The 56,007-nt window shown below is 72.7% G+C and carries 45 protein-coding genes; 31 read left to right on the plus strand and 14 right to left on the minus strand.

What is annotated here, in order from left to right; all coding sequences use genetic code 11:
* The first annotated feature begins 216 nt into the window (after positions 1 to 216).
* The 3 genes from MNZ27_RS03835 (at position 217) to MNZ27_RS03845 (ending at position 4,087) form a co-directional block, all read left to right on the plus strand.
* Positions 217 to 1,356, plus strand: a complete 1,140-nt coding sequence (locus tag MNZ27_RS03835) for a lipocalin-like domain-containing protein (RefSeq protein ID WP_277957555.1) — start codon at positions 217 to 219, stop codon at positions 1,354 to 1,356.
* Between the two features lie 77 nt (positions 1,357 to 1,433).
* Positions 1,434 to 3,173: a bifunctional isocitrate dehydrogenase kinase/phosphatase gene (aceK, locus tag MNZ27_RS03840; RefSeq protein ID WP_242392713.1), complete on the plus strand. Its 1,740-nt coding sequence runs from the start codon at positions 1,434 to 1,436 to the stop codon at positions 3,171 to 3,173.
* Positions 3,174 to 3,421: 248 nt separating this feature from the next.
* Positions 3,422 to 4,087: a transglycosylase SLT domain-containing protein gene (locus MNZ27_RS03845; RefSeq protein WP_242392714.1), complete on the plus strand. Its 666-nt coding sequence runs from the start codon at positions 3,422 to 3,424 to the stop codon at positions 4,085 to 4,087.
* Between the two features lie 239 nt (positions 4,088 to 4,326).
* Here MNZ27_RS03845 and MNZ27_RS03850 read toward each other — a convergent pair whose 3' ends face one another.
* Positions 4,327 to 5,187: a phosphodiester glycosidase family protein gene (locus MNZ27_RS03850; RefSeq protein WP_242392715.1), complete on the minus strand. Its 861-nt coding sequence runs from the start codon at positions 5,185 to 5,187 to the stop codon at positions 4,327 to 4,329.
* Positions 5,188 to 5,251: 64 nt separating this feature from the next.
* Here MNZ27_RS03850 and pgm point away from each other — a divergent pair, with 64 nt between their 5' ends.
* The gene (pgm, locus tag MNZ27_RS03855; protein WP_242392716.1) at positions 5,252 to 6,898 is read left to right on the plus strand and encodes a phosphoglucomutase (alpha-D-glucose-1,6-bisphosphate-dependent); all 1,647 of its coding nucleotides are present in this window, start codon (positions 5,252 to 5,254) and stop codon (positions 6,896 to 6,898) included.
* An 11-nt stretch (positions 6,899 to 6,909) separates the two neighbouring features.
* On the opposite strand, the gene MNZ27_RS03860 is transcribed toward pgm, so the two are convergent.
* Complete coding sequence (locus MNZ27_RS03860; RefSeq protein WP_242392717.1) at positions 6,910 to 7,383, minus strand: ATP-binding protein; 474 nt, start codon at positions 7,381 to 7,383, stop codon at positions 6,910 to 6,912.
* 78 nt (positions 7,384 to 7,461) lie between these two features.
* On the opposite strand from MNZ27_RS03860, the gene MNZ27_RS03865 reads away from it, so the two are divergent.
* Both MNZ27_RS03865 and MNZ27_RS03870 read left to right on the plus strand, forming a co-directional pair.
* Positions 7,462 to 8,244, plus strand: coding sequence for an aldo/keto reductase (locus MNZ27_RS03865; RefSeq protein ID WP_242392718.1), 783 nt, complete (start codon positions 7,462 to 7,464; stop codon positions 8,242 to 8,244).
* A gap of 21 nt (positions 8,245 to 8,265) precedes the next feature.
* Positions 8,266 to 9,096 carry an NAD-dependent epimerase/dehydratase family protein gene (locus tag MNZ27_RS03870; RefSeq protein WP_242392719.1) on the plus strand — a complete coding sequence of 277 codons (831 nt, stop codon included), beginning with the start codon at positions 8,266 to 8,268 and terminating at the stop codon, positions 9,094 to 9,096.
* A 32-nt stretch (positions 9,097 to 9,128) separates the two neighbouring features.
* Here the strand turns inward: MNZ27_RS03870 and MNZ27_RS03875 are convergent, their stop codons facing one another.
* A complete protein-coding gene (locus MNZ27_RS03875; protein WP_242392720.1) occupies positions 9,129 to 9,584 on the minus strand; it encodes an HIT family protein in 456 nt (151 codons plus the stop codon).
* A 286-nt stretch (positions 9,585 to 9,870) separates the two neighbouring features.
* Between MNZ27_RS03875 and MNZ27_RS03880 the strand changes: the two genes are divergently transcribed.
* Positions 9,871 to 10,107 (plus strand): hypothetical protein, encoded by a 237-nt coding sequence (locus MNZ27_RS03880; protein WP_242392721.1) that lies wholly within the window; start codon positions 9,871 to 9,873, stop codon positions 10,105 to 10,107.
* 195 nt (positions 10,108 to 10,302) lie between these two features.
* Here MNZ27_RS03880 and MNZ27_RS03885 read toward each other — a convergent pair whose 3' ends face one another.
* The 3 genes from MNZ27_RS03885 to nhaR all read right to left on the minus strand — a co-directional run bounded on the left by MNZ27_RS03885 (position 10,303) and on the right by nhaR (position 11,990).
* The gene (locus MNZ27_RS03885) at positions 10,303 to 10,500 is read right to left on the minus strand and encodes a CsbD family protein (RefSeq protein ID WP_242392722.1); all 198 of its coding nucleotides are present in this window, start codon (positions 10,498 to 10,500) and stop codon (positions 10,303 to 10,305) included.
* Between the two features lie 243 nt (positions 10,501 to 10,743).
* The gene (gene grxC, locus MNZ27_RS03890) at positions 10,744 to 11,010 is read right to left on the minus strand and encodes a glutaredoxin 3 (protein WP_242392723.1); all 267 of its coding nucleotides are present in this window, start codon (positions 11,008 to 11,010) and stop codon (positions 10,744 to 10,746) included.
* A 77-nt stretch (positions 11,011 to 11,087) separates the two neighbouring features.
* Positions 11,088 to 11,990, minus strand: coding sequence for a transcriptional activator NhaR (gene nhaR, locus MNZ27_RS03895; RefSeq protein WP_242392724.1), 903 nt, complete (start codon positions 11,988 to 11,990; stop codon positions 11,088 to 11,090).
* Between the two features lie 65 nt (positions 11,991 to 12,055).
* Between nhaR and MNZ27_RS03900 the strand changes: the two genes are divergently transcribed.
* Complete coding sequence (locus MNZ27_RS03900) at positions 12,056 to 13,030, plus strand: TerC family protein (RefSeq protein ID WP_408629677.1); 975 nt, start codon at positions 12,056 to 12,058, stop codon at positions 13,028 to 13,030.
* Between the two features lie 42 nt (positions 13,031 to 13,072).
* Here MNZ27_RS03900 and purU read toward each other — a convergent pair whose 3' ends face one another.
* Positions 13,073 to 13,933 carry a formyltetrahydrofolate deformylase gene (purU, locus tag MNZ27_RS03905; protein ID WP_242392726.1) on the minus strand — a complete coding sequence of 287 codons (861 nt, stop codon included), beginning with the start codon at positions 13,931 to 13,933 and terminating at the stop codon, positions 13,073 to 13,075.
* 331 nt (positions 13,934 to 14,264) lie between these two features.
* Between purU and MNZ27_RS03910 the strand changes: the two genes are divergently transcribed.
* The 15 genes from MNZ27_RS03910 to MNZ27_RS03980 all read left to right on the plus strand — a co-directional run bounded on the left by MNZ27_RS03910 (position 14,265) and on the right by MNZ27_RS03980 (position 29,147).
* On the plus strand, positions 14,265 to 15,950 hold the full coding sequence (locus MNZ27_RS03910) for a sensor histidine kinase (protein WP_242392727.1): 1,686 nt from the start codon (positions 14,265 to 14,267) through the stop codon (positions 15,948 to 15,950).
* On the plus strand, positions 15,951 to 16,490 hold the full coding sequence (locus MNZ27_RS03915) for an archaemetzincin family Zn-dependent metalloprotease (protein WP_242392728.1): 540 nt from the start codon (positions 15,951 to 15,953) through the stop codon (positions 16,488 to 16,490).
* A 1-nt stretch (position 16,491) separates the two neighbouring features.
* Complete coding sequence (locus MNZ27_RS03920) at positions 16,492 to 17,892, plus strand: sigma-54-dependent transcriptional regulator (RefSeq protein ID WP_242392729.1); 1,401 nt, start codon at positions 16,492 to 16,494, stop codon at positions 17,890 to 17,892.
* Between the two features lie 494 nt (positions 17,893 to 18,386).
* Positions 18,387 to 18,605: a hypothetical protein gene (locus MNZ27_RS03925; RefSeq protein ID WP_242392730.1), complete on the plus strand. Its 219-nt coding sequence runs from the start codon at positions 18,387 to 18,389 to the stop codon at positions 18,603 to 18,605.
* A 92-nt stretch (positions 18,606 to 18,697) separates the two neighbouring features.
* Complete coding sequence (locus tag MNZ27_RS03930; RefSeq protein WP_242392731.1) at positions 18,698 to 19,618, plus strand: 4Fe-4S dicluster domain-containing protein; 921 nt, start codon at positions 18,698 to 18,700, stop codon at positions 19,616 to 19,618.
* A complete protein-coding gene (nrfD, locus tag MNZ27_RS03935; RefSeq protein ID WP_242392732.1) occupies positions 19,605 to 20,822 on the plus strand; it encodes an NrfD/PsrC family molybdoenzyme membrane anchor subunit in 1,218 nt (405 codons plus the stop codon). The genes MNZ27_RS03930 and nrfD overlap by 14 nt, the downstream gene beginning before the upstream one ends.
* An 8-nt stretch (positions 20,823 to 20,830) precedes the next feature.
* Entirely contained in the window at positions 20,831 to 21,529 is a 699-nt protein-coding gene (locus tag MNZ27_RS03940; RefSeq protein WP_242392733.1) for a glycine cleavage system protein H, read from the plus strand.
* A gap of 31 nt (positions 21,530 to 21,560) precedes the next feature.
* Complete coding sequence (locus tag MNZ27_RS03945) at positions 21,561 to 21,893, plus strand: c(7)-type cytochrome triheme domain-containing protein (RefSeq protein WP_242392734.1); 333 nt, start codon at positions 21,561 to 21,563, stop codon at positions 21,891 to 21,893.
* Between the two features lie 37 nt (positions 21,894 to 21,930).
* Complete coding sequence (locus MNZ27_RS03950; RefSeq protein ID WP_242392735.1) at positions 21,931 to 22,629, plus strand: glycine cleavage system protein H; 699 nt, start codon at positions 21,931 to 21,933, stop codon at positions 22,627 to 22,629.
* 522 nt (positions 22,630 to 23,151) lie between these two features.
* Positions 23,152 to 24,174, plus strand: a complete 1,023-nt coding sequence (locus MNZ27_RS03955; protein WP_242392736.1) for a cytochrome c3 family protein — start codon at positions 23,152 to 23,154, stop codon at positions 24,172 to 24,174.
* Positions 24,171 to 24,908, plus strand: coding sequence for a formate dehydrogenase subunit gamma (locus MNZ27_RS03960; RefSeq protein WP_242392737.1), 738 nt, complete (start codon positions 24,171 to 24,173; stop codon positions 24,906 to 24,908). The genes MNZ27_RS03955 and MNZ27_RS03960 overlap by 4 nt, the downstream gene beginning before the upstream one ends.
* Complete coding sequence (locus tag MNZ27_RS03965) at positions 24,886 to 25,878, plus strand: M56 family metallopeptidase (RefSeq protein ID WP_242392738.1); 993 nt, start codon at positions 24,886 to 24,888, stop codon at positions 25,876 to 25,878. Before MNZ27_RS03960 ends, MNZ27_RS03965 begins: the two co-directional genes overlap by 23 nt.
* A gap of 5 nt (positions 25,879 to 25,883) precedes the next feature.
* Positions 25,884 to 26,456 (plus strand): hypothetical protein, encoded by a 573-nt coding sequence (locus MNZ27_RS03970; RefSeq protein ID WP_242392739.1) that lies wholly within the window; start codon positions 25,884 to 25,886, stop codon positions 26,454 to 26,456.
* Positions 26,457 to 26,508: 52 nt separating this feature from the next.
* The gene (locus MNZ27_RS03975) at positions 26,509 to 28,494 is read left to right on the plus strand and encodes an ATP-binding protein (RefSeq protein WP_242392740.1); all 1,986 of its coding nucleotides are present in this window, start codon (positions 26,509 to 26,511) and stop codon (positions 28,492 to 28,494) included.
* A complete protein-coding gene (locus MNZ27_RS03980) occupies positions 28,491 to 29,147 on the plus strand; it encodes a response regulator (protein ID WP_242392741.1) in 657 nt (218 codons plus the stop codon). Before MNZ27_RS03975 ends, MNZ27_RS03980 begins: the two co-directional genes overlap by 4 nt.
* 129 nt (positions 29,148 to 29,276) lie before the next feature.
* Here MNZ27_RS03980 and MNZ27_RS03985 read toward each other — a convergent pair whose 3' ends face one another.
* The 3 genes from MNZ27_RS03985 to MNZ27_RS03995 form a co-directional block, all read right to left on the minus strand.
* The gene (locus MNZ27_RS03985; protein WP_242392742.1) at positions 29,277 to 29,693 is read right to left on the minus strand and encodes a hypothetical protein; all 417 of its coding nucleotides are present in this window, start codon (positions 29,691 to 29,693) and stop codon (positions 29,277 to 29,279) included.
* A 47-nt stretch (positions 29,694 to 29,740) separates the two neighbouring features.
* On the minus strand, positions 29,741 to 30,166 hold the full coding sequence (locus MNZ27_RS03990) for a hypothetical protein (RefSeq protein WP_242392743.1): 426 nt from the start codon (positions 30,164 to 30,166) through the stop codon (positions 29,741 to 29,743).
* A gap of 512 nt (positions 30,167 to 30,678) precedes the next feature.
* Entirely contained in the window at positions 30,679 to 31,182 is a 504-nt protein-coding gene (locus MNZ27_RS03995; RefSeq protein ID WP_242392744.1) for a hypothetical protein, read from the minus strand.
* Between MNZ27_RS03995 and MNZ27_RS23890 the strand changes: the two genes are divergently transcribed.
* The 6 genes from MNZ27_RS23890 to MNZ27_RS04025 all read left to right on the plus strand — a co-directional run bounded on the left by MNZ27_RS23890 (position 31,136) and on the right by MNZ27_RS04025 (position 45,767).
* Positions 31,136 to 33,805 carry a PKD domain-containing protein gene (locus MNZ27_RS23890; protein WP_242392745.1) on the plus strand — a complete coding sequence of 890 codons (2,670 nt, stop codon included), beginning with the start codon at positions 31,136 to 31,138 and terminating at the stop codon, positions 33,803 to 33,805. The genes MNZ27_RS03995 and MNZ27_RS23890 overlap by 47 nt on opposite strands.
* Entirely contained in the window at positions 33,805 to 34,920 is a 1,116-nt protein-coding gene (locus MNZ27_RS04005) for a cytochrome c3 family protein (RefSeq protein ID WP_242392746.1), read from the plus strand. The genes MNZ27_RS23890 and MNZ27_RS04005 overlap by 1 nt, the downstream gene beginning before the upstream one ends.
* A 304-nt stretch (positions 34,921 to 35,224) precedes the next feature.
* A complete protein-coding gene (locus MNZ27_RS04010) occupies positions 35,225 to 42,259 on the plus strand; it encodes a CxxxxCH/CxxCH domain c-type cytochrome (RefSeq protein WP_242392747.1) in 7,035 nt (2,344 codons plus the stop codon).
* A gap of 162 nt (positions 42,260 to 42,421) precedes the next feature.
* Positions 42,422 to 43,471, plus strand: coding sequence for a cytochrome c biogenesis protein ResB (locus MNZ27_RS04015; protein WP_242392748.1), 1,050 nt, complete (start codon positions 42,422 to 42,424; stop codon positions 43,469 to 43,471).
* A gap of 52 nt (positions 43,472 to 43,523) precedes the next feature.
* Complete coding sequence (gene ccsA / locus MNZ27_RS04020; RefSeq protein WP_242392749.1) at positions 43,524 to 44,345, plus strand: cytochrome c biogenesis protein CcsA; 822 nt, start codon at positions 43,524 to 43,526, stop codon at positions 44,343 to 44,345.
* Between the two features lie 45 nt (positions 44,346 to 44,390).
* Positions 44,391 to 45,767, plus strand: coding sequence for a B12-binding domain-containing radical SAM protein (locus MNZ27_RS04025; RefSeq protein WP_242392750.1), 1,377 nt, complete (start codon positions 44,391 to 44,393; stop codon positions 45,765 to 45,767).
* On the opposite strand, the gene MNZ27_RS04030 is transcribed toward MNZ27_RS04025, so the two are convergent.
* The 4 genes from MNZ27_RS04030 to MNZ27_RS04045 are packed head-to-tail and all read right to left on the minus strand — an operon-like array spanning position 45,764 to position 53,110.
* Positions 45,764 to 47,416, minus strand: a complete 1,653-nt coding sequence (locus MNZ27_RS04030) for a hypothetical protein (RefSeq protein WP_242392751.1) — start codon at positions 47,414 to 47,416, stop codon at positions 45,764 to 45,766. The genes MNZ27_RS04025 and MNZ27_RS04030 overlap by 4 nt on opposite strands.
* Before the next feature lie 17 nt (positions 47,417 to 47,433).
* Positions 47,434 to 49,737, minus strand: a complete 2,304-nt coding sequence (locus MNZ27_RS04035) for a YfhO family protein (protein WP_242392752.1) — start codon at positions 49,735 to 49,737, stop codon at positions 47,434 to 47,436.
* Positions 49,738 to 49,748: 11 nt separating this feature from the next.
* Positions 49,749 to 52,052 (minus strand): YfhO family protein, encoded by a 2,304-nt coding sequence (locus tag MNZ27_RS04040; RefSeq protein ID WP_242392753.1) that lies wholly within the window; start codon positions 52,050 to 52,052, stop codon positions 49,749 to 49,751.
* Positions 52,053 to 52,063: 11 nt separating this feature from the next.
* Positions 52,064 to 53,110: a hypothetical protein gene (locus MNZ27_RS04045; RefSeq protein WP_242392754.1), complete on the minus strand. Its 1,047-nt coding sequence runs from the start codon at positions 53,108 to 53,110 to the stop codon at positions 52,064 to 52,066.
* Between the two features lie 133 nt (positions 53,111 to 53,243).
* Here MNZ27_RS04045 and MNZ27_RS04050 point away from each other — a divergent pair, with 133 nt between their 5' ends.
* Complete coding sequence (locus tag MNZ27_RS04050; protein ID WP_242392755.1) at positions 53,244 to 54,935, plus strand: 6-pyruvoyl-tetrahydropterin synthase-related protein; 1,692 nt, start codon at positions 53,244 to 53,246, stop codon at positions 54,933 to 54,935.
* A 212-nt stretch (positions 54,936 to 55,147) separates the two neighbouring features.
* Positions 55,148 to 56,007, plus strand: an 860-nt coding sequence (locus MNZ27_RS23895; RefSeq protein ID WP_242392756.1) for a glycosyltransferase family 39 protein, incomplete at its 3' end; no start/stop codon positions are given.

A 56,007-nucleotide genomic window follows, 5' to 3' on the forward strand; every position in this document is an offset into this window, starting at 1 on the left:
TGGTCCTGGCGTTGGGCCGTTGTCCGCGCTGGGGGACGCAACTGGGGGCGCGTCAGAGGCGATTTCCGGGCTCGCTGCATACGGCCGCAGCGAGCCCTCTACTGGGGGGAGCGACCGCCGCTCCCCCCAGACCCCCCACCGGAACGAGCGAAATCTGAGGATCAGACCTCAGGTATCAGGCGTCGGGGATCGGGCCTGACGGCCGTCGCACTCGCGCTGGCGCTCGCTGCCGGACCGCTCGCCGCCGTCGCGGCGGAAGCGGGCGGCACCGCCGCTGCGACCGACACCGACCGCTGGATCCCCGCCGACCCCGCCCACCGCTGGTCCTTCCCGCGCGATCACCACGCGCACCCGGGCTCGCGTAACGAGTGGTGGTACTTCACCGGCGTGGTCGCCGCCCGCGACGACCCGGGGCGGCGCTTCGGCTACCAGCTCACGCTCTTCCGCGTCGGCCTCGTCCCCGACCCGCCCGCCCTCGACTCCGCGTGGGCGACCGGGCAGGCGGTGATGGGCCACGCCGCGATCACCGATCTCGCGACCGGCGCCCACGTCTTCTCCGAGGTGATCTGGCGCGCCGCCGGACCGCTCGGCGGCTTCGGCTCGGGCTCGGACGACGATCCGGTGGTCGCGTTCGCCCGGGCGCCGCCGGGGACGCCCGGGCGCTGGACCGTGGCGCTCGACGGGCACGGCGGGTTCGCGATCGCCATGCGCGACGACGCGCGCGGGATCGCCCTCGACCTCGCGCTCCGCCCGGAGAAGCCCATCGCCCTCCAGGGGCCGAACGGCTACTCCCGCAAGTCGGCGCACCCCGGCTACGCGAGCCTCTACTGCTCGCTCACCCGCCTCGCGACCGAGGGGCGGGTGACCGCGGGCGGGCGCACCTCGCCGGTCGCCGGCACGAGCTGGATGGACCAGGAGGTCGGGTCCTCGCAGCTCGCGCCGGAGCAGCGTGGCTGGGACTGGTGGAGCCTGCGCCTCGGCGACGGCCGGGACCTGATGCTCTACGTCCTCCGCCGCGCGGACGGCGGCGCCGACTGGCGGAACGGGACGCTGGTCGGCCCCGACGGCGCCGTCACGGTGCTCGAGGCGGGCGCGTGGTCCGCCGAGGCCACCGGCCGCTGGCGCAGCCCGGAGACGGGCGCCGACTATCCCTCCGGCTGGCGGGTGCGCGTCCCCGGCGCCGGGATCGACGTGACGGTGACGCCGATGGTGAAGGCGGCGGAGAACGTGTCGCGCCTGGTCGCGGGGCTCTCCTACTGGGAGGGGCCGGTGGCCGTCACCGCCGGCGGGCGTGCCGCGGGGGAGGGCTACGTGGAGCTGACCGGCTACGGCCCCGCGGGGCGCCTCCCGCTTTGATGGCGTCGCCATGACGCCGAGCGCGGCGGACCCATCCGGGAGGGGGATCGGGCAGGGGAGGGCGCCATCCTCCCCCCATGCTGGGCGAGCGGGCCGCCCTCGCCCGGGCGGCGGCCGAGGGGATCCGGAGCGGGTTCGAGACCTACCAGCGCGAGCGGGCGCGCATCACGGCGCGGGCGCGCGCGCGGTTCGAGGCGCGGGACTGGGCCGGCGCGCAGCGCGACGCGCGCGAGCGGCTGGAGCTGCGCGACCCCATCGTCCACGCGTGCGTGGGGTTCGTGCGCGCGGAGCTGGGCGGCGCGGCGAAGGAGCGGGCCGTCTGGCGCCGCATGAAGGAGGAGTACCGGACCCTCGTCGAGGCCCGGCCCGACCTGGAGATCGCCGGCTCCTTCTTCAACTCGGTGGGGCGCCGCGTGCTCACCACCGTCGGGGTCGATCCCGCCGTCGAGTTCCTCGCCGCGGACGCGCCCCCGCCGCGCGAGCTGATCCCGCAGCACCGGACCTTCCCCCGCGCGGTCACGACGGAGGCCCTCCTCCGGAACGTCCTCGCGGCGTACGCGTTCTCGGTGCCGTTCGAGGACCTCGCCCGCGACGCGCGCCTCGCCGCGCTCGAGCTGGACGCGCACCTGCGCGAGCTCGACGACCGCCAGCCCGTGGACGCGGTGGAGCTGGCGCGGCCGGTGTTCTACCGCGGGAAGGGCGCCTACGTGGTCGGCCGGCTCCGGCGCGGCCGGTACCAGACGCCCCTCGTCCTCGCGCTGGTGAACGGCGCGGAGGGCGTCACGCTCGACGCGATCCTGCTCACCGAGGAGGACGTCTCGATCGTGTTCAGCTTCACCCGGTCCTACTTCCACGTGGAGGTCGAGCGGCCGCGCGCGATGGTGGCGTTCCTCGCGTCGATCCTCCCGCTCAAGCGGCGCTCCGAGCTGTACACCGCCCTCGGGTTCAACCGGCACGGCAAGGCCGAGCTGTACCAGGAGGTGGTCCGGCACCTCGAGACGACGCGGGAGCGGTTCGTCGCGGCCCGCGGCGATCGCGGGCTCGTGATGACGGTCTTCACGCTCCCCGGCCTCGACGTGGTGTTCAAGGTCATCAAGGACCGCTTCCCGCCGCCCAAGGAGACGACCCGGCGGGAGGTGATGGATCGGTATCGCCACGTGTTCCGGCACGACCGCGCCGGCCGCCTCGTGGACGCGCAGTGGTACGCGGACCTCGCGTTCCCGGCCAGGCGCTTCTCGGACGAGCTGCTCGCGGAGCTCTCGAGGGACTGCGCCGAGACCGTCCGGGTGGTGAACGGCGCGGTGGCGATCCGGCACCTCTACGCGGAGCGGCGCGTCACCCCGCTCAACCTGTTCATCCGGGAGGCCGACGAGTGGACCGCGCGCCGGGCCGTGCTGGACTTCGGCCAGGCGCTGCGGGACCTCGCCGCGACCGACACGTTCCCGGGCGATCTGCTCCTCAAGAACTTCGGCGTGACCCGCCACGGCCGCGTCATCTTCTACGACTACGACGAGCTCACCCGCGTGACGGCGTGCCGCTTCCGCGACCTGCCCGGCCGCGGCGGGCCGGGCGGCGACGACGACGGCTACGACGGCGGCGAGCCGACGTTCTACGTGGGCCCGGAGGACGTCTTCCCGGAGGAGTTCCTCCCGTTCCTGGGGGTGTCCGGGCGGCTGCGCGAGGTGTTCCTCCAGGCGCACGGCGACCTGCTCACCGGGCGGTGGTGGCGCGAGATCCAGGAGCGGATCCGCGCGGGCGAGATCGTGGACATCTTCCCGTACCGCGAGGAGCAGCGGCTGCGTCACGCCCGCGGCTAGCGCCGATCGGCCGTCTTCTCCCCGGCGTGAAGCAGGCTCGATCGGGCGGCCTGTTGGGTGCCGCCGGCCGACCCGCCGCAAGGTTCACCCAGGGTTCGTCCGTGATCGCCGGGTGTTCGCGGTGTGGGTCCAGGACCCACCGCGAGCCCGCGGCGGACCGGATGAGTGCTCCTGTGGTGCCAGGTGTGACGGCGCCCTGGCAGGCCGCCTCCGGGGACCTCAAGGTTCGCGCCCGAGGGAGGTACGCCATGCGGGAGATCGAGCCGCGCCGGCCCGGCGCCCTGTTCGTCGTCGCCGCGGTGGCGCTCGCGACATCACCAACGGTGTACGCAACCCAGGCGGCCCGGTCGGTGCCGGTGTCCCGAACGGCCGCCGCGCACCGCGCGCCGGCGGCCACGTCCGCCCGCCAGGTCCACGCGCACCTCGCGTCGCGCATGCCGCGGCTCGACGGCGGGGCGCGCGCACGGCTCGGCGAGGCGATCCTCGTCGAGGCCGCCCTCGCGCGGCTGGATCCGTTGCTCGTCCTCGCGCTCATCGAGGTGGAGTCCTCGTTCGATCCCGCCGCGCGCTCGGCGGCGGGCGCGGTGGGGCTGATGCAGCTCCAGGCGCCCACCATGCGGGCCGAGGCGCGGCGCTCCGGGCTCCCGTCGTCCGATCCCCGGGACCCGGTCGCGAACGTGCAGGCGGGGGTCCGGTACCTGCGCCGGCTCGTGGTCGCGTTCGGATCGCTGGACGTCGCGCTCGTCGCGTACAACGTCGGGCCGAACCGGATGATCTTCCTCCTGCGCCAGGGCGGGATCCCCGACGAGCTCCAATATTATCCGCGCCGGGTCCGCGTCGAGCTGGAGCGGATCCGCCGGGAGGCCACGGCGATCGCCACGGCGGCGCCGGCGGCGCGGGTGGCGACCGACTGATGGCGCCTCTCGGTTCGGTCCAGCCCGTCGCGAGGCACACGATGACGTCGCCGAGGCGGGGCACACGACGACGGAGCAGCGCGCTTCGAAGCTCCGTTCGCCCTGAGCGTAGGCGCGCGCTGCGCGCCGGAGTCGAAGGGCGAGCAGCGGACGGAGGAGTCTGCCCGGCGCAGGCAGGCAGCGGGGGCGCCACGAGCGCGGGCCCGCGAGCGCAGGTCGTCGCGCACGCGGGCCGCGCGTCACCCGCCCCGCGGTCGCGTCCGCGGTCGGAGGCGCGGGGGCGGGGACGTGCGCGGCGGTGGCCCGCGAGGGATGGCCGCCACGACGTTCGGGATCGGCCACCCGTCCGACGCCGCCGCCGCCGGCGAGGACTCGAACGCCCCGACCCGCTCCACCTCGCGTCCGCCGCCGCGCACGTAGAGCTGCGCCTCCGGCCCGCCCTCGACGTACATCGCCTGGCGGAGATCGAGGGGCAGGGCGAGGAGCGCGTCCACGAGGTCGTGCACCGGCCAGGCGCTCCGGGCGTGGATGAAGAGCAGGCGGCCCTTGCCGTCGATGCCGATCGCCGCCGCCGACGTCCGGCGCGCCGACGGCGCCCAGACGTTCTTGCGCGCGCAGGAGACCATCCGGATCGACTGGATCAGCGTGCCGTAGCGCGGCGCGACCGTCCGGAGCTCCTCGCAGTCGAGATCGACGATCCGCGCCGGAGGGAGGGCGGCCTCGAGCGGATCGAGCGCGAGCACCGCGCGGTCCTTCGACACGCGCGGCTGGTTCACGTGGTCGCGCGTGCGCATGAGCGAGACGCTGGTCCGGTAGTCGGCCTGGTACATGGCGGCGTTGATCGCCGCCGCCGCGCCGTGGCGCGCCGCCCACTCGCGGGCGGTGCGGAGCGCGCCCTCGCCCGGCATCGACGCGCCGAGCAGCACGACCCGATATCGCCGCGGGTCGATCCGGACGACCGCGATCTTGCCGTCGCCGGGGGCGCCGGCGGGGCCGTCGAAGAGACCGAGGTCGAGGCCGGGCTCGAGCGCCTGCCAGGCGAGCGCGGGCGGAGAAGCGCCTCCGAGCAGGAGGGCGGCGCAGAGCGCGGCGGCGAGCATGTTCGCCATTCTCGGGCCCGTCCGTGACCGTGACAAGGGCCAGGGCGATGACAGGATGAGGGACATGCCCCATCCCCTCGCCGGCCGGCCGGCGCCCCGTGAGCTCCTCGTCGACGTCGCCGATCTGCTGCGCCGCTACGCCGGCGAGCGGCCGGATCCGGCCGACCCCGCCCAGCGCGTCTCCTTCGGGACCTCCGGCCACCGCGGCTCGTCGCTGCGCCGGAGCTTCAACGAGGCGCACATCCTCGCGGTGACGCAGGCGATCTGCGAGCACCGCGCCGCCGCCGGCGTCGGCGGGCCGCTCTTCCTGGGGCGGGACACGCACGCGCTCTCCGGGCCCGCCGAGCGGACCGCCCTCGAGGTGCTCGCGGCGAACGGCGTCGAGGTGGCGGTCTCGGCGGGCGACGCGCCGGTCCCGACGCCGGTGATCTCGCACGCGATCCTCGTCCACAACCGGGGGCGCACCGCCCGGCTCGCCGACGGCATCGTGATCACCCCCTCGCACAACCCGCCGGAGGACGGCGGCATCAAGTACAACCCGCCCGACGGCGGGCCCGCGGACACGGCGGTCACGGCCGCGATCGAGCGGCGCGCGAACGCGCTCCTCGCCGGCGGCGGCGCGGGCGTGAGGCGCATCCCCTTCGAGCGCGCCCGCGCGGCGCCCACGGTGGCGGTGCGGGACTACGTCGGGCCGTACGTGGACGACCTCGGGAGCGCGGTGGACCTCGAGGCCGGGCGCGGCGCCGGCCTGCGCCTCGGCGTCGATCCGCTCGGCGGCTCGAACGCGCACTACTGGGGGCGCATCGCCGAGCGCTACGGGCTCGACCTCACCGTCACGAACCCGGTCGTGGACCCGACCTTCTCGTTCATGCCGCTCGATCACGACGGCAGGATCCGGATGGACTGCTCGTCGCCGTACGCGATGGCGAACCTCGTCCGGCTCAAGGACCGGTTCGACCTCGCCTTCGGGAACGATCCCGACTCGGATCGGCACGGCATCGTGACCCCCGGCGCCGGGCTGATGAGCCCGAACCACTACCTCGCGGTGGCGATCGACTGGCTCTTCCGGAACCGGCCGGGGTGGGCGGCGACCGCGGGGGTCGGGAAGACGCTCGTCTCCTCCGCGCTCCTCGACCGGGTGGCCGCGGCGCTCGGCCGGCGGCTCGTCGAGGTGCCGGTCGGCTTCAAGTGGTTCGTGCCCGGCCTGCTCGACGGCTCGATCGGCTTCGGCGGCGAGGAGAGCGCCGGCGCGAGCTTCCTGCGCCGGGACGGGACGGTCTGGACCACGGACAAGGACGGGATGGTGATGGACCTGCTCGCGGTGGAGCTCTGCGCCCGGAGCGGCGTGGATCCCGCCGAGCGATACCGCGCCCTCGCCGCCGCCCTCGGCGCGCCGGTCTACGCCCGCGTGGACGCGCCGGCGACGCCCGCGGAGAAGGCCGTCCTGAAGCGGCTGGCGCCCGCCGCGGTGACCGCGACCACGCTCGCCGGCGACCCGATCACCGCCCGGCTGACGCGCGCGCCCGGGAACGGCGCCGAGATCGGCGGGCTCAAGGTCACGACGGCCCAGGGCTGGTTCGCGGCCCGCCCGTCGGGCACCGAGGACGTCTACAAGATCTACGCGGAGAGCTTCCGGGACGACGCGCACCTCGCGCGCATCCTGGAGGAAGCGCGCGCGATCGTCGCGGCGGCGCTCGCCGGGGCGTCCTGAGCGAAGAGCGTTCAGCGGCGAGGCGGCGGAGGTGAGGCGAGGGGCGCCACGTCGAACCCGCCGCCCTCCCGCGCGCGCACCTCGAACGACTCGTCGAAGCCCTCCTCCGCTGCGGGGGGCTCGGCGCGCTTCGCCGTCGCGAGGATCGCCACCACCGGGACCTGCGCCTTGCCTTCGCGGCGGGCGTTGCGCGCGATGGACGCCGCGGGATCCGGCGGGAACCAGTAGAGCACCGGCCGCAGCCCGAGGGCACGGGCGAGGGCGACCAGCCCCGCGCGGTCGGCGCGGCGGACGCTCGTGTTGTCCACCACCACGCTCCGGCCCGCGGCGGCGGCCTGCTCCACGAGCTGGCGCTGGCGCCGGGCCGGGTCGCGCGCGCTCCGGAACAGGTCGCGCGAGACGTGGGCGTGCGTCGCGGCGAATCGCGCTCGGTAAAAGGTGGTCTTGCCCGCGCCCTGGAGCCCGGAGAGGACGACGAGGTCCATGGCGGGAATGTAATGTGGCGTGTCCCCCGGCCTGCCTTCCCGGTTGCGGCCTGGAACCGGCGGCGGGATCATCCCGCCATGGCCGACGACTTCCTGCACCGCGACGTCCCCGCGCTCGGCAAGCGCGTCCATCGCCTCGGGCTCTCCGGCTCGTTCGGCCTCGACGAGGCCGCCGCCCGGGAGGCGCTGGAGACGGTCCAGTACGTGTTCTGGTCGCCGCGGATGAAGGGGCTCACCGCGCCGCTCCGCGACGCGCTCGCGCGCGATCGGGAGCGGTACGTGGTGTCCGCCGGCCCGCTGCTCGGGTTCCTGCGCGGGGGCGTCCGGCGGGCCGCCGAGGCGGCGCTCCGGACGCTGCGCGTCGATTACCTGGACGTCTTCCAGCTCTACTGGCTCGGGAAGATGTCGGCGCTGACGGGGGCGGTCCAGGAGGAGCTGCTCCGGCTGAAGGACGAGGGGAAGATCCGGGTGATCGGCACGTCCATCCACGACCGCCCGCGCGCAGGTCGGCTCGCCGAGGACTCGGTCTTCGAGCTGCTGATGATCCGCTACAACGCGGCCCACCCGGGCGCGGAGACGGACGTCTTCCCGCACCTCGCCCGGCGTCGCCCCGCGGTCGTCGCCTACACCGCGACGGCCTGGCGGAAGCTCCTCCGGGCGCCGAAGGGCTGGACCGGGCCGGTGCCGACCGCGGCCGACTGCTACCGGTTCTGCCTCACGAGCCCGCAGGTGGACGTGGTGCTCACGGGGCCGCGGACCATCGCCGAGCTCCGCGCGAACCTGGCCGGCCTCGAGAAGGGACCGCTCTCCGCCGCCGAGCTGGACCTCATGCGGACGTTCGGGCGGGCGGTCCACGGCTGATCCTCGAGCGAGGTGATTCCGATGCGGGTGCTCGTGGCGGGGTGCGGATGGCTCGGGACGGCGATCGCCGGGCGGCTCGTCGCGCGGGGGGACGAGGTGACCGGGATCCGGCGGGACCCGGCGCGAGCCGAGGCGCTGCGGGCGCACGGCGTGGAGCCGCTCGCGGTGGACCTCGCCGCGCCGGGCGCCCTCGCCCGGCTGCCGTCCTTCGACGCGGCGATCGCCTGCCAGTCGGCGACCGCGGACACGCCGGAGGCGTACCGGGCGGCGTACGTCGAGGCGAACCGGACGCTGCTCGCGGCGGCGGCGCGGACCGGCGCCCGCCTCGTCTACACCGGCTCCACCGGCGTCTTCGGCCAGCGCGACGGCTCGGACGTGGACGAGGCCACCGCCCCCGCGCCGGCGAGCGGCACCGGAGCGGTCCTGGTCGAGGCGGAGGCGCTCGTCCGGGCCGCCGGAGGGACCGTGCTCCGGCTCTCGGGGCTCTACGGCCCCGGCCGCGCGGGGATCATCGACCGCGTACGCTCGGGCCGGCTCGCGCTCGGCCCGGGGGACGGCGCCTGGATGAACTTCTGCCACCGGGACGACGCCGCGGCGTTCGTGCTGGCCGCGCTCGAGCGCGGCGCCGCCGGGGCGGTCTACCACGGGAGCGACGCCTCCCCGGCGCGGAGGCGAGAGGTGGTCGAGTGGATCGCCGCGCGGCTCCGCATCCCGCCGCCGCACGGCGAGGCGCCCTCCGGGCCCGACCGTCGGATCCGCTCGGAGGTGACGCGGGCGGCCCTCGCGGTGTCGCTCGCGTACCCGTCCTTCCGGGAGGGGCTCGCGCCGCTATTCGCGCCTACGCCCGGCTGACCGCGGCGCCGCCCGCTCGCGGACGAAGGCGCTCACGTCCGCTCCCGGAGGGCCGCCGCGACGGCGCGCGCCGCGCTCACGAGCTCGGCCTCGGGGAGCGCGTCGCCGGGACGGGCCTCGAAGCATCCCCGCCCGCGGAGCCGCGCCGGCGTGTCCGCGAAGCGTGGAACGAGGTGGAGGTGGAAGTGCTGGAGCACGTCGCCGATCGCGAACGCGTACACGTGCTCGGCGCCGAGCACGGCGCGCTGCGCGGCCATCACCCGGGCGGCGAGCGGTCCGAGCGCCGCCAGGGGCGCCGCCTCCAGGTCGTACCAGGCGCGGGCGTGGCGCTCGCTCGCGAGCACGAGCCATCCGCGGAGCGGGGAGGGATCCGTGACCATGTGGAGCGCCAGGCCGCCCTCCCGGTAAAGGATGCCACCCGGCGCGGTCCGCTCGCCGCGGAGCAGCTCACATTCGGTGCAAGCGGTGCGAGGTCCGGCGCCGTTCATCGTTCGATCCTCCCTGGTGGCGCTGCGCCCCCGCGCGCGGACGCCCCCATCCGCGCGGGCGGATGGCCGGTCGTTCGGGGTGCGCCGGGGCAGCGCGGCGGCAAGGGCCCGTCATAGCAGAGGTCGTCGCCACTTGCGCGCACGGACGACCCCGCATGGGGCTTCCCCAATACGCCACCGAGAACAATTTTCGGCTGCTCTCTTCGGAGGTTCGGGGCGACCGCCGCGGGAATGGACCGACGGCTCGCCTGTTCGGACCCGAGCAACGCCGTACCGGAGCCAAAAGGTGCACACCCAGCCCAATCCAACACCGCTCGCCTCGCTCATCCGCTCGGAGAGCATCGTCTCCGGGCACCGGAACCTGTACTGCCTCCATTACGACGCCTGCCTGGACGTCGCGGTCGAGCTCGACTGGGACAGCTGGTCCTGCGAGAAATGCCCGCTGTTCCACGTCCAGGAAGAGCCTCGGTCGTTCGCCGGCAACTTCGCGAACGATCGCCGGAACGGCGGCCAGACGCACTGACCGGCGGAGCGGCGAGGCTCCAGCTCCGGACCACCACCGCCCGCCCCCCGCACGCGCGCGCCGGGTCGCTCGCCCCGTCGGCGGAGCGCGACGTCGCTCCGCGAACGTGACCGGGGAAACGCAATCGAGCAATGCGGAACGAGCGCCCCTCCGCCCTGGTGGGCGACGGGGCGCTCGAGTCCGCGCCTGGCCGTTCTAGTCTTCCTCGGGCTCGCGACGCTCGGCCTGATCCGACTTCTTCTCCAGCTCGCCGACGCCCTTCTGGATCTTGCCCTTCTGCTCCTGGACCCAGCCCTCCGCTTGCTGCTTCGGGTTGTCGCGGGCGCCGCCGGCCCGCTTCTTGATGTTCCCCTTCACCTCTTCGATCTTGCCCTTCATCTTGTCGCGGTTCACGGTCGTCCCTCCTCCCGGAAACAGGCTGGACACCGCGCAGCGGGCGAGCCTGCCCGGACGACCGCCATCCCGCGAGCCGAGGCGGGCGCCGCCGCGGGGTCGCCCGGGCGGCGCGGCGGAAGGCGATCCGGGTGGGGATGGGCGAGCGCGGAGTGGAAGGCCCGCGGCGCTCGCCAGCGCCCGCTCGCCCCCTTCGACTCCGGCCCTCCTTCGAGGGGCCACCGCTCGGGGCGAGCAGGTTCCTCACGCCTCGCCGCGGAGGATGGGATCGAGCCGCCCCTCGCGATCCAGGGCGTCGAGGTCGGAGAAGCCGCCCAGGGAGCGATCGCCCGCGAAGATCTGCGGGACGGTCATCTGGCCGGTCTTCTCCCGGAGCCAGAGCCGGAGCCGATCGTCGCCCTCGACGTCGATCTCCTCGAACGCGACGCCCTTCTTCTCGAGGAGCCGCTTCGCGCGGACGCAGTACGGGCAGTTCTGCTTGCTGTAGACCGTGACCTTGGGTGTCGTCATGGCGGATGGATAACGCGGGGGGCGGGCGCGCGCAAAGCGCCCGCGCCGCAGCAGCTCGAGGCGAGCGGGGGTCGCCGTCACCCGTCGCCGAAGAGCGCGCTCCGCGCCGCCTCGGCGAGGGCGGCGACCGCGGGGTGCCGGAGCCGCCGCTCCACCGTGATCGCGTAGTAGGTCTCGCGGACGTCGTCCGCGCGACCGACGATCGTCACCTCGTGCCGGGCCCGGATGTCGTCCTCGAGCACGCGGGGCGCCGCGAAGACGCCGAGGCCGCGCGCGCCGAACGTCTGCATGAGGGCGCTGTCGTCGAACTCGCCGGTGACCTGCGGCCGGATCCCGAGGCGGCCCAGCCACGCTTCGAGGCCGCGCCGGAACGCGGTCCCCTCGGCGGGGAGGAGCACCGGGGCGCCCTCGAGCGAGCGCGGGAAGCCCTTCCTGAGGTGCGCCAGCCTCGGCGCGGCGAAGAAGGTGGTGCCGCAGTCTCCGAGCGCGTGGTTGAACGCCTTCACCTTGACGTCCTCGGAGGCCGGGACGTCCGCGATCACCACGTCGAGCTCGTGGATCGCCAGCGCGGCGAGGAGCTGGGGGAGGGGCCCCTCGCGGCAGACGAGCGCGAGATCCGGCTGCGCGTCCACCGCGGGCTGCAGCAGCAGCGCCGCCACCCGCTTCGGGACGACGTCGGCGACCCCCGCCACGAGCCGCGGCCGCTGGCCGGTGGGGAGCCCCTTCACGGCGCGCAGCAGCTCCTGGCCGGTGCGGAAGATGTCGTCCGCGTAGCGCACCACGGTGCGCCCCGCGTCGGTGAGGACGAGGCGCCGGCCCTGCCGCTCGAGCAGCTTCACGCCGAGGTGGCTCTCGAGCGTCTTGAGCTGGTTCGAGATGGTGGGCTGGGCGAGCCGCAGCTCCTCGCTCGCCCGCGCGATGCTCCCCGCGCGCGCGACGGTCCAGAAGTAGAAGAGGTGGTGGTAGTTGAGCCACTCCATGGTTAGGCAATATCTAACGCAGGTTGCGAAAGTATCTCGATCCTTCTCGCCGCGCGCGGCGCTAGATCGGTGCGATGGAGAGCGTCGCGACGCCGTGGCTGTGGGGCGGGTTCCTCGCCCTGGTCCTCGCCCTGCTCGGGCTCGACCTGGGGGTCTTCCACCGCGAGGACCGGGTGATCACCGCGCGCGAGGCGCTCTCGTGGACGGTGGTCTGGGTCGCCCTGGCGCTCGGCTTCTGCGGGCTCCTCGGGTGGTGGTTCGGCGCCGACCGCGCCCTCGAGTTCCTCACCGGGTACCTCATCGAGAAGTCGCTCTCGGTGGACAACCTCTTCGTCTTCGTCCTCGTCTTCGCGTCCTTCCGCGTCGAGCCGCGGTACCAGCACCGTGTCCTGTTCTGGGGGATCCTCACCGCGCTCGTGCTGCGGGCCGGGATGATCCTGGGCGGGAGCGCGCTGCTCCAGCGCTTCTCGTGGCTCGTCTACGTCTTCGGCGCGTTCCTCCTCCTCACCGGGCTGCGCCTCCTGCGCCACTCCGAGGCCGAGCACGATCCCGGGCGGAGCTGGGCCTTCCGCGCCCTCCGGCGGATCGTCCCCGCCACCTCGCGGATCGACGGCCACGCCTTCTTCGTCGTGGAGCAGGGGCGGCGCCTCGCGACGCCGCTCTTCCTGGCGCTGGCGCTCATCGAGATCTCCGACGTCGTGTTCGCCCTCGACTCGATCCCGGCGATCTTCGGCGTGACGCTCGACCCCTTCATCGTCTTCACGTCGAACGTCTTCGCCATCCTCGGCCTGCGGTCGCTCTACTTCGCGATGGCGTCGCTCCTGGGGCGGTTCGAGTACCTGAAGGTCGGCCTCGCCCTCGTGCTGATCTTCGTCGGCCTCAAGATGGCGCTCTCGGCCTGGGTGCACGTCCCCCCGCTCGCGTCGCTCGCGGTGGTGGTCGGGCTGCTCGGCGGGGCGGTGGTCGTGTCGCTGCGGCGGACGCGCGAGCTCGGGCGGAGCCCGGCGGGCGAGGCGCCGCGCGTGGCCGCCGGGGAGTGATGATGAGCCCCGGGCGCGGAGGTGGGCCAGGGGGCGGCGCCTTCAGCGGAACACGATCGTCTTGTTGCCGTGGACGATGATCCGGTCCTCGCAGTGCCACTTCACGGCCCGGGCGAGCACGCGCCGCTCGAGATCCCGCCCCAGGTTCTTGAGGTCGTCCACCGCGTCCCGGTGCGACACGCGCCCGACGTCCTGCTCGATGATCGGCCCGGCGTCGAGCGCCTCCGTGACGTAGTGGGCGGTGGCGCCGACGATCTTCACGCCGCGGTCGTACGCCTGCCGGTACGGATCCGCCCCCACGAACGCAGGGAGGAAGGAGTGGTGGATGTTGATGATCCGCCTCGGCCAGCGGGCGACGAGCTCCGGCGAGACGATCTGCATGTACCGGGCGAGCACGACGAGATCGGCCTTCCCGGCGAGCAGCTCCGTCATCTGCGCCTCGGCCTCCCGGCGCGTGTCCTTCGAGTTCGGCACGTGCACGAACGGCACGCCGAAGGACTCCACCGCCTCGCGGAGGTCGGGGTGGTTCGAGATCACCAGGGTGACGTCGGCGCGCAGGTCGCCGCGCTTCCAGTTCCAGAGCAGCTCGAGCAGGGCGTGGTCGTGCTTCGAGACCAGCACCGCGACCTTCTTCCGGACGGAGGCGAGCGTGAGGCGCCACTCCATCGCGAACGGCTTCGCGACGTCGAGGCCGAAGGCCGCCTCGAGGTCCTCCAGGGGTAGGTCGAGCCCCACGGTCTGGAACTCGAGCCGGGTGAAGTAGACGCCGCCCTCGTCCTCCGAGGTGTGCTGCTCGAGGTCGAGGATGTTCGCGCCGTGGCGGAAGAGAAAGCTGGAGATGGCCGCCACGATGCCGGGGCGGTCGGGGCACTTGACGAGGAGGATCGCGCGGGAGTCGGACACGGATGGGGCAGGCTATCAGGAAAGGGTCATGCGTCAAGGCAGCGCACCTGAGTGGTTGGGCGCGCGCGCGGGCCTGGCAGCCAGGGCGGCGAGGGCGCGCACGCTCCCGGGGACCGGCCGGGGCTGCGCAATGGCGCGCAATGGGCGCTTCAAAATACCGCAATCGGCGCGTCGAGAAACTGAACAATCGTTGATGCAGGCCAATGCCGGCCCGGCTGCGTCGGCGTTACACGTGAGCTTCTCGGCAGCGCTGCGAGCTTCCCCGGGAGGGAGAGTGGGCGCGTCCGCCGGATCGCCAGCAGGACCCGAGCGTGCCGGCCGCCCCCGGCCGGTGGCGGAGCCGCACGCGCTGGACCAGAGCGTGCTGGCGCGCCTCGCGCGCTCCATCGCGCCCGCCTCGCTCGGCGCCATCGGCCTCGAGCTGCCGTGGCGGCAGCGCCTCTCGACCAAGCTCTACGCCCTCGTCGGCGTCGTCGCGGTGGGGACCATCGCCTCCTTCTTCGCCGCGGAGCTCGTCGTCCAGCGGCACCTGATGGAGCAGGTGGTCCAGGAGTCCGACCTGCTCAGCCAGACCGTCCGGAACGCGCTGCACCGCGCGATGCTGCAGGACCGGCGCGCCGACGCCTACCTCATCATGCGGGACATCGCGCGCCAGCCGGGCATCGAGCGGATCCGGATGCTGGACGGCGGCGGGCGGGTGACCTTCTCGACGGAGCCCCGCGACGTCGGCACCCAGGTGGACCGCAAGGCGGAGGGGTGCTCCGTGTGCCACGCCGAGGGCGAGCCGCTCCGGCACGTGGACGTGAGGGGGCGGACCCGGGTGTTCGCGAACGGCGACCACCGGGTCCTCGGCATCGTCACCCCCCTGTACAACGAGGACGCCTGTGCGTCCGCGGCCTGTCACGCCCACCCCGCCGGCCGGCAGGTGCTCGGCGTGGTCGATCTCGACGTCTCGCTCGCGCGGCTCGACGCGCAGACGGCGGCGTTCCGCTGGCGGTCCGTCGCGGCCGCCGCCGCCGCTGCCGGGATCCTCGCGCTCTTCGTGTGGTGGTTCACGCGCCACTTCCTGATGCGTCCGGTCGCGGCCCTGGTGCAGGCGACCCGCCGGGTGGCGCGGGACCAGCTCGAGCTCGAGATCCCGGTCACGTGGCGGGGCGAGCTCGGCATCCTCGCCACGTCCTTCAACGAGATGACGCGCTCCCTGCGCGCCGCCCGGGGCGAGCTCGACCGGCTCATGTCCAGCCTGGAGCTCCAGGTCCAGGACCGGACCGCCGCGCTGCGCGCCGCCCAGGACCAGCTCGTCCGGACCGAGAAGCTGAGCAGCCTGGGGAAGCTCTCGGCGTCGATCGCCCACGAGATCAACAACCCGCTCGCCGGGATCCTCACGTTCGCGAAGCTCATCGTGCGCACGCTCGAGCAGGGGCCGCCCGACGAGGCCACGCGCAAGAACCTGGTGAAGAACCTGCTCCTGGTCGAGCGCGAGACCGAGCGCTGCAGCGCCATCGTCCGCAACCTCCTCGACTTCGCGCGCGAGCGGCCCATCGCGCTCAAGGACGTGGACCTGAACGCCGTGGTCGAGGAGGGGATCCAGCTCCTCGCGAACCAGATCCACATCCAGAACGTCACGCTCGAGAAGCGGCTCGGCGCGATCCCGCTCGTGCTCGGCGACTTCGGCCAGCTCCGGCAGGCCTGCGTGAACGTGGTGATGAACGCGTGCGAGGCCATGGGGCAGGGGGGCCGGCTCACCGTCGAGACGGGGGTGGTGGAGGACGGCCGTCTCGTCGAGATGGCGTTCACCGACACCGGCCCGGGCATCCCGGCGGACCACCTCTCGAAGATCTTCGACCCATTCTTCACGACCAAGGAGCGCGGCACGGGGCTCGGGCTCTCGGTCGTGTACGGGATCGTGGAGCGACACGGCGGGCGGATCGAGCTCCAGAGCGAGGCGGGGAAGGGGACCCGGGTCGCGATCCGGATCCCGCCGCGGTCGGACCCGGCCGGCGGGAAGGCGCGATGAATGTCGCGGATCTTCATCTGGTGGATCGGGGAGGCGGCGGCGGACCGGGCGGCGCTCGAGCACGTCGCGGCCCGCCTGGCGGCGGCCTTCCGCGCGCCGGTCGCCCTCTGGGAGGCGCCGGAGCGCCCGCGGCACGCGTACGACCCCCGCCGGCGCCAGCACGCCTCGGGGATGATCCTCCGCTGGCTCCTCGAGGCGGGGCCCGGCGCGGGCAAGGTCCTCGGGATCACCGATCGCGACCTCTTCATCCCGATCCTCACCTACGTGTTCGGCGAGGCCCAGCTCGGCGGCAGCGCGGCGGTGGTCTCGACGGCGCGCCTCGTCGAGAGGGCGGACGCGAGGGGCGGCGGCCCGCTCCTCGCCCGGCTCGAGAAGGAGGCGCTGCACGAGGTCGGGCACGCGTTCGGCCTCGTGCACTGCGGGACGCCGCGGTGCGTGATGTCGCGCTCGGCGGCCGTGAAGGACGTGGACGCGAAGGAGCCCGCGCTGTGCCCGGAGTGCCGGGTGCGGCTCCAGGAGCTCGACGTCGGAGGACCGTGAGATGGCGAACGACAAGACGCGCATCCTGGTGGTGGACGACGAGGAGATCGTTCGCGAGTCGCTCGGCGGCTGGCTCGAGAAGGACGGCTACGCGGTCGAGACGGCGCCCGACGGCCCCGGCGCGCTCGCCCGGCTCGGGGCCGAGCGCTGGTCGATCCTCATCGTGGACCTGAAGATGCCCGGGATGGACGGGCTGCAGGTGCTCGAGGAGGCCAAGAAGCGCCAGCCGGACCTCGCCGTCGTCATCATGACCGCCTACGCGACGGTGGACACCGCCGTCTCGGCGATGAAGCTCGGGGCGTACGACTACCTCGTGAAGCCGTTCGATCCCGAGGAGCTGTCGCTGATGATGCAGAAGATCGTCTCCCAGCAGTCGCTGGTCCGGGAGAACGCGGTGCTGCGCCAGGCGCTGAAGCGCGAGTACCAGTTCCGGGATCTCGTCTCCAAGAGCCCGGCGATGCAGAAGGTGTTCGAGCTCGCCCGCACCTCGGCCCGGTCGCACTCGACCATCCTCGTCCTCGGCGAGTCCGGCAGCGGCAAGGAGGTCCTCGCCCGGGCGATCCACGCCGAGAGCCCCCGCGCCGACGGGCCCTTCGTGGCGGTCTCCTGCGCGGCGCTCACCGAGAGCCTGCTCGAGTCCGAGCTGTTCGGGCACGAGAAGGGGGCCTTCACCGGGGCGATCGCGCGGCGCAAGGGCAAGTTCGAGGCGGCGCACGGCGGGACGCTGTTCCTCGACGAGGTGGGGGACATCGGGGCGAAGCTCCAGCTCGACCTCCTCCGGGTGCTGGAGGATCGACGGTTCCACCGCCTCGGCGGGAACGAGCCCATCGAGGTGGACGTCCGGATCGTCGCGGCCACCAACCGGGATCTCCGGAAGGCGGTGCAGGAGGGGCGCTTTCGCGAGGACCTCTTCTATCGCCTGAACGTGATCCCCATCCTCATCCCCCCGCTACGGGACCGGCGCGAGGACATCCCGCTCCTGGTGGAGAACTTCGTCGAGCGGCTCGCGGTCGAGATGAAGAAGAAGATCGACGGCGTCGCGACCGACGCGATGACGGCGCTCATGGCCCACGACTGGCCGGGGAACGTGCGCGAGCTGCGGAACGTGCTCGAGCGCGGCGCCGTGGTCGCGACCGGTCCGGTGATCCAGCTCCCCGATCTCGGGCTGCCCGGCCGGGGCGAGGCCGCTCCGCGCGGCGGCACCCTCGCCTCGCTCGAGGAGGTGGAGCGGCGGCACGTCTCGTCGGTGCTCGCGCACACGGGCGGGAACGTCAGCCAGTCGGCGCGCATCCTCGGGATCGACCGGGTGACGCTCTACAACAAGATGAAGAAGTGGGGGCTCCGCCGGGACGGCGAGGAGGAGGGGCTCCCTCGCACCGGCGAGACCCCGATCGGCCGCTGAGCCCGTCGCTCCCCCTCCGTTCGCCCCGAGCGTAGCGCGCGGCCCGAGGCCGCGCGGAGTCGAGGGGCGCCGCCCCTGGCTCGCGTCGGTCGAGCCGTGAATCCGCCTCGGCCCGAAGCCCCGTTCGCCCCGAGCGTAGCGCGGCGCGATGCCGCGCGGAGTCGAGGGGCGCGCCCCTGGCTTCGCATCGGTCGAGCCGTGAGCCTTCTCAGACAATTCGCCACGTGGAGGACCTCAACGCCGTCGAGGAACTCCGCAGGGCCCGCCCTACGAGCGTAAGTCCCCGGCTCCACTGGACGGCCCGCCCGGGCCCGACGAGTGGGTGCTGAGCTTCTCGACGCTCGCGGTCGCGCCACTCCAGGTCGCCTCCTCGCCTGGAGGCCGGCGCGCCACGCGTAACACAGCGTGAACAGGCCGCGCTCCGTCTCCTCGCCCGCGGGCTCGCGCGCTGGCCCGCCGCTTGCCCTAGTGACGCGACGGGAGGACGGCACGAGATGACCTGCCCCTACTTGAAAGCGGTCTCGATGGTGTTCTGCCGCGCCTACCCGGTGAAGAAGCTCGTCCCGATCGACCGCGTCACCACCGAGTCCACCTGCGAAGGCGATTCGTTCCACCGCTGCCCGCTCTTCCAGGAGGCCCTCGCGAGCGTCGACCGCCCGGACGAGGCGAAGCCGGACCCAAAACCCGAAGGACCGAAAGGAGCGATGCCATGATGTTCGCATTCGCGATGGCCGTGATCGGCGTGGTGGTGCTCGGGACGATGAACCTCGTCGCGGCTCGCAGCTAGGGCGCGCCCGGAGACGCCATGAGCATCGGACGCAGAGGGTTCCTGAAGATCGCCGCGGTCGGGGCGGGCGCGGCCGGTGCCTCGGCCGCCTCCGCCGCCGCCGGGGCGCACCCGGTGGACGGGCCCGGCGTGCTCGTCGACACGACCCGGTGCGTCGGCTGCCGTGCGTGCGAGGCGGCCTGCGCGGAGTCGAACCGCCTGCCGCCGCCGCCCGAGAGCGACGCGGTCTTCGACGAGCGCCGTGACGTCGCCCCCGACGTCTTCACGGTCGTGAACCGGACCGAGAAGGCGCCGGGGGTGCAGCGCTTCGCCAAGAAGCAGTGCATGCACTGCCTCGCGCCGGGGTGCGCGTCGGCCTGCCCGGTCCGCGCCATGGACAAGAAGCCGGAGGGACCGGTCGTCTACGATCCCTCGCGGTGCATGGGCTGCCGGTACTGCATGCTCGCGTGCCCGTTCGACATCCCGAAGTACGAGTACTCGAGCAACGCGCCGCGGGTCCGGAAGTGCTCCTTCTGCGCCGAGCGGCAGAAGAACGGCCTCAAGCCCGCGTGCACCGAGGTCTGCCCGTCCGGTGCGCTCACCTTCGGGCGGCGCAGCGCCCTCCTCGAGGAGGCGAAGACGCGCATCTACACGAACCCCGGGAAGTACCTGCACCACGTCTACGGCGAGCACGAGGCCGGCGGGACGAGCTGGCTCTACATCACCGACGTCGACCTCGAGCGGCTCGCGTTCCGGACGGACGCCCCGCAGAAGCCGTTGCCGGAGCTGGTGGCCGGCGCGCTCGGGGCCCCGCCCTTCGTGATGACCCTGTGGCCCCCGCTGCTCATGGGGCTCTACGCGTTCTCGCGCCGCCGCGAGGAGGTCGCCGCGACCGAGCCGCACGGCGCGCACGGCCACGACGCCGGCGCCGCGAAGGAGGATGACCATGGCCACCGCTAGCCTCGCCACCGCTCAGCCGTCGTTCTTCCGCGAGAAGATCCTCCTCGGCATGACGGCGCCGCAGTACCTCCGCTCGCTCCTCACGCCCTGGAACCTCGTCGCCGCGGTGATCCTCGCGGTCGGCATCCCGATCCTGGTCATCCGGTTCGCCGTCGGCCTCGGCGCGACCACGAACCTCACGCAGACGGCGCCGTGGGGCGTCTGGATCGGCTTCGACATGATGACGGGGATCGTGCTGGCCGCCGGGGGGTTCACCATCGGCGCGACGGTCCAGCTCTTCGGGCTGAAGGAGTACCACGCGATCGAGCGGCCGGCGATCCTCACCGCCTTCCTCGGCTACCTCATGGCGGTCTTCGGGCTCCTCGCCGACCTCGGCCGCCCCTGGAACATCATCCAGGCGATCTTCAACTACGGGACCGCCTCGGCGCTGTTCGAGGTCGCGTGGTGCGTCATGCTCTACACCACCGTGCTGCTCCTCGAGTTCACCGTCCCGCTCCTCGAGTGGCTCGGCTGGACGCGCGCACACGGCGTCATGAAGAAGGCGCTGCTCGCCCTCACGGTGCTCTCGGTCGTCTTCTCGACGATGCACCAGTCGGCGCTCGGCTCGCTCTTCCTGCTCGCGCCGACCAAGCTCCACCCGCTCTGGTACACGCCGTACATCTTCATCTTCTTCTTCATCTCCGCGATCATCGCCGGCATCTGCATGGTCGTGGTGGAGAGCTCGATCTCCCACCGGATCTTCGCGAGCCAGGTGAAGGGCCACGCCGCCGACGTGGACGCGCTCACCATCGGGCTCGGCCGCGCCGGCGCGCTCGTGATGTTCGCCTACTTCTTCCTGAAGCTGCAGGGCGTCATCGACGGGCACGCCTGGGGCTACCTCGCGACCGGCTACGGCGCGTGGTTCCTCGTCGAGATCCTCGGGTTCGTCCTCCTCCCGTCGCTGCTGTTCGCCGCCGGCGCCAGGAACGGGAACGTCCGCATGGTCCGGGTCGCCGGGGTCATCGGCGTGCTCGGCATCGTCCTGAACCGCCTCAACGTCTCGATGATCGCGTTCAACTGGAACCAGCCGGTCCGGTACGTGCCGAGCTGGATGGAGATCTGGGTCTCCGTCACGCTCGTCACCCTCGGCGTCCTGGTCTTCCGGTGGATCGTGAACCGGATGCCCATCCTCCGCGCGGACCCGCGCTTCTCGGAAGGGCACTGAGGACCGCCATGACCTACGATCTGCTCTCGGTGTATCCGGCGAAGCTGCTCGAGTACACGCTCGCCATCGGCTACCTCCTCCTCTTCATCCCGTTCTGGCGCTATGTGCAGGGCGGCAAGCGCGTCGCGGCGGAGGTGCCCGTCCGCGCCCCGGCCCGGATCCCCGCCCGGCCCGCGTACGCCGGGTGGTTCCAGGTGCCCGCCGGCGTGCACCTTCACCCGGGCCACACCTGGGCGCGCCTCGAGCCGGACGGGCTCGTGGCCGTGGGCGCCGACGACTTCGCTCACCGGCTCGTCGGCCCGGCGCGTGTCGAGCTGCCGCGCCTCGGCGACAAGGTCGCCCAGGGCGAGCCGGCCCTGGCGCTGGTCCAGGCGGACCGCCGCGTGCCGATGCTCGCCCCGGTGGACGGCACCGTGGTCGCGGTGAACGCCGCCGCGGGGGAGCGGGCGGAGGGCACCGAGGACCCGTACGGCGCGGGGTGGCTGTTCAAGGTGAAGCCGCCGCGGCTCGCCGCGAACCTGCGCCAGCTCCTCTCCGGCGCCCCCGCGCACCGGCTCCTGGACGAGGCGTCGGAGCGGCTCGCGCTGCGGATGAGCCCCGAGCTCGGGCGCGTCCTGCAGGACGGCGGCACCCCCGTCCACGGCATCGCCCAGGAGCTCTCCGGAGACGACTGGGACGGCTTCGCCCGGACGTTCTTCCTCACCTGAACCCACGGAGACGGCCATGACGCACGAACGGATGACGAGGAAGCTGGTGGTCGCGGCGGCGCTGCTCCTCGGCGGCGCGGCCCTCGCCGACGGGCTGCCGAACCTGCCACAGGGGCTCGCGCTCCCGCGCGGCACGGACAGCCCGGGCCAGGTGACGTTCAACCACGAGTCGCACGTCGACGCGGCGAAGCCGGGCTGCGTCTCCTGCCACCCGCGACGGTTCGCGATCCTCGGCCGCTCCGCGACCGAGCGGCGAACCCCGGCGATCACCCACGCCGCGATGGAGAAGGGCGAGGCGTGCGGGGCCTGCCACGGCAAGCAGGCGTTCGGGTTCGACGACTGCACGGGCTGCCACGCGGGGTGAGAGGCGCCGCGGCGGAAGCGGCGCGCGGGAGGACGTCATGCAGGCGCTCATCGAGATGCTCGAGGCGATCGGCGTGTTCCTGGCAGGGGTGGTGGCCCGGATCGGCATCTTCCTCGCGATGATCGCGGTCCTCCTCGTGCCCGCCCTCCTGGTCGCCGCGGTGCTCCATGGCATCGCGGCGCGCCGGGAGCGCCGGCTCGGGATCCGCGACGTCGCCGGGGTGCCGTTCCGGCCGGACCTCTTCTACTCGCCGGGGCACCTCTGGCTGCACCGGCGCGCCGGCGGGACGGTCGAGGTCGGGCTCGACGGCCTGGCCCAGCGGCTCATGCCGTCCGTGACCTCGGTGGAGGTGGCCAGGCCCGGCACCGCGATCGCGCGCGGCGAGCCACTCGTCACCTTGCACGGCGGGGGACGCGCGCTCGTGATCCCGGCGCCGGTCGGAGGGAAGGTGGCCGGCCTCAATGTGGCGGTGGCGCGCGATCCGGGCCTCGTGAAGCGGGAGGGCTACGGGCGAGGCTGGCTCGTCGCCGTCGAGCCGGAGGACCTCGGCTACGCCGCGATGCCGCACGGCGAGACCGCCGAGGCGTGGATGCGGCACGAGGCGGGGCGGTGGAACCAGTTCGTCGAGCGGCGGCTCGGGTTCGCGGCAGCCGACGGGGGCGCGCTGGTCGCGCCAGCGCCGTGGTTGCTCGGCGACGAGGGGTGGCGCGCGCTCGCCGCCGAGTTCATCCACTAGCCGAGTCCAGACAGATTGCCGCAGCGGCAAGATGCCTCGCACGCACGAAGTGCATGCGAGGCATCAGCTATTCATCGTCGGGTGAAGGGCGCTCGGCGGGTCCTGGCCCGATCGGGGTGGTGCGCTAATGTGTCGCAGGTGAACTGCGGCATGAGCGAATTCGCCGTCGATACACGCTCTTCCATACTGGGCGCGGCGGAACGTCTCGCACGCAGAGTCACTGCGCCCGGCGACTGATTGTCGCATGCTCAGACGACATACGTGATTGCGCTCAAACCTCCCCGGAGGCTCGCGCAGTTTCGTCGCGCTTGCGTCCCTGCCCGGTGGATGTGTGCATCAACCGCGATATTTGCGCCACTTCGCACGCGGTAAGGCGCCGATCAGTCGTTGTAGATATTCTGCTTGAACCACGGGCGGTTGGGGTTGGACAATCCGGACGGTCGCTGGTATTGGATGTGCGTTCGTTTGTAGCAGATTGACGCATCGACCTCCTTCAGGTGGGCAATGAAGAGATCCCCATTGGTGTTCCTCCTCCTCCTCGCGGCGAGCCCGGTCGGCGCGGCGATCCCGGCGGAGCAGGAAGGCTGTCTCGACTGCCACGGCGGCTCGCTCGACGACTTCACGCTGGCGAGCGGCGAGAAGCTGCCGCTCAACGTGGACAAGGACGTGTTCGCGAAGTCCGTCCACGGCGAGACGCTCGGCTGCACGAAGTGTCACCCGGGCAAGACCAACGATCACGCGACCGGCGAGATCGCGTTCAAGACCCGCCGCGAAGTCACCCGCGCCTACTACGAGCAGTGCAAGGGGTGCCACTTCTCGAACTACGAGAAGACGCTCGACGGCGTGCACTTCGCGGTGGCGGCCAAGGGTAACGACAAGGCCGCGGTCTGCGTCGACTGCCACGGCTCGCACGACATCTCGCGCCCCGGCCAGCCGCGCACCCGCATCTCGAAGATGTGCTCGGGCTGCCACGCCAACGAGGCCGCGGTCTACGCGAAGAGCGTGCACGGCCGCGCCTCCGAGACGAGCTCGGACGTCCCGGTCTGCACCGACTGCCATCGGGCGCACGACACCGTGGACCCGAAGGGCGGCGCGCTCGCGCTCCGCACCCCGGAGATCTGCGGCCGCTGCCACACCGACGAGAAGCTCATGAGCCGGTACGGCCTCTCGACCAAGGTCGTGGACACCTACCTGTCCGACTTCCACGGCATGGCCGCGACGCTCTCGAAGGGCAAGCAGAAGGGACCCGGCGTCCGCCTCGCCGCGGTGTGCACCGACTGCCACGGCGTGCACGACATCCAGCGCGCCGACGACCCGTCCTCGCCGGTCCTCGCGGCGAACCTCCAGAAGACCTGCGCGAAGTGCCACGCGGGGGCGACGGCGAGCTTCCCGAAGGCGTGGCTCTCGCACTACGAGCCGACGCCGCAGAAGGCGCCGCTCGTCTGGGCGGTGCAGCTCTTCTACAAGCTGCTGATCCCGTTCATGGTGGGCGGGCTCGTGCTCCAGATCGCGCTGCACCTCTGGCGCGTGGTGGTGAACCGATGAGCGGCTCCTCTTCAGGCTCCTACGTCGTCCGCTTCAACCTGCACCAGCGGGTCGAGCACTTCATCACGATGGTGGTGTTCGCGCTGCTCTGCCTGACCGGCCTGCCGCAGAAGTTCTACACGCACGGCTGGGCGCAGGGGCTCGTCCACGTCTTCGGCGGCGTCGACGCGACCCGCTGGATCCACCGGGTGTGCGGGCTCATCCTCGCCTTCTCGACGGTGATCCACTTCGGGGGCGCCATCGCGGGCATGCTGTCCCGCAAGATGGGGTTCACGATGGTGCCGAGCAAGAAGGACTTCGAGGACGCCATCCAGCAGCTCCGGTACTACCTCGGCGCGACCGACAAGCATCCCCAGTACGACCGCTACACGTACAAGGAGAAGTTCGAGTACTGGGGGCTCGTCTTCGGCAACGTCATCATGGTGATCACCGGGTTCGCGCTGTTCTTCCCGGTCCAGGCGGCGAGCCTCCTCCCTGGCCAGATCATCCCGGCCGCGAAGGTCGCCCACTCGAACGAGGGCCTGATGGCCTTCCTCGTCATCACCGTGTGGCATATCTTCAACGCTCACCTGAACCCCGACGTGTTCCCGTTCGACACGTCGATGTTCACCGGGAAGGTCAGCCGCGAGCGCTACGAGCACGAGCATCCGCTCGAGCTGGCGCGCCTCGAGGGCCGGGTCCCGGCCGAGCATGGAGGCGCCCCGGCGGTGCATGGAAAGCGCGAGGTGGGCTGACATCCTGGCGCAAGCCATCTTCCACACCCTGGTCGCCGCGCTGTTCGTGGAGGCCCTGGTGCGGAGCTGGCGCGTGAACGACCCCGGCCAGCGGATCGCCCTCCGGCTCACGGCCCTGGGCTATCCGCTGGTCGTGTTTCCGGCCCTCGTCACCCTGTTCCCGCTCCGCGCCGAGGAGCGGTTCCGCGACGGGCTCGCGCTCTTCTCGGGCCGGCGCTGGGAGGACGTCACCGTGCTCGGGCACGGCCTCTTCGAGGTCTTCGTCCTGGGCCTGGCGGGGCTCGGTGCGGTCCTCCTCCTCATGGACCTGGTGCCGATGGCCTGGCGGCGCCGGACGCCGCGCCCGCGCCCGGTCGCCCCGGATCCCCGGAGCGCCGCCGCGCTCGAGGCGGCCCTCTCCGACCTCGGGGCGCGGACCCGCCTGCGCCGGCCGGAGGTCCAGTTCGTGGACGGCGAGACGCCGGCCATCTTCTGCACGGGCGTGCGCACGCCGGCGATCGTGGTCTCGCGCGGCGCCCTCCGCCTGCTCGACGCGGACGAGCTCCGCGCGGCGCTCGCGCACGAGCTCTCCCACCTGGTCCGGCGCGATCCGGCCGCGAGCTGGGGCGTGTTCGCCGCGCGCGTGCTCCTCTTCTTCAACCCGGCCTTCCAGGTGGTGTCGCGGACGATCGCGCGCGACGCCGAGTGGCTCGCGGACGAGCGCGCGGCTGAGCTGTCCGGCGATCGGCTCGCCCTGGCGAGCGGCCTCCTCAAGCTCCACCGCGCCACCCTCGGCCGGCGCCCCGCGGCGCGCCGTACCCTCCCGCTGGCGGGCGCGCTGTCCGAGCCGCTCGCGCGGGTGCGCTCGCGCGACGTCGAGGTGCGCTGCCGACGGCTCCTCGACGGGCCGGCGCCGCGGCTCCCCTTCGGCGCGGCGCGCGTCGCCCTCGCCGGCATCGCCGTCACGGCGCTGCTGTTCTTCGTCGTGTGATCATGATGCGCGCCAACGGAACGGCCGGCCGCAGCGTCGGGCTCCAGGTCGCGCGGATGCTCGCGACGCTGTTCTGGGTCCTCTCGGCGACCGCGGCGACCGTCGCCGCGCTCGGCGCGCTCCCTGGGTGGATCGCCGGGGAGGGGGCGGGCGTGCGGCGGGTGGCCTCCCTGGACGAGGCGGAGCGGCGGCTCGGCGCGCGACTGGTCCTCCCGGGCTACTTCCCCGACCGGCTCGCCTGGCCCGCCGCCGAGATCCGGGTCGCGGGCGGCCGGCACGGCTCCGCCTCGCTGGTCTTCCACGATCGCGCGGGCGAGCCCGCCCTCCAGCTCCTCGAGGCGACGGAGGAGGGGGCCTCGGTCGCGGCGCCGCTCCTCGCCGGCACCACCGTCCTCGACACGCGCCGCACCGCGGTCGAGACGCGCCCCGCGACGCTCGCGTCGGTGCTCGTGAACGGCGCGCGCTGGCACCAGCTCACCTGGTATCCCGGCCGCCGCGCGGTCGTCCTGCGCGGGCGCGGCGAGCTGGACGAGCTGTTCCTCATCGCCCGCAGCGTGCATGGAAGGGGCGCGCCATGAGGCGCGCCACGGGAGCGGCGCGCCGCGACACGCGCCACGGGAGGAGCGCGCCGTGACGCTCGACGGCCCCGAGCTCGGATCCGTGGGGATCCGCCGGCGCGTCTACCTGCTCATGGCGACCGGGATCTTCTTCCCGCTCGCCGTGATGGCCGCGACGGGCATGTACTGGCTGCGCGCGATCGACGATCGGGTGCTCGCGGGCCGGCTCTCGGCGGCCGCGGCCGTCGCCGCCCACTACGACGAGCACCTCAGCGGCGACCTCGAGGCGCTCCAGCGCCTCGCCTCCGCGCTCTCCCCGACCTTCGGAGACGCGGATCTCTCGGACGACCGCCGCGCGCTGCGCGACGCGCAGGGGCAGTTCCGGTTTCGCGAGCGGCTCTTCCTGCTCGACGGGGAGCAGAACGTCCTCGCCGAGGAGCCGATGGGCCCCGTGTCGCTCGCGCCGCGCCTCGAGACGTCGGTCGTCGCCGACGTGCTCCGCACCGGCGTGCCGCGCATGTCCGGCCTGGTGGTGGACGAGCGCGGGCACTTCGTGCACGAGCTCGTGCCGGTCCGGCGCCTGGACGGGCGGGTGGCGGGGGTGGTCGGCGGCACGTTCGACCCGGAGCGCCGCGAGTTCGATCGGATGCTCCGCCACCTCCGGCGCGGCGAGAGCGGGTTCGCCGAGCTGGTGGACTCGGACGGGCTCGTGCTGGCGAGCACCGTCGCCGGCCGCGTCGGCAAGCGGTCCGAGTGCGCCGCCCACCTCGGCGCGCTGGTGAAGGCGAAGCGCAGCGAGTCGGTGGGATGCGTGAGCTGCCACCGTTACGAGGGGGCCGACGTCGAGGCCGCCGACGAGTTCCTCACCTTCGCGCCGCTCGCGAGCGCGCCCTGGGGCGTGGTGATGCGGCAGCCGGTGAAGGAGGCGCTCCCGACCGAGGGGGCCGTCCCCTGGCTCGGCGTCGCCGTCGTGCTCGGGCTCCAGCTCGCCCTCGCCGGGGCCTTCGCGTGGGGCGCGGCGCGGAGCGTGACGCGCCCGATCGCCGTGCTCACGGACGAGGCGGAGCGGATCGCGGGGGGCGATCTCGCCTGGCCCATCCCCGAGCTCGGCGCGGACGAGCTCGGCCGGCTCGGCGCCTCGCTCGAGGTGATGCGGCGGAACCTGAAGGAGCTGCTCGAGCACGAGGTGGAGGTGAACGCGGAGCTCGAGCAGCGCGTCGCGGAGCGGACGAAGGAGCTCAACGGGGCGAACGCGCTGCTCCGCGAGCGCGAGGAGGCGCGCGCCCAGCTCCTCCGGAAGCTGATCTCCGCCCAGGAGGACGAGCGCAAGCGGATCGCCCGGGAGCTGCACGACGAGACGAGCCAGGATCTCGCCGTGCTCGCGATGGGCATCGAGGCCGCGCAGGACGCGCTCCGCGGCGGCCGCACGCCGCACCTCGACGAGGTGAAGGCGGTCGCGGTGCGGACGCTCGAGGACGTCCACCGGATCATCCTGGACCTGCGCCCCTCGGTGCTCGACGACCTGGGCCTGCTCTCCGCGATCCGCTGGTACGCCGAGCGGCACCTCGAGACGCGCGGTGTCGCGGTGCGCTGCGAGTTCGGCGAGCTGGACCGTCGCCTGCCCCTCGAGATGGAGACGGCGCTGTTCCGGATCTGCCAGGAGGCGATGAGCAACATCGCGCGCCACGCGAAGGCGACGGCGGTGCTCGTCCAGGTGGGCGTGGAGGACGACGAGATCCGGATCGAGATCGAGGACGACGGGCGCGGGTTCGACCTCGAGGGGGCGGCGCGCCGCGAGGGACGGCGCCCCTGGGGGCTCCTGGGGATCCGCGAGCGCGCCGAGATCCTCGGGGGGACGGCGCGGATCGACTCGGCGCCGGGGAAGGGGACGCGGGTGCTCGTCCGGATCCCCGTCGCGGCGATGCGCGGCGGCGCGGCAGAGGAGCCGGCGTCCGCGGCGGTCGCCGCCGCGGGGGCCGGTCGGCCCGACGGGAGCGGCCCCGAGGCGGCCGCGGCGTCCAAGCCCGCGGCAGCGACCGATGGCGGGAGGAGCACATGACGGCTCGGATCCGGATCCTGATCGTGGACGACCACGCCATCCTGCGCGAGGGCGTGCGCGCGTTGCTGCAGCTCCACCCGGACCTCGAGGTCTGCGGGGAGGCGGCGGACGGGAAGGCCGCCCTCGAGGAGGTCGAGCGCCTCGACCCGGACGTCGTGCTGATGGACATCGCGATGCCCGGCCTGGGCGGGATCGAGGCGAGCCTGGAGCTGAAGAAGCGCGGGCGGCGGGCGAAGATCCTCATCCTGTCGCAGTACGAGGACCGGGAGTACGTGCGCCGGCTCCTCAAGGCGGGGGTGTCCGGGTACGTGCTCAAGAAGTCCGCCGGGTCCGAGCTGGCGAACGCCATCCGGGCGGTGCACCGCGGCGGGCTCGTGCTCGATCCCGAGGTCGCCCGCACGGCGATGGAGGAGGGCGGGCCGGCCGCGCCCGGGAGCGGCGATCCCTATGAGGCGCTCACCGACCGCGAGAAGCAGGTCCTGAAGCTCGTCGCGGAGGGGCGGAGCAACAAGGAGGTCGCGGACGTGCTGGGCATCAGCGTGAAGACCGCCATGAGCCATCGCGAGCACGTGATGGAGAAGCTCGGGGTGCACAACCGCACCGAGCTCGTCCGCTTCGCCATCAAGAAGGGCGTCATCCGGGTCGACGAGTGACGGCGTCACCCGCTCGCGTCGAGCACGGCAGCAGCTCGACGCGAGTTGGTGTCGCGATGAGAGGCCCCCATGAAAAAAACGGGCCGAGGCGTTCGCCCCGGCCCGCGGCCCCCCGGCCTTTCCCCCCGCCTACTTCTTCTCGCCGCGCTTCTCGGCGATCTCCTTCTCGAGCTTCTCCACCGCGGCGCTGGGCTTCCCTTCGCCGGCCTTCTCCTCGCCCGGCTTGCCCGCCAGGTGGGCCTCACCGGGACGCCACCCGGGGGACATCGTGGCCGCGAGGTCGGTGGCGCCCTCCTTCACGCCGCCGGTCACCTTCTTCACCAGCGCGTGAGCGAAGAGCGCGAAGCCGATGAAGGGGAGGAACACCAGGAACAGCGCACCGAGGAGCGGGACCATCACGAAGAGCGCCGGGAACGGGACCCGCACGTACTTCGCGCCCTCGGCCGGCAGCCGACCGCCCTCCGAGGGGATGACCTCCACCTTCCAGGACCGCGGATTCCAGTAGTAGCCGCCCTTCACCGTCGAACCGCCCGTGTACTTGGCCATGACGTCCTCCGTCGCTTCCGGTTATCGTCCGACCCAGCCGTGCTGCGTCAGCTCGCGCGCCGCCGGTTCGCGATCTCCTTCTCCAGCGCGTCGAGGTTCTCGTCGGCGATCGGCCCCTTCTCCTCGGTCCCGGCGCCCTCGGGCGACTTGCCGGTGAGGTGCGCCTCACCAGGCTGCCAGCCGGGGCTCACCGTGGCGGCGAGGTCCGTGGCAGAGGTGCGGAAGGCGCCGCCGACCCGGGCGATGATCGCCTGGAAGAAGAGCACGAAGCCGATCACCGGCATGAACATGAGGAAGGTCGCGCCGAGGATCGGGACCAGCGCGAGCGCCAGGACGGTCGGGACCGGCCGCCACTCGCCCTTGCCCGCGGGGAGCTGCTCGCCGTCCTTGGAGACCGGCGCGACCGCCCACTGGGAGAGGTTGAGGTAATAGCCGCTCGGGACCGTGCTGCCGCTCTTGAAGGTCTTCGTCATTGGGTGTTGCTCCTTTCTTGATTGGCAATCTCTCGCTTTCCGCGCCGCCACGAAATTGGGCCGATGCCCGACCCGGGCGGAAATGAGTCCGGGGGGCGCACCGCGGGAACGACCGAACGCCGCCCGTCCGCAGCACCGATCGCGCGGGCGGGAACCGCAGCAGCGAGCCGGCGGCGGGCGCCGGAGTGCGCCAGGGGAACTCTCCCGAGGATGGCTCGGGTGAATGACGGATGCGCGCTAGAGCGCACACCCGAGGGAGAGCGTTCTTCGCTCAGCGGCTCGAAGCGTGCCAGACTACCCGCCGCGCCTGCCCCTACGCCGTGGGCCAAAACACGGCGCATGGGTGAAATCCCCCATCCCGTGGACCGGTGATGGTGCGGCAAGATGTGTACTGTTTGAAGTCAAAATCAGACGTTGCGCACCCTTAGGCCCCCGCTCGGCGTGGCGAAAATGGGCGAGCACGGGGCGCGGCATTTGCAGCTGTGCATGCACATGAGGATCCGGGCCTTCGCCTACGCATCGTTTGCGTTGCTCGCGGCGTACCCCACCAGCAGCCTCGCCGGCGCCACCGTCACGGCCACGATCACGGCGCCCTCGGGCGACGTGGCCGCCGGCGCGACGGTGCAGGTGACCTGCCGCGCCGAAGGTGACGCACCGTCGATGATGGGATCGACGACGGTCCTCTCGGTCGCCGTGGGCGTGACGGCGGGGACGGTGACGCCCTCGCAGTTCACGGGCGCCCAGAACGTACCGTGTACCAGCGCGCCGACGAAGACCTGCAGCGTCATCCTGGGCACGGCGAGCTGGGTGACGCCTCCTGCGGCGGGGACGTACACCGCGACCTGCACGGCCACGTCCCAGGGGACCTTCGGCGGGCCCGTCACCAGCTCGGCCTCCGCGTCGCTCACCACGGTCGCGTCGTCGGTGCTGCCGCCGGCCGTGTCGGGGATCTCGGGGCCGATCGAGGTCGTGACCGGCCAGACCGGCTCGTACCAGGTCAGCGCGACGGATCCCAACTCTCCCGCGCTCCCGCTCACCTATACGTGGGCCGCGTCGGCCGGCCAGATCACGCCGGATCCCGCGAACCCCGCCGCGGCGACGTGGCAGGCTCCTTCGGCCGTCGGGACCGCCACGCTGTCCGTCACGGTCTCGAACGGAACCTCGCAGGTGCAGGTGACGAAGCCGGTGAGCTCCTCGCTCGCGACGTTCCAGGCGGGGTTGCCGTTGGCGATGGGCGCGCCGCTGCGGCTCTCGTCGGACGGCAGCGGCTCGATCGTCGCCGTGGACGGCCAGCAGGGCACGACCGGGCGGATCGTGCTCGTCACCGCGCGCGGCGAGACGCTCGGCCTCGCCGAGCTCCCGGAGCCCGCGCTCGCGGTGACCCAGGGCGCCGGGCTGGTCTGGGTGACCACGGCGAACGGCAACATCTACAAGGTCGATCCGAAGAGCGGCAAGGTCACCGGCAAGCTCGCGCTGGAGCGCCCGTTCAAGCGGCCCATCGGCATCGCCTACGACGCCTCGCGCATGGTCCTCTGGGTCGCGGACCTGGACGCGAACCAGATCCGGCTCATCCACCCCGACGGCACGACCGTCGCGGTGATCGACTCCGTGGGCGGGGCCCCGATCAAGGCGCCGGTGGACGTGGCGGTGGACGCGGCGGCTGGCCGGGCCTGGGTGCTCGTGCAGTGGGCCGAGTCCGAGACCTCGCTCCCGCCGGGCTCGCTGGTGGCGCTCTCCCGGCACCTGCACGCGTTCGATCTTGCCGGGAGCTACGTGGGATCGTTCGCGCCGCACGGGAACGGCGCGGGGCAGGTGACCCGCGGTGGCGGGCTCGGGATCGACCGGACGAGCCGGGTCTTCGTGTCCGACATCTTCCAGGGCACGGTGCAGACGTACGACAAGACGGGCGCGTTCGTCGGGACGATCGGCGCGTTCGGCCAGGACGTGGGCCAGCTCACGAACCCGGCCGGCATCGCGATCATGGGGAACGGCGACGTGGCGGTCGCGAACGCGTCGCTCGGACGCATCGATCGCTTCGGTACGGGCGCACCGCTCCCGACCTGCCAGGTCAATGGGCTCCCCGACTCGGACTGCGACGGGATGCCCGATGAGTGGGAGCTGGCGAACGGCCTCAATCCGAACTGGGCGGGCGACGCGCTCCTGGACCTCGATCGCGACGGCCTGACCGCCTTGCAGGAGTTCCTGGGGAACACGAACCCGCGGCTCGCGGACACGGACGGCGACGGATATCCCGACGGCTGGGAGGTCGCGAACGGGTTCGACCCCGCGAACGCGGACGATCACCGCGCGAGGGTGAGCGTGTCGGGGCCGAGCGAGGTGAACCCGGGCTACGTCCGGCTCTCGGCGACCGCTTCGGGGCCGGGGACCTGCGGCGTGACCTGGAAGCAGGTGAGCGGGCCGAAGATCTCCCTCGAGACCTCGAGCGGCGCGGCGTCGTTCGTCGCCCGGACGGCCGCGACGTATGAATTCGACGCCGTCGCGACGTGCTCCGGCCAGACGAGCTCGCCCGCGCGCCTCGCGGTGGCGGTCCGGGACGTGGCGCCGCTGCCCGACCCGGGGCGCATCCAGGTGGTGAGGCCGGGCAGCCGGATCGGGCTCGACGCGCGGCGCTCGAGCGACGCGAACGGCGGCGTGCTGTCGTTCCTGTGGGACCAGACGCTCGGGAACCCGGTGCTGGCCTCGCAGGCCGGTGGATACGTCACGGCGCCCGCGCGCGGCGCGGGCCTCTACGGGTTCCAGGTCACGGTCACGGATCCGGCCGGGAACGCGTCCACCGCCGAGGTCCCGGTGCTGGTGACCGGCGGGCCGGCACCCACGGCGATCGCGGTGGCGACCCCGCAGGAGGCCGAGGTGGGGAGCACCGTCGCGCTCGACGCGAGCGCGAGCTTCTTCGGCACGACCGTCCTGTGGAGCCAGGTCTCCGGCCCGACCGCGCAGCTCGGCGGGGCGGACACGTCCGTCGCGTGGTTCGTCCCCTCGGCAGCGGGGCGGTACGTCTTCGAGGTGCAGGTGGCGAACGACGAGCTCCGCTCGCCGCCGGCTCGGGTCGAGGTCCTCGTGGCGGACGCCGGCAAGGCGCTCCCGACGGTCTCGGCCACGGCGGTCTCGGTGGTGGGGATCGGAACGCCGGTGTCGCTCGACGCGACGGCGAGCGCCGGCGCGGTCGAGTACGCGTGGAGGCAGGTCGCGGGGCCGGCGGCGGGGCTCAATGACGCGGATCGCGCGACGGCGACGGCGGTGGCCTTCGCTCCCGGGTTCTACGTCTTCGAGGTCTCGGTGAAGGACGGCGCGGCGGAGAGCCGGCCGGCGCGGGTCGCCTTCGAGGCGCGCACGGCGGGGCGCGCGATCCCGCAGGCGCGGGCGTCGTGCCCGACGCCGACGCCGATCGCCGGGCAATACGTGCTGCTCGACGGCCGCGGGAGCGTGGGCGCGACGCGGTACCGGTGGACGCAGGTCGAGGGCCCCTGGGTCGTGCTGCAGTCCCCGACCGAAGCGGTGACCGCCTTCCGGCCGCTGGCCTCGGGTCGCTACGCGTTCGAGCTCGAGGTCGATGACGGGACGGCGCGCAGCGCGCCGTCCCGGGTCGAGGTGAACGTGTCGAAGGGTGAGGTGAAGTGATGCGCGCGCTCCGGGTCCTCTCGTTGGTCGCCGTGGTGGCGATGTCGCTGCCCGCGGCGGCGGCCGAGGCGCCGCACGAGAACGGCACCAACTGCTCGAACTGCCACTTCGGCCACAACGCGCCGGGCGGGGGGCTGACCAAGACCGCCGGGAACTTCAGCCTGTGCCAGAGCTGTCACACCACGAACGCGCCGGACTTCGGGTTCGCCTGGAGCACCTCGGACCAGGCGGTGCCCGGGACGTCGGGGCGATCGCACCGGTGGGACGCGGCGGCGACGAACCTCGGCGCGACGCCGCCCAGCTCGACGGGTGACGCCGCGGCGCAGCTCATGGCACCGCACATGGATGGCGCCAACATCCAGTGCTCGACCTGCCACGATCAGCATAACGCCAGCACGTACAAGGGGACGCTGCACACGTCCTATGCCGTCGGGTCCGCGGTGGCGGCGACGGGGACCGGCTTGGGCCGGCTCACGCTGAACGCGCCGGCGGCGGCCTCGGCGGCGAAGGCCTACCGGGTGAAGATCGTCGCCGGCGGCGCCGCGGGCGCCGCCACCTTCCAGCTCTCGAACGACAAGGGGACGAGCTGGTTCGGGTGCTCTTCGCCGGGGGTATATACCCAGTACACTGGCAGTAACGCGTGCGTCACGAGCGGCACGGGCTCCGTCGCGCTGAACGACGGCACGAACGTGACGGTCACCTTCAGCAGCAGCACGGGCAACTTCGCCGCCAACGACCAGTGGGACTTCTACGTCTCCTATCCGTTCCTCCGCGCCGACGACACCGACGCCGCGATGTGCGTCTCCTGTCACAAGGATCGCCACCAGAGCGCGGCGAACGTCGAGGGGACCGGCCCGCTCGTCGGGAACGGCCAGGCCATCGTCCTCGGGACGACGGTGTTCAGCCATCCCGTCGGTCAGTCGCTCGGGAACACCTACGACCGCACCGTCGGGACGAACGGCCCGATCCTCGACGCGGACGGAAGCCCGCAGACGACCGGCGACGGCATCAAGTCGAATAATCTCACGGTAGGTGCGACCGGGAAGGTCACCTGCCTGACCTGTCACCGACCGCACAACGCGTACTCGAACTCGTTGACGCCCGATCTTCCGTGATCGCTGAGCGCTGACCAAGGTCATCCCTTCGGGCCGCCTGTGGCGGCTCAAGGCCTTTCAGGGATCGAAGGTGCGTCAATCTGACGCACCCGACCTCCCAGCCAACCCTCGCTGAGCCCCCCGCGGGAGCGTCGTAATGAAGATCAGTGCCGGTACGCAGCGATCCCTCGTCCCGTGCGACGGCCGGATCCCTACCGATAGAGCGCCGTTTCCCCCCGGCGACGCGGCGATCCGCCGTGAGGCCGGTCGAGGGGGCGCCTCGGCTTCGTGCCGCCCTCACCCGGTGTTCAGTGGAGCCGCCGAGATGACGACCAACAAGAGCTTCGATCGTGTTCTCGCACGGTGTCTTGGCTGGGCGCTCGCGGTACTCGTCGGGGCTGCCGCGAATCCTGCCGGCGCAGCGGTGTACAACTGGCAGATCAGCAGCGGCGCCACGGTCGGCGGGTTCACGACGAACTGGTCGGAGATCTGTACCACCACCACGTACCCAACGGCCGCGCGTATCACGACGATGAACACGGCGGCGTTCGGGTGCAGTTCGACGCGCCTCTACGATACGCGCTCGACCGGCAACGACGTGATGCTGACGATGATCTCGGACACCGCATACGCGGTGGCTACGGACATCAGCGGCGGGAGCTTCATCGCGAGCCTTCGGAACGGCACTGGGACGACCACCGTCTCGCTGGACTTCCAGCTCGGGTACGCGAGCGGAGGTGTGTTCACAGGGTTCGGCACGCCGGTCGCGCAGGCGATGACGACGACCCAGACGACCTACACGATCGATCTCTCGTTGCAGACGGGCACCGTTCCCTCGGGCGCCAACCTCGCTCTTCGCGTGCGGAAGGTCACGGCCTCCACGGACCAGGCGCGGCTATATCTCGGAAGCACGAATGGCAACTCGGGCCAGCTGACCGTGACCGAAACCGCCGCCGCCGTGAACTCCACGGCCGCCGGCACGGTCACCGCCGCCTCGGCGGCGGGTCTCTGCAACGCGATCACCGTGACCGCGCCGTACACCAACGACGCGAACGGGAATAACACGCTCTCCTACCGTTACCGCACGCCGACGGGAACAGGGACCTGGACGACTTCGACCGCGCGGACCCACAGCGCGTCGCCTTACAGCTTCAACATCACCGGCCTCACCACCAACGCGACCTACGACGTCGAGGTGACATACGTGGACGCGGACGGCGTGACCGGCACCGCGACCCAGACGGTGAGCAACGTCAGGGTCGGGGCGAACTGCACCGTCCCCGGCACGGCGACCGCGGTCCAGAACACCGGCGCCGCCGGCGCGGCGATCACCGTCACCGCCCCTTACACCGCCGACGCGAACGCGAACGACACGCTCTCGTACCGCTACCGGACGCCGACCGGCACCGGCACCTGGACGACGGCCTCGACCCGCGCGCACAGCACCTCGCCGTACACCTTCGACATCACCGGCCTCACCTGCGGAAGCGGCTACGACGTCGAGGTGACCTACGTCGACGCCGACGGCGTGACCGGCACGGCGACCCAGACCGTGAGCAACGTCATCCTGAACGCGGGCCCGTGCGTTCCGGCGCAGGCGGTCACGGTCGGCAACGGCGCCACCCTCGTCGGCGCGGCGTCCATCGCGCCGGGTTCGACGGCCTGGACGCCGGTGGACGCGTTCTCCGTCGTGATCACCTCCGGCGGCACCAGCAACGCCCTGACGTCGGTCACCTACAAGTCGCTCACGGGCATGTCGCAGTACCTCGCGGGCGTCCGGCTCGTCCGCTCGAGCGGCTCCGTCGTCCTCGCGACGCTCAGCGCGCCCTCGGGCGACACCTGGGCCTTCACGGGCCTCTCGGAGTCGATCTCCACCACGGCCCAGCAGTACCGGGTCGAGGTCCAGCCGAAGGCCCACTCGGCGATGCCGGCGGTCCCTGGAGCGAACCTCGTGCTCGCCCCCGGGTCGTCCGGGAACGGCGCGATCTCGGCCATCACGACCTCGAGCAGCGCGGCCGTCACCAACACCGACGGCAGCGCGGCCGATCCGGCGTCCGGCCAGGTCCTCATCGACAACCTCTCCCCGGCTGATCCGACCTCCGTCGTCGCGAACGGGAGCAGCAGCGCGGCCAGCGTGAGCTGGAACAACCCAGGCGCTGCGGACTTCCAGAAGGTGGTCCTCCTCGCGAAGCAGGGCGCCGCCTTCCTGGCGAGCGAGCGCCCGGCCGAGGGCGACGATCCGCTGCTGAACGCCGCCTACGGCGCCGCCACCGTCCGCTACTCCGGCGCGGTCTCGCCGCAGACCATCGGCGGGCTCGCCGCGGGCACCTGGTACTTCAAGCTCTTCTCGCGCGACACGAGCGGCAACTTCTCGTCGGTCGGCGTGGAGACGAGCGCCACCGTCACGAGCTTCGTCGGGGACGGCGACATCACCCCGGGCAGCGTGAAGCCGGTCCTGGCCATCGTGAACCCGATGAACGGGGCCGTCCTCCAGACGCCCTTCCGGCTCCAGGCGCGGATCTTCAGCCCGAAGACCTCCGCCGGCGTGACCCAGCCGATCACCGCGGTCACGCTCCTCGTAGACGGCGCCGTCTCCACGTACACGATGTCCCAGCTCACCGCCTACGGCACGGCGACGGACAACGGGGTGTGGGGCACGACCATCTCCACGCTCGCCGCCGGTTCGCACACGCTCCGCGTGTGGGCCGAGAACGGCGCCTCGGGCACCACGCGCGTCTACTCGGGCACGCTCACGGTGACGGTCGCCGCGGGCACGGGCGACGGCAACCTGCTCGTGCGCGACAACGCGAGCCAGGTCTGCACCGACTGCCACGCCATCGCGTCGCACGGCGCCGAGGCGACGGGAAACAAGTACGGCTCGTGGGCCGTGACCTGCCGCGAGTGCCACACGCCGCACGGCACGACCAACCTCGACCTCGTCCGGACCGCGATCACGCCTCCCGCGCGCACCGGACCGTCGACGTCGGCACCCGTCGCGTTCCTGAACAAGACCGGGTACGCGACGAATTCTTACGCGAGCGCCGGGAACAACGGCCCGTGTCAGGTCTGTCACACGCAGACGAGCTATTACCGGGCGGACGGCTCGTCCCCCGGCGGTACGCACGAGACCGGGCCATGCGCGAGCTGCCACGCGCACGCGAAGGGGCTCGTGGCGTCCTGCACCATGTGCCACGGCACCGAGGGGCGCGGCTCCGTCACGGGCGCTGATCCGAAGCAGGCGGCCGCGCCGCCCGTGGTGGCGCCCGGGGCGACGGTGTTCGTCACCGGCGGCGGCGCGCACCTCGCCCACGTGAACCAGACGACCTGGCGTACGAACCCGCTCCCCTGTGCGTCGTGCCACCCCGCGCCGCACGCGACGAAGGGCGGCACGGACATGGCGTGGAGCACGGTCGCGACGGGCAACGGCACGGTCGTGCCGACGCCGGCCGCCGGGGCGCTCGCCTCGAACTGGCCGAATACTCCGAGCTGTACCAACTGGTGCCACGGCGCCGGCTTCGCGGCGGGCGGGGGCACCCGCACCACGCCGGTCTGGAACGGCAACTCGACCTACAGCGCCTGCGGCGCGTGCCACGCGAGCCCGCCGCCGAACGGCACCACCGGCCAGGATCACCCGCAGAACCTCACCTGCGCGACCTGTCACGGCGGGGACTACACGCAGACGAGCGTCGGCGCCGTCTCGAAGGCGACCCACGTCGACGGCACCGTCCAGAAGCCGACCGGCTGCACCGCCTGCCACGGCAAGCTGACCGGGACCAGCGGCGTCGTGGTGCCGAGCGGAGATCCGTCCGCGGCGCCGGGCTATGACGCCGTCTCGGTCGACACGCGGGGCAGCAGCGACCGGCTGCAGACGAGCGTCGGCGCGCACGTCAAGCACGTGAACAGCGGGCTGATGCCCGCGAAGGCCTGCAACGTCTGCCACGGCTCGACGCCGGCGGACGGTGACACCTCGCACGCGAACGGCACCGTCGCCATCGGCTGGAGCTCGCCGGCGAACGCCCAGGCCGTGTCCCCCACCTGGTCGGCGGGGAGCTGCACGAACTACTGCCACTCGAGCGGGAAGCCCATCGGCGGGACGTTGACGACGAAGTCCGTCACCTGGACCAGCACGACCGCGCTCGGCTGCACCGACTGCCATGCAGCTGCGGCGATCGCGACGAACGCGCACGCGAAGCACGTCACCACGTACGGGATCGGGTGTCAGGCCTGTCACGCAGGAACCACCGACAACGGCGCGAGCATCGTCGCGGGCGGCGGCCTCCACGTCAGCGGCTCGAACGACGTCCAGTTCACCACCACGGACGTCCTGTGGGCGCCCTACGTGACCGGCGGCGGCTACGACGCGCTGGCCTACACCTGCTCCAGCACCTACTGCCACTCGAACGGCTCGACCAGCACGTCGCCGTACGGCGCGCCGGTCAGTACGCTCGCTTGGAACGGCGTCGCGACGTGCTCGAGCTGCCACGGCGGCTACACGGGGACCCTCATCGCGACCGGCACGCACACCAGCCACGTGAACAACGCAGGCGCGATCGGCACGAACTACCACTGCGACGATTGCCACGCGGCGACGGTGACCGGCGGGGCGACGCCGGCCCTGAACTACGCGGGCGGCCTGCACGTCAACCGCGTCAAGGACGTCTCGATCGCGAACCGCGGGACGTTCCCCAGCACCGACACGACCGCGACCTGTAGCGCGACCTACTGCCACTCTTCGGGCCGTCCCGCGACCGCGGGATCCACCAACGCGTCCAAGTACAACACGGTGACCTGGGGCCAGGCGGGGACGCTCGCCTGCAACGGCTGCCACGGCACGTACACCTCGGCCGACGGCGCGACCTACGGCGGCTGGGCGTCGGTCTACGGCGAGCCGAACTACGCGAGCGGCGGCCAGAACGTCGTGAACTCGAACAGCCACAGGGCGCACGTCGGGTCGGCGGCGAGCTGCGCCATCTGTCACCAGCAGACGACGGCGAACGGGACCGCCATCAACGGCGCCTACAACCTCCACACCGACGGGCAGCGCCAGGTGACCTGGGACGCGACGCGCACGGCCGGAGGAGCCGTCTACAACCCGTCGACGAAGCAGTGCTCGAGCGTCACCTGTCACGGCGCCGGCACCCCGGTCTGGGGCGGGCCGTCGATGACCTGCACGAGCTGCCACGGCACCACCGGGACGGAGACGGACGATCTCGGCGCGAGCTTCTGGACCAACAACATCGTCGCGACGATCAACACGACCGAGTGGAGCTACTCCGGCCACGGCAAGACCACCGCGTACGACGTGACCGCGAATCCGGGCGCCGCGTTCCCGACGACGCCGACGGCGGGCCTCTCGGAGTGCCTGTACTGCCACGACAACACGGTCGGCCACGGCGATCCGACCAACCCGTTCCGGCTCCGCGGCGTGACCGACGCGAACGGCGTCTCCGCGGCGTACGCGGTCACGACCGCCGAGCTCGCGAACGCCGTCTGCCTCGACTGCCACTCCGCGACGGCGAACGGCGTCGATCCCGATGGGACCGGCACGAGCTACACGAAGAAGGTGGCGACGTACAAGACGGCCAAGAGCCACCAGGGAGCGAAGCACACGGTCGCGACGCTCGGCGGGAGGTTCTGCTGGGATTGCCACGATCCTCACGGTGACCGTCCCAACTCGACCACCGGCAACATCGCCATGATCCGCAGCAGCGTCACGACGGTGTCGGACGGCACCTACGGGTACGTCGGGGCGTCGGGCGCGCAGCAGGCCGTCACCTTCAACAGCGAGGCGGCGACTCCGCCGGCGACCGGGAAGACCGTGGAGACGACCACGGCGGCCGGCACGCAGCACGTCGGCATCTGCCAGGCCTGCCACGGTGACACGAGCGAGACCTACTGGACGAAGTACTGGAACCGGCTCGGCTACCAGGACCCGAACGGCCCGCCCAACAGCGATCGCACCCTGAGCTCCGCGTCGGCGACCTCGCACAACTACGGCAGCGCCGCGGTGACGTACTGCATCAGTTGCCATACGCACGGGACCGGGTTCGGCGGGGAGTGCGTCGGCTGCCACGCGACCACCCAGCCGATCACGCAGGGGCCGCTCGCGGGGACGAGGAGTCGGCGCGAGGTCGTCAGCGAGTTCCAGAACGCGTGGTCGCACAAGGCGTCCACGAGCACGGTGCCGGCCAGCCGGACCGTCTCCAACTACGACTGCGCGGTCTGCCACATGGAAGGCGATCCGGCGACCGGGAACCCGACGTCCTCCCACGGCGACGGCTACCTCAACCTGCGAGACCCCGACACCGGCGCCAACATCAAGGGCGTGACGTTCAGCCAGACGATCTACACCGACTCGGCGAACGGCGGCTCCTACAGCTCGACGACCGCTGACGCGACACCCGCCGAGTTCAACCGTAACGTCTCGAGCGCCACGCTCGAGCCGGACGTGGTCGCGATCATGATCAACCAGTGCCTCAAGTGCCACGACAGCGACGGCGCGATGAGCACGCTCGCGCGGGTGCCCACGTCTGTGATGCCGAACGCCTCCGCCGGGAAGCCCTTCGGCACGACGATCCTCGGCACGGGGTACGCCGGCGGCACCGGTCTCACGGCGTGCGCCGCCGGGACCGACGGCTGCGTGACGGACGTCAATTCCTCGTTCGCCACATCGAACAGCTCGTACCACCCGATCCGCGGGAAGCAGAACAACTCCTATGTCAACAACGTCCAGATGATGGCGCCGTGGAACGCGCTGACCACCGACAAGACGAAGGGGACCATCAACGCCGCCAATAGCTGGGGGTACCTGATCACCTGCTGGGACTGCCACGCCGCGAGCGGTGCCAGCGGTCCGCAGACCAGCACGGTCACGGCGCACGGCGGCAGCGTCACGATCCGCGCGGGCATCTGGGTGAGCAGCATGCTGACGGTGCCGACCACCACCAACGCGGGCAACCTCTGCCGGGTCTGCCACTTCCCGAGCAGCGTCACGCGCGGCCACGGCCCCGGCTCCGCGGCCGCGTCCATCGACAGCAATCCCACCTCGCGCATGGCGGGGGGGTGTTACCTCTGCCACCTCAGCGCGCAGACCAAGCCGGCCCGGCCCATCCCGGCGCAGGACGTGCACGGCTTCGACTCCTTCGCCACCAACATGGGGACGGACAAGATGTGGCCGGTCGGGGCGACGGAGTCGTACAAGCCCTACGGGTTCATGCGGAACGTCGGGCCCACCGGCCAGTGGTTGACCCAGAACTGGAGGCCGAAGACAGCGCCGGGGCTCACCACGGGGGTGGGGACCTGCGGCGGTACCGCGTGCAGGTCGTCGCACGGAACGTACAACCCGGGCGGCGTCTACTGATCCTTCGGTCGCCGGGGGAGCCGCCGGGCGGAGCCGAGCTCCGCCCGGCGGTCCTTGCATCAAAATCCGGGCCCTGCAACAATCATTCAAGCAATCGTGAGGATCGAAGAGGCTACCAACGAGAGCGGGCCGCTTTCAGCGACACCGCGGGCTCGGTCTCTGTTGCACGAGGCCTATTCGTCCCTGGTCTCGCCGAAGCTCGCCATCGCGCTCCTCGTCGGCGTCCTCGCCTGTTGCGTCGCCGGGGTCACGTTCCTCCGCGCGCGGGCCGGGCAGGTCATCTTCTCGACGCTCTGGTTCAACGCGCTCCTCGTGCTGCTCGCGGTGAGCTCGGCCGCCGCGTTCTTCAGCCGAACGTGGAAGAGGAAGCTGACGCTCGTCTCGGCCGGGATGATCTTGTTCCACCTGAGCTTCGCGGCGATGCTCGGGGGCATCGTCTGCAACAGGCTCTTCTTCTTCGACGGCGTGCTCCGCCTGACCGAGGGCGAGACCCTCCCGAACGGCCGTGTCGAGAGCTACGACCGGATCGACAAGGGCAGGTTCTTCGACTTCGCGTGGCTCCGTGGCGAGACGACGCTCGTCAGGATGCACCGGAACTACAGGGTGGACGGGGAGAACAAACAGGCGGCGTACGAGCTCGCCGTGAGCGACGGCGATGCGCTGCTGCACCGGATCATCTACGTCACCCAGCACCTGGACTTCGACGGGGTCCGGTACTTCAGCCAGAAGGAGGGCTACTCCGTCCTGCTCGTCATGTCCGACCGGGAGGGGCGCGAGCTCTACGGCGCCCACGTCCCGCTCCAGAGCCTGAAGCAAACCGACGGCAAGTACCTGTACGCGTCGGGGACGGCGGAGGGGCTCACGCCCTTTCCGTTTCCCCCTCCGCCGGAGCAGCCACGCGCCGGCGTGCTGCTGGGATACCGCCCGAGCACGGTCGCGGAGCGAGCAGGGGACGTCAGCTTCGAGGTGTGGTCCGTCGGACCACACGGCGAGCCCGGCGCCGAGCGGACCGGCACGGTGCCCGTGGGCTTCCGCTTCGACGCCGGTGATTTCACGTTCGTCCCGAAAGAGATACGTTACTGGGTCGGCATGAACGTGCGTTACGACCCCGGCCTCAGCGTCATCCTGGCGAGCCTCTGCCTCGGCCTGGTCGGCATGGTCATGACCTTCGTCGGTCGCGTGCGCCAGGGCGCGCGAAGGCGAGCGGCGTAGGCCCGATGGACCTGGCGCACGTCAGTCGCGGCGGCGTGCGCGTGGAGCTGCGATGGGGATCGAACAAGTGCTGTTCTGGAGCGCGGTCGTCCTCTACGGGCTGAGCGCGTTCGGCTACATCTTCGGCCTGATCAGCAAGACCGAGAAGCTGTTCCTGGTCGGCCTCGTCGCCGCGATCGCCGGGTTCCTGCCGCACACGGCGAGCATCGCCGTGCGCTGGTCGAGCGGGGCGAACCCGTTCATCACCATCTCCGAGTCCCTCTCGCTCGGCGTGTGGGTCTCCGTCCTGCTGGCGCTCCTCGTCCAGCTCGCGAACCGGAGGGTGCGCGTGGTGGGGGTGCTGGTGCTGCCGGTCGCCTTCATCCTGCTGGGGTGGGCCGGCACGCTCCGGACCGCCGCGGCGCCGGAGCTCGTCCCCGCGCTGCAGAGCGGGTGGCTGTGGGTCCACATCGTCGGGGCGAGCGTCGGCTTCAGCTCGGTGCTCATCGCGGCCGCCCTCGGACTGATCTTCCTGCTCAAGCAGAAGCGGCAGGGCGGCCTCTACGACAGGCTGCCTTCCCCGCAGGCCATCGACGACCTGAGCTATCGGTTCGTGGTCGCGGGCTTCACGATGTACGGGGTGATGATCGTCTCGGGCGCCTTCTGGGCGAACCAGGTGAAGGGCACCTTCTGGAACTGGGATCCGGTGGAGGTCTGGTCGCTCGTCTCCTGGCTCGTCTATGGCATCTACCTGCACCTGCGCATCACCTTCGGGTGGCGCGGGCAGCGGCTCGCCGTGTACGCCCTCCTGGCGATGATGGTCATGATCGTCAGCTACTGGGGCATTCCCTTCGGCGTGGAGACCTTCCACTCCGGATTCCGGATCGAGCACTAGCGAAGCGAGCCCCGTCGCCCCGGAGCGGGGAGGCCAGGAAGCGACTTGAAGCTCTGCATCATCAAGCCACCGTTGCCGTTCGGTTGGACGCCAGTCGCCCCGCCGATCCTCGAGTACCTGGCCGCGCTCACGCGGAAGGCCGACCCGAGCGTCGAGATCGAGCTCTACAGCGCGAGCGCCACCCCGGACGTCTTCGACACGCTGGAGTGCGACCTCGCCGGGATCAGCCTGCTGACGCCGACGGCCGTGCCCGGCTACCGGATCGCCGACGGCCTGCGCGCGCGGGGCATCAAGGTCGTCGTCGGCGGGATCCACGCCTCGACGCTCCCGCAGGAGGCGAAGGCCCACGCCGACGCGGTGGTGATCGGCGAGGCCGAGTCGGTCTGGCCGCAGGTGCTGAAGGACTTCCGCGCCGGCAGGCTGCAGCCCTTCTACCGCGGTGAGCAGGGGCCCCTGGACGATCTGCCCACGCCGCTCTACGGGATGCTGCAGCAGAACCACCGCTTCCGCATCGTCAACACCGCGCGCGGCTGCCCGTACCAGTGCACCTTCTGCACGGTGAACCGGTACTTCGGCTCCCGGATCCGCATGCGCCCGATCGACGACGTGGTGCGCGACGTCGACGCCATCCCGGGCAGCTTGTACATCAACGGCGACGAGAACATCTGGTGGCTCGGCAAGCAGGACCGCGCCATCGAGCTCTTCACCGCGCTGCGGGGGAGCAAGAAGAAGTGGATGGGGTTCGGCAGCCTCGCCCCGGTCCTGTCGCCGCAGGGTTCGCGCATGCTCGACGCGGCGCGGCGCGCCGGGATGTTCACGGTGTGGGTGGGGTGGGAGTCCATCTCGGAGCGCGGGCTCGAGGCGTACGGCGCGGATCGGAAGGTGGGCGTGGACCGGGAGCGCGCGGTGCGGACGCTCAAGGATCACGGCATCGACGTCTCGCTCTTCTTCATGCTCGGCTCGCGCGCGGACTCGCTCGACGACTACCGGCGCGCCGTCGACGTGGCCGAGCGGCTGGGCGTGAGCATGCACCCCTCCCTCGTCGTCCCGTACCCCGGCAGCGAGCTGCGCCGCCAGTACGAGCCGTACCTCTACAAGGACCTCGGCTGGGAGTACTACAACGGCGCCTACGCGCTCTTCGAGCACCCGGACCCGGCCATGACGCCCGAGGTGCGCGAGCGGCGGTTCTACGAGACCTCCCTCGAGCTGCTCAGCATGGGCCGCGTCCTCAAGCACATGTTCGAGATCCCGCCGTCGGGGTTCCCGCACGCCCACATCCTCTCGCTCACGAACCAGCTCCCGATCCGGAAGGGCATGAAGGTCGCCTTCGAGCAGTGGAAGGCGTCGAAGCGCGCGGTGCGCGAGAAGCAGGCCGTGTCCGGTCCCGGCGCCGCCGTCGCCGGGTCGCCGCGCGCACGCTAGCGCTGCACGGCGGCCGCCTCGAGGTCCGCCGCGGCGAGCGCCTCCTCGCCGAGCGATCGGTACGCGGCTCCCCGATCCATGAGGATCGCGACCCGCGCCGGACCGGCCGCCGACTCGAGGGCGCTCGTGTAGTCCGCGACGGCCTCCCGGCCCAGGCCCATGCTCGCGAAGATCGCCGCCCGCGTGACGTAGAGCTCGTGCAGCGCCTGGTAGCCTTTCGCGCGGGCGATGGCGAGCGCCTCGTTCGCGTCGGCGAGGGCGCGCGCCGGCTCGCCGCGCCGCATCCAGCCGTCGCTGCGCTGCAGGTACGCCCGCCCGGACGCGCGCGGCGCGAGGTCGATGACCCGGGTCCAGAGCGTCACGTCGTCCTTCCAGAAGGCGAGGTGCCGAACGGTCATCGACGCGATCGCGACCAGCCAGAGGGCGGTCGCCGACGCCACCAGGATCGAGGGCCATCGACCGGGACGCTCGAGCGCGGCGGTCGCGACCGCGACCCCGAGGAGCAGCGCGAGGGGGAGGGACGCGAAGTAGGTGAAGCGCGTCGCCATCGCCTGCGGCCCGACCTGGGTGAACCCGAGGACCGGGACCAGGGCGAGGAGGTACGAGAGCCAGGCGGCCAGGAGGATCGGCCGGCGCCGGACGCGGGCGACGCAGCACGCGGTGATCGCGACGAGGACCGCGGCGGAGGCCAGGTACGCCGGACCGATGGTGGCGATGTTCCCGGGGTGCAGGTAGAAGGGGCTCGCGTCGGCGGGCCAGGCGGTGAGCCGGAGGTAGCTGGCGACCGACCGGACCGCGTTCAGGACCCTCGAGGCGACGCCGGACTGCGCCAGGGGCATGGCTTGCGGCCGCTGGGCGTCGACGCTGATCAGCGTCGCGAGGACGGAGGCGATCAGGAACGGGACCTTCTCCGCGAGCACCCGCGCCGCCCCGGCCTCGCGGAGCCGGCGGAGGGGGAACCAGTCGAGGATCAGCAGGATCGCCGGGAGCGTCACGAGGAGCTGCTTCGAGAGCAGCGACAGGCAGAAGAGCAGGAGCGCGACCCCGTAGCGGGGCGACGCGGCGAAGCCGAGGACCGCGCGCGCGAACCGAGGCTGCCGCTCGGCGCGCTGCGCGGCCGACCGCGCGTACCGGACGTAGGCCATCACGGCGGGGAGCCCGAAGAAGAGGGCGAGGACGTCCTTGCGCTCCGTCGCCCAGGCGACCGACTCGACGCGGAGCGGGTGCAGCGCGAAGACGAGCGCCGCCAGGACGGAGCCCACGAGGGCGAAACGCTCGCGCCGGTCGTCGCGTCCCGCCGAGTCACCCGGCGCGAGGTGCGCGCGGACGAGCTGGAGCGAGAGCAGCAGGAACATCCCGGCGTTCAGCGCGTGGAGGACGACGTTGGTGAGGTGGTAGCCGACGGGATCCAACCCCCAGATCGCGCGGTCCAGGGCGAGGGAGAGCCAGGTGAGCGGCGCCCAGTAGTTGCACCAGTACTCGCCGAAGGCCCAGGAGACGGTGTGGAGATCGAGCCGGGCGATGTGCGGGTTCTGCCAGATGTACCCGGCGTCGTCCCAGAGCAGCAGGTCGTTCCTCAGCGCGGGCGCGAAGAGCGCGAGCGTGAGGAGGACGACCGCGAGGAACGCGGCGAGCCCCGCCGGCTTCACACTCGGAGAGGTACGGATCATGTCGGGGTGGCGGGCCGTCCGCGCCGCGCGGCGCGGACGGCGAGGAGGAGGAGGAGGACGCCCCCGAGCGCGGAGAGCGCGAGCCCCGCGCGGAGCTCCGGGGGATCGTAGGTCATCTCGAGCCGGTGGCGCCCGGGGGGCCAGGGGACCGCGCGGACGAGGAAGTCCGCGGCGAGGATCTCGACCGGCCGCCCGTCCACGGTGGCGCGCCAGCCCGGCCACCAGGCGTCCTGGACGACCAGGAGGGCCGGCCCGAGCGACTCGGCCTCGATCCGGACCGACCCGGCGCGGCGCTCCACGCCCAGGACCCGCCCCGGCGCGGTGGGCGGTGTCGCGGACGCCTCGACCACGACGGTGTCGTCGTCGCCGCGCGCGACGAGCGCGAGCAGGAGCTTCCGCGCGTCCAGGGTCCGCTCCGCGTTCACGGCGCGCCGCGCGAAGAAGGCCCAGGGCCGGTGAGGGACGGCCCAGACCTCGAGCCCGGGGGGCTCGTCGCGCTGCACGCACCGGCCCCCCACTACGGCGGGCCCGGCGAGCACGTCGAACGCGTTCGCGTGCGGGATCGGCTGGAGGGCGACGTGCGTCAGGCCGAAGCGCCGGCACGCCAGCGCGAAGCCGTCGCCGAGCGAACGCTGGAGCGTGTCGAACCGGCGTGGCTCGAACGCGCCGTAGGGCTCCATCGTGTCCACGCGATGGGCGACGCCGATGGCCTGACCGAGGAGGCGTGACTCGGTGCGGGCGGTCGCGTCCACCGCCCCCAGCGGATCCCGCGGGTCGTGCATCCGATCCAGCGGGTGGAGGATGCGCGGGCTCGGGGAGTCGGCCTCGAGACGCATGGGCGAGGCGAAGCGGCGGACGTCCGTCGAGCCGAGGTGCGCGCCGTAATAAACGGCCGCGGCCGGGGCGAGCGCGACGAGCGCCGCGAGGGCCCCCGTGCGCGCGCGGTCGGACCGCAGGCGCTCGACGACGAGGAGCGCGGCGAGACCGACCACGAGGTGCGGGAGGCCGGCGGCGAGGGTCGAACAGTAGAAGGGGCCGGCGTCGCCGAGCGCGCGGGTGGCGAGCCCGGCGGTCGCCTCGGGCGCGAGGCGCAGCAGGAGGAGCGTCGCGCCGGCGACCAGGGCGGCCGCGGCGAGCCCGCGTCGCCACGCGTGCGACAGGCGCCCGGCGCCGAAGGCGTCGGCGCCGAGCGCGGCGAGCGCGGCGGCGCAGAGCGAGAGGGGCGCCATGAGCTTCTCGGAGTAACGGAAGCGGCTCCAGACCGGGACGGCGTCGAGGAGCTGACGTGCCCCGAGGTGGTGGCCGAGCGCGAGCCAGAGGAGGATCGCCGCCGCGCCGGCGAGCACGAGCCCGGTGCGGCGCCGGCGCGCGTCGGCGGGAGCGCTCGCGCCGAGGGCCGCAGCGACGAGCAGCGGCGCGCCCAGGTAGACGCTTTCCGCGAAGACGAGCTCGTCCAGCCGGAGCCCCGCTCCCGGTGGCACCTCGTCGAGCGGGCCGCGGAAGAGGCCGGGGACGACCCACTCCAGCAGCCGCCCCGGCTCGAGCGCCCAGCGGGTCTTCTCCCAGTCCTCCAGATCGAGGCTCCGGTTGGTGCGGGGGAGGAGCGCGCTCGTGGCGGCGAGCTGGACCCCCGCGAGGAGGACGCCGGCGCCCATGCCGGCGAGCGCGCGTGCAGCGCCGCGACGGCCGCCGGCGTCCGCGGCGAGGAGGACGCCGAGGGCGAGGCCGACGAGGGCGGCCTGGGCGTCGCCGGAGAGGAAGGCGCAGGCGGTGGCGAGCGCGGTCGCGACCGTGCCCCAGCGGGCCCCCGCCCCGGCGGCCCTCGCCGCGGCGACGAGCCAGGGGAGGGTGGAGAGGCCGGCCAGGAAGACGAGGTTCCCGGTCATCGAGGCCGAGAAGCCGGACAGCGCGAAGGCGAGCCCGGCACCCGCGGACGACGGCGGGGAAGCGTCGAGCGTCCAGGCGAGGACGAACGCCCCCAGCGCGGCGGCGACGAGGTAGGCGAGGATGAGGAAGTCGATGCTCGAGGGGGCGAGCGCGGCCGCCGCGAGCGAGATCGGGTGCAGGACGGAGTGGATCCCCTCGGCGAAGAGCGGCTTCCCGGTCCCCTCGTACGGGTTCCACAGCGGCAGCCGGCCCGCGCGCAGCTCCTCGACGACGAGCGTCCGGACGGGCGCGTAGAGGAAGTCGGTGTCGCGCTGCGAGAGCGTGCGGACCCCGGCCACGGCCGGCGCGAACGCGAGCAGCACGCCGGCGATGGTCACCGCCGCCCACGCGGCGCGCTGTCGGCGCGGATCCATCCTGCGGGCGATTATCGCACAGGGACGGGGAGTTCCCGTCGCGCGGCCTGGACGCCGAGGAGCAGCACGAGGACGGCGCCGACCGCGGAGAGCGCCAGGCCGACCTGGAGCTCGCGGGGGGCGTAGACCAGCTCGAGCCGATGGCGCCCCGGCGGCCAGCGGACCGCGCGGACGAGCACGTCGGCCGCGAGGACCTCCGCCGGCTGGCCGTCGATGGAGGCGCGCCAGCCGGGCCAATAGGCGTCCTGGACGACGAGGAGCGCCGGCCCGAGCGACTCGGCCTCCACGCGAACCGTGTCGGTCCCGCGCTCGACGCGGAGGACGCGCCCCGGAGCGGTCGCGGGTGGAGCCGGAGCCTCCACGACGACCGTGCCGTCGTCGCCGCGCTCCATCAGGTCGAGGAGGACGCGGTGGGCGGCCTGAGGTCGCTCCGTCGCCAGGGCGCGCCGGGCGAAGAAGGCCCACGGCCGGTGAGGCACCGCCCAGAGCTCGAGGCCGAGCCGCTCGTCGCGCTGGACGAGCCGGCCGCCCTCGACGGCGAACGCCGCGGCGGCGGGATCCGGCTCTGGACGAGGCCGCGTCTGCAGCACGACATGGGTCAGCCCGAAGCGCCGGAAGGCGCGCCACCACCCATCCCCGAACGATCGGGCGAGCGTCGTCACACGCCCCGGCTCGAACGCGCCGTAGGGCTCGATCGTGTCCACGCGGCGGGCGACGTTGAGCGAAGGGCCGAGGAAGAGCGCCTCGACGCGCGCGCTCGCCTCGACCGGCCCGTCCGGTTCGTCTCCGCCGACGAACCGCTCCTGGAGGTGGACGATGCGCGCGGTCGGGGCGTCGGCCTCGAGCCGCAAGGGCGAGGTGGTGCGGCGGACGGCGGGGGAGCCGAGGTGCGCGCCGTGGTAGACGGCCGCGGCCGGGGCGAGCGCGAGCAGCGCCGCGAGGGCTGTTGTGCGTGCCCGGCGGGACCGCAGGCGATCGACGACGAGGAGCGCGGCGAGGCCGATCACGAGGTGAGGGAGACCTCGCCCGAGCGTGTAGTGGTAGAAGGGGCCGGCGTCTCCGAGGAGGCGGGTCGCGATCGCCTGCGTGGGGGCGGGGGCGCGAGACACCGCGAGGAGCACTGCGCCGGCTGTCAGGGCGGCCGCGGCGAGCCCGCGACGCCACGCCCGCGACAGGGGCGCGGCCGCGAAGGCGTCGGCGCCGAGCGCGGCGAGCGCGGCGGCGCAGAGCGAGAGGGGCCCCATGAGCTTCTCGGAATACCGGAAGCGGCTCCAGATCGGGACCGCGTCGAGGAGCTGGCGTGCCCCGAGGTGGTGGCCGAGCGCGAGCCAGAGGAGGATCGTCGCCGCGCCCGCGAGCACGAGCCCGGTGCGGCGCCGGCCCGCGTCGTAGCGAGCGCTCGCGCCAATGGCCGCGGCGACGAGCAGCGGCACCCCCAGGTAGACGCTCTCCGCGAAGACCGGGTCCAGCCAGGCGCCGGAGGGCGCCACGGGCACCTCGTCCAGCGGTCCACGACAGAGTCCGGGGATGACCCACTCCAGCAGTCGCCCGGGCGCGAGCGCCCACTTCGTCTTCTGCTCGTCGGGGAGCTCGAGGCTCCGGTAGGTGCGAGGGAGGAGCTCACTCGTGGCGGCGAGCTGGACACCCGCGAGGAGGATGCCGGCGCCCATCCCCACGAGCGCGCGCGCCGCCCCGCGCGCTCCACCGGCGTCGGCGGCGAGGAGCGTCCCGAGCGCGAGGCCGACCAGGGCGGCCTGCGCGTCGCCGGACAGGAAGGCGCAGCCGGTGGCGAGCGCGGTCGCGACGATGCCCCAGCGCGCCCCCGCCCCGGCAGCCCTCGCCGCAGCGGCGAGCCAGGGGAGGGTGGAGAGCCCGGCGAGGAACACGAGGTTCCCGGTCATCGAGGCGGAGAAGCCGGAGAGGGCGAACGCGACCGCGCCGCCCGCGGACGCGGCCGGCGATGCGCCGAGCGTCGAGCCCAGGACGAGCGCGCCGAGCGCGGCGGAGAGGAGATACGCGAGGATCAGGAAATCGACGCTCGACGGGGCGACCGCGGCGGCCGCGAGCGAGATCGGGTGCAGGACGGAGTGGATCCCCTCGGCGAAGAGCGGCTTCCCGGTCCCCTCGTAGGGGTTCCACAGCGGCAGCCGTCCGGCGCGGAGCTCCGCGACGACGAGCGTCCGGATCGGCCCGTACAGGAGATCCGTGTCGCGCTGCGAGAGCGTGCGAACCCCGGCGACGGCCGGCGCGAAGGCGAGCAGCACGCCCGCGATGGTGACCGCCGCCCACGCGGCGCGCTGTCGGCGAGGATTCATCCGGTGCGCGATCATCGCACGGAGGCGGGAGCTCGCCGCCGCGCGGCCCGGACGGCGAGGAGCAGGACGAGGGAGGCGACGCGCGCGCTCGCGTCCACGTGATCCGGGTGCTCGCGATGGTCGTACAGGGCGGTGACGGGGTGGGCGATGCGCGGGGCAGGGGAGTCGGTCTCGAGCCGCATGGGAGTGGTGAAGCGGCGGACCTCGGGCGCGCCGAGGTGCGCGCCGTGATACACGGCGGCCGCCGGGGCGAGCGCGACCAGCAGCGCCAGCGCGGCTGCGCGCGCCCGCTCGTCGCGCAAGCGATCCACCGCGAGGAGCGCGGCGAGCCCGGCGACGAGGTGAGGGAGCCCGGCCGCGAGCGTGGAGCGGTAGAACGGACGGACGCCCGCGAGGAGGACGCCGGGGACCATGCCAGCGAGCGCGCGCGCCGCGCCGCGCGGACCGCCGGCGTCCGCGGCGAGGAGGATTCCGAGGGCGAGGCCGACGAGGGTGGTCTGGGCGTCGCCGGAGAGGAAGGCGCAGCCGGTGGCGAGCGCCACCAGCGGCGCGCCCCAGCGCGCCCCCGCGCCCGCCATCCTGGCCGCGGCGACGAGCCAGGGGAGGGTCGAGGCGCCGGCCAGGAACACGAGGTTCCCGGTCATCGAGGCGGAGAAGCCGGAGAGCGCGAACGCGAGCCCCGCGCCCGCGGAGGCCGGCGGGGAGGCGCCGATCGTCCTCGCGAGGGTGAACGCGCCGAGCGCGCCCGCGACGAGGTAGGCGAGGACCAGGAAGTCGATGCTCGAGGGCGCGAGCGCCGCGGCGGCGAGGGAGATCGGGTGGAGCACCGAGTGGACCCCCTCGGCGAAGAGCGGCTTTCCCGTCCCCTCGTACGGATCCCAGAGCGGGAGCCGGCCCGCGCGAAGCTCCTCGACGACGAGCGTCCGGACCGGCGCGTAGAGCCGGTCGGTGTCGCGGTGCGAGAGGGTGCGCAAGCCGAGGACCGCCGGCGCGAACGCGAGCAGCACGCCCGCGGTCGTCACCGCCGCCCACGCGGCGCGCTGTCGGCGCGCGTCCATTGGCGCGAATCATGGCACGAGCTAGGGGCGCGCGGTTCGACCGCATATACTGTTCGCAATGGAAACCGACGGGCCCGCGGCCGAGGAGAGGAGTGTCGCCGCGAGCTCGAGCGCCACCCGTCGCACGGGGTGGGTGGCTGTGGGTGTCCTGGCCCTCCTCGCCGTCGTGTGCTGCAAGCCCCTCGTGAACGAAGGCTGGTTCACGAGCCACGAGAAGATCCGTCCGCTCGCTCGCGCCCTGGCGGCCTACTACGAGATCGCGGCCGGAGACCTCTACCCGCGGTGGCTCTCGACGGGATATCTCGGCAAGGGAATCCCCCTCTTCAACTACTACCCGCCCGCCTTCTCGCTGCTGGTGGCCTACGCGCACGCGGCCGGTGTCCCGCTCCTCCTCGCGGCGAAGCTGACGATCCTCGCGCTCTTCTTCCTGGGCTCGCTGGGCGTCTACCTCTGGGTCCGCCCGCACCTCGGGCATTCCCCGGCGCTCGTCGCCGGCATCCTGTACCTGTTCGCCCCGTACCACTTCGTGGATCTCTACGTGCGCGGCGCGACGGCCGAGTTCACCTCGCTCGCCGCCCTCCCGTTCGTGTTCCTCGCCATCGACCGGCTCGTCGAGCGGCTCTCGGTCCGGGGTCTGGCGCTCCTGGCGTGCGCCTCCGCGTCGGTCGTCCTCTCGCACTTCCTGGGCGCCGTCATGATCGCTCCGTTCGCGGCGGTCTACGCGCTGGTGAGGGTGGTGCAGGCGGGCGGCGGTCGGGCCGCCGTCGGGCGGATCCTCGCAGCCGCCGCGCTCGGAGCGGCCCTCTCGGCGTTCTACTGGCTGCCCTCCATCGCGGAGTGGGACGCGCTCTCGCCCGATCGGGCTGGGCGCGCGTTTGTCGGCTATTACTCACCGTTTGTTCACTTCGTCCACCCTGCGCAGTGGCTCGATCCGGGATGGGGCTTCGGCCCGTCGCTGCCGGATCCGCTCGCGGACGAGATGAGCTTCCAGGTCGGGCTCCTGCTCCTCGCCGCGGTCGCCCTCAGCGTCCTGCTGGCGCCGCTCCTCGGGAAAACTCAGCGCAGGTTCGTCCTGGTCGCGCTCGGCCTGGGCGCCGCCGCGCTCGCGCTCACGACCTCCGTGACCCGTCCGCTGTACGCTGCCGTCCCGCCGCTCGCGCTGGTCCAGTTCCCGTGGCGGTTCCTCGGCCCGGCGACGCTCTTCCTCTCCGCGGCCGGCGCCGGCTTCGTGCACCTGTTCGCGATGCGCCACCGCTGGGTGGGCCCGGGTCTGGCAGCGGCGATGGCGGCAGCGGCCGTGGCGGTCTCGGCTTCGCAGCGGACGGTGGAGCAGCAGCTCCCCGTGTTCGACGATCGCACGATCGCGGCGACCGTCGCGGCCGATCCCTGGTCGGCGAGCTTCGGGAACGAGGACGAGTACCTGCCGCGGCACGCGACGATCGAGGCGGCGAGCGTGGTGCCGGGCGGCCCCGTCCCAGGTGGCCTCGGGGTCGAGATCGGGGCCGTGCGGGCGTCCGGAACGACGGACGTGACGTTCGAGGTCGCGTCCCCGTTCGGCGACGGGTTCGCCGTCGTTCCCTGGTACGTGTTCCCGGGGTGGGAGGTCACGCTGGACGGTCGTGAGTGGCCGTTCGGGCCGCAGCCGGAAGGGCTCGTCGCGTTCTTCGTGCCGCAAGGTCGCCATGTGGCACGGGTCCGCTTCGGCACCACACCTCCCAGGATCGCGGGCTGGGCGCTCGCGCTCGCGGGCGCGCTGGTGCTCGGCGCGCTGGCGATCCGGGAGCGGTCGCTCAGGCGGCGTCGCCCGTCGGCCCTCCGGGGATAGGCCGCGTTCTGCACGACGGGTGGGAGCGGAAGGAGATGGTGAGCCGGTATCTCTTCACCTGCCTCGTCGTGTGGCTCGAGAAGCTGCTGACCCGCGATGACCATCGGCAGGTGCCGTGAACGGCACGCGTCACGTTCGCGGCGGCGACGAAGCCCGGGCGGCCCGCGGGTGGCCGGTCGCGATCGACGGGAATTGCCGGTAGCATACGGTCCGTGCTCCTCTCCCGGCTCCACCGCTGGCGCAGGCTGCGCCCCGTCGCCGGCTGGGACCTCGCCGCCGCCGCGCTGCTCCTCGTCGCCGGGATCGTCGTGGCCGCGACCTTCCGGGACTACGGATCGACCTGGGACGAACGCGTGCAGCGGGAGCTGGGGCGGGACGTCGTCGCGTGGTTCACGTCCGGCGGGAACGACGCGGGCGCCCTCACGGGAGGGAGCGCCGGGGACCTGTATCTCTACGGCGGCCTCTTCGAGGCCGTCGCCGAGGTCGCCGCGTCGGCGCTCCCGTTCGATCCGGTCGAGACGCGCCATCTCGTCAACGCGCTCATCGCGCTGCTGGGGGTCGCCGGCACCGCGCTGCTCGCGCGTCGCCTGCGGGGACCTCGCGCTGCGTTCCTCGCCGCCGCGCTGCTCCTGGCCACGCCGCCGTGGTGGGGCCACGGCTTCGCGAACTCGAAGGACATTCCGTTCGCCGCGGCCTATCCGTGGCTCTTGCTCGCCCTGCTTCATGCGTGCGACGAGTTGCCGCGCCCCGGGCTTCGCCGGGTTCTCGCCGCCGGCGCAGCGCTCGGGGCCGCGTTGGCGTTCCGGCCGGGCGGGCTCGTCTTCCTGCTGCCGCTCTCCGCAGGGATCGTCGGCGTGCGCCTGCTCCCGCGCTTGCGCACGATTTCACCCGGCCGGCCGCGCCTCGCGGCCAGCGCCGCCGCAGCAGGACGGCTCGGGGTCATCGCGGGGCTCGGCTGGCTCGGGATGCTCGCGGCCTGGCCCTACGGTCTCCGCAACCCGATCTCGGGCCCGGGGGGCCCCGGGGCGGCCCCCCCGCACTTGCAATGGGACCGGCAACGGCGCTTCGCCCG

The organism is Anaeromyxobacter oryzisoli (assembly GCF_022690765.1).
Taxonomy (GTDB): Bacteria; Myxococcota; Myxococcia; order Myxococcales; family Anaeromyxobacteraceae; genus Anaeromyxobacter; species Anaeromyxobacter oryzisoli.

Bases quoted from the DNA above. Each gene is read 5' to 3' on its own strand.
- MNZ27_RS03965 (WP_242392738.1), top strand. From the start codon at position 24,886: ATGGAAAGCGCGAGGTGGGCTGACATCCTGGCGCAAGCCATCTTCCAC.
- MNZ27_RS04005 (WP_242392746.1), top strand. From the start codon at position 33,805: ATGCGCGCGCTCCGGGTCCTCTCGTTGGTCGCCGTGGTGGCGATGTCG.
- aceK (WP_242392713.1), top strand. From the start codon at position 1,434: ATGCTGGGCGAGCGGGCCGCCCTCGCCCGGGCGGCGGCCGAGGGGATC.
- MNZ27_RS04035 (WP_242392752.1), bottom strand. From the start codon at position 49,737: ATGGATCCGCGCCGACAGCGCGCCGCGTGGGCGGCGGTGACCATCGCC.
- MNZ27_RS03845 (WP_242392714.1), top strand. From the start codon at position 3,422: ATGCGGGAGATCGAGCCGCGCCGGCCCGGCGCCCTGTTCGTCGTCGCC.
- MNZ27_RS03850 (WP_242392715.1), bottom strand. From the start codon at position 5,187: ATGCTCGCCGCCGCGCTCTGCGCCGCCCTCCTGCTCGGAGGCGCTTCT.
- MNZ27_RS03945 (WP_242392734.1), top strand. From the start codon at position 21,561: ATGACGAGGAAGCTGGTGGTCGCGGCGGCGCTGCTCCTCGGCGGCGCG.
- MNZ27_RS03870 (WP_242392719.1), top strand. From the start codon at position 8,266: ATGCGGGTGCTCGTGGCGGGGTGCGGATGGCTCGGGACGGCGATCGCC.
- MNZ27_RS03930 (WP_242392731.1), top strand. From the start codon at position 18,698: ATGAGCATCGGACGCAGAGGGTTCCTGAAGATCGCCGCGGTCGGGGCG.
- MNZ27_RS03980 (WP_242392741.1), top strand. From the start codon at position 28,491: ATGACGGCTCGGATCCGGATCCTGATCGTGGACGACCACGCCATCCTG.
- pgm (WP_242392716.1), top strand. From the start codon at position 5,252: ATGCCCCATCCCCTCGCCGGCCGGCCGGCGCCCCGTGAGCTCCTCGTC.
- MNZ27_RS04040 (WP_242392753.1), bottom strand. From the start codon at position 52,052: ATGAATCCTCGCCGACAGCGCGCCGCGTGGGCGGCGGTCACCATCGCG.
- MNZ27_RS03985 (WP_242392742.1), bottom strand. From the start codon at position 29,693: ATGGCCAAGTACACGGGCGGTTCGACGGTGAAGGGCGGCTACTACTGG.
- MNZ27_RS03915 (WP_242392728.1), top strand. From the start codon at position 15,951: ATGTCGCGGATCTTCATCTGGTGGATCGGGGAGGCGGCGGCGGACCGG.
- MNZ27_RS04045 (WP_242392754.1), bottom strand. From the start codon at position 53,110: ATGGACGCGCGCCGACAGCGCGCCGCGTGGGCGGCGGTGACGACCGCG.
- MNZ27_RS03860 (WP_242392717.1), bottom strand. From the start codon at position 7,383: ATGGACCTCGTCGTCCTCTCCGGGCTCCAGGGCGCGGGCAAGACCACC.
- MNZ27_RS03970 (WP_242392739.1), top strand. From the start codon at position 25,884: ATGCGCGCCAACGGAACGGCCGGCCGCAGCGTCGGGCTCCAGGTCGCG.
- MNZ27_RS03920 (WP_242392729.1), top strand. From the start codon at position 16,492: ATGGCGAACGACAAGACGCGCATCCTGGTGGTGGACGACGAGGAGATC.
- MNZ27_RS04010 (WP_242392747.1), top strand. From the start codon at position 35,225: ATGACGACCAACAAGAGCTTCGATCGTGTTCTCGCACGGTGTCTTGGC.
- nrfD (WP_242392732.1), top strand. From the start codon at position 19,605: ATGGCCACCGCTAGCCTCGCCACCGCTCAGCCGTCGTTCTTCCGCGAG.
- grxC (WP_242392723.1), bottom strand. From the start codon at position 11,010: ATGACGACACCCAAGGTCACGGTCTACAGCAAGCAGAACTGCCCGTAC.
- MNZ27_RS03865 (WP_242392718.1), top strand. From the start codon at position 7,462: ATGGCCGACGACTTCCTGCACCGCGACGTCCCCGCGCTCGGCAAGCGC.
- MNZ27_RS03925 (WP_242392730.1), top strand. From the start codon at position 18,387: ATGACCTGCCCCTACTTGAAAGCGGTCTCGATGGTGTTCTGCCGCGCC.
- MNZ27_RS03950 (WP_242392735.1), top strand. From the start codon at position 21,931: ATGCAGGCGCTCATCGAGATGCTCGAGGCGATCGGCGTGTTCCTGGCA.
- MNZ27_RS03940 (WP_242392733.1), top strand. From the start codon at position 20,831: ATGACCTACGATCTGCTCTCGGTGTATCCGGCGAAGCTGCTCGAGTAC.
- nhaR (WP_242392724.1), bottom strand. From the start codon at position 11,990: ATGGAGTGGCTCAACTACCACCACCTCTTCTACTTCTGGACCGTCGCG.
- ccsA (WP_242392749.1), top strand. From the start codon at position 43,524: ATGGGGATCGAACAAGTGCTGTTCTGGAGCGCGGTCGTCCTCTACGGG.
- MNZ27_RS03960 (WP_242392737.1), top strand. From the start codon at position 24,171: ATGAGCGGCTCCTCTTCAGGCTCCTACGTCGTCCGCTTCAACCTGCAC.
- MNZ27_RS03875 (WP_242392720.1), bottom strand. From the start codon at position 9,584: ATGAACGGCGCCGGACCTCGCACCGCTTGCACCGAATGTGAGCTGCTC.
- MNZ27_RS03990 (WP_242392743.1), bottom strand. From the start codon at position 30,166: ATGACGAAGACCTTCAAGAGCGGCAGCACGGTCCCGAGCGGCTATTAC.